Annotated in this window: 38 protein-coding genes and 1 pseudogene (1 of these 39 running past the window's edge); 22 read left to right on the plus strand and 17 right to left on the minus strand. The window is 70.9% G+C overall.

What is annotated here, in order from left to right; all coding sequences use genetic code 11:
• The 3 genes from CcI49_RS18145 to CcI49_RS43395 all read right to left on the minus strand — a co-directional run.
• Positions 1-2,868: pentapeptide repeat-containing protein (locus CcI49_RS18145; protein ID WP_076828008.1), on the minus strand; the 2,868-nt coding region annotated here is incomplete at its 3' end.
• Positions 2,865-3,344: a toll/interleukin-1 receptor domain-containing protein gene (locus tag CcI49_RS18150; RefSeq protein ID WP_076828010.1), complete on the minus strand. Its 480-nt coding sequence runs from the start codon at positions 3,342-3,344 to the stop codon at positions 2,865-2,867. The genes CcI49_RS18150 and CcI49_RS18145, both read right to left, overlap by 4 nt.
• A 159-nt stretch (positions 3,345-3,503) precedes the next feature.
• Positions 3,504-5,294, minus strand: a complete 1,791-nt coding sequence (locus tag CcI49_RS43395; protein ID WP_076828012.1) for a serine/threonine-protein kinase — start codon at positions 5,292-5,294, stop codon at positions 3,504-3,506.
• 220 nt (positions 5,295-5,514) lie between these two features.
• Here CcI49_RS43395 and CcI49_RS18160 point away from each other — a divergent pair, with 220 nt between their 5' ends.
• Positions 5,515-6,102 carry a pyridoxamine 5'-phosphate oxidase family protein gene (locus tag CcI49_RS18160; RefSeq protein ID WP_054570175.1) on the plus strand — a complete coding sequence of 196 codons (588 nt, stop codon included), beginning with the start codon at positions 5,515-5,517 and terminating at the stop codon, positions 6,100-6,102.
• 160 nt (positions 6,103-6,262) lie between these two features.
• Here CcI49_RS18160 and CcI49_RS18165 read toward each other — a convergent pair whose 3' ends face one another.
• The 4 genes from CcI49_RS18165 to CcI49_RS18180 all read right to left on the minus strand — a co-directional run bounded on the left by CcI49_RS18165 (position 6,263) and on the right by CcI49_RS18180 (position 10,365).
• On the minus strand, positions 6,263-7,999 hold the full coding sequence (locus CcI49_RS18165) for a hypothetical protein (RefSeq protein WP_054570357.1): 1,737 nt from the start codon (positions 7,997-7,999) through the stop codon (positions 6,263-6,265).
• 64 nt (positions 8,000-8,063) lie between these two features.
• Entirely contained in the window at positions 8,064-8,942 is an 879-nt protein-coding gene (locus tag CcI49_RS18170; RefSeq protein ID WP_076828014.1) for a hypothetical protein, read from the minus strand.
• The gene (locus CcI49_RS18175) at positions 8,939-9,811 is read right to left on the minus strand and encodes a vWA domain-containing protein (RefSeq protein WP_054570177.1); all 873 of its coding nucleotides are present in this window, start codon (positions 9,809-9,811) and stop codon (positions 8,939-8,941) included. The genes CcI49_RS18170 and CcI49_RS18175 overlap by 4 nt, the downstream gene beginning before the upstream one ends.
• 116 nt (positions 9,812-9,927) lie before the next feature.
• Positions 9,928-10,365 (minus strand): hypothetical protein, encoded by a 438-nt coding sequence (locus tag CcI49_RS18180; protein ID WP_076828016.1) that lies wholly within the window; start codon positions 10,363-10,365, stop codon positions 9,928-9,930.
• Between the two features lie 729 nt (positions 10,366-11,094).
• On the opposite strand from CcI49_RS18180, the gene CcI49_RS39735 reads away from it, so the two are divergent.
• The 3 genes from CcI49_RS39735 to CcI49_RS18210 all read left to right on the plus strand — a co-directional run bounded on the left by CcI49_RS39735 (position 11,095) and on the right by CcI49_RS18210 (position 20,359).
• Entirely contained in the window at positions 11,095-17,964 is a 6,870-nt protein-coding gene (locus CcI49_RS39735; RefSeq protein ID WP_083749577.1) for a type I polyketide synthase, read from the plus strand.
• A gap of 233 nt (positions 17,965-18,197) precedes the next feature.
• Entirely contained in the window at positions 18,198-18,995 is a 798-nt protein-coding gene (locus CcI49_RS18205) for a hypothetical protein (RefSeq protein WP_076828019.1), read from the plus strand.
• 218 nt (positions 18,996-19,213) lie between these two features.
• Entirely contained in the window at positions 19,214-20,359 is a 1,146-nt protein-coding gene (locus CcI49_RS18210) for an alpha/beta hydrolase fold domain-containing protein (RefSeq protein ID WP_241840132.1), read from the plus strand.
• 597 nt (positions 20,360-20,956) lie between these two features.
• On the opposite strand, the gene CcI49_RS18215 is transcribed toward CcI49_RS18210, so the two are convergent.
• On the minus strand, positions 20,957-21,145 hold the full coding sequence (locus CcI49_RS18215) for a hypothetical protein (RefSeq protein ID WP_054570181.1): 189 nt from the start codon (positions 21,143-21,145) through the stop codon (positions 20,957-20,959).
• 707 nt (positions 21,146-21,852) lie between these two features.
• Here CcI49_RS18215 and CcI49_RS18220 point away from each other — a divergent pair.
• A complete protein-coding gene (locus CcI49_RS18220) occupies positions 21,853-22,998 on the plus strand; it encodes an SRPBCC family protein (RefSeq protein ID WP_347280131.1) in 1,146 nt (381 codons plus the stop codon).
• Between the two features lie 167 nt (positions 22,999-23,165).
• On the opposite strand, the gene CcI49_RS18225 is transcribed toward CcI49_RS18220, so the two are convergent.
• Together CcI49_RS18225 and CcI49_RS18230 are read right to left on the minus strand one after the other, a co-directional pair.
• A complete protein-coding gene (locus tag CcI49_RS18225; RefSeq protein WP_054570183.1) occupies positions 23,166-25,385 on the minus strand; it encodes an NADP-dependent isocitrate dehydrogenase in 2,220 nt (739 codons plus the stop codon).
• A gap of 331 nt (positions 25,386-25,716) precedes the next feature.
• Complete coding sequence (locus tag CcI49_RS18230) at positions 25,717-29,328, minus strand: bifunctional proline dehydrogenase/L-glutamate gamma-semialdehyde dehydrogenase (protein ID WP_076828021.1); 3,612 nt, start codon at positions 29,326-29,328, stop codon at positions 25,717-25,719.
• Between the two features lie 327 nt (positions 29,329-29,655).
• On the opposite strand from CcI49_RS18230, the gene CcI49_RS18235 reads away from it, so the two are divergent.
• Positions 29,656-31,182, plus strand: coding sequence for an ATP-binding protein (locus CcI49_RS18235; RefSeq protein WP_076828221.1), 1,527 nt, complete (start codon positions 29,656-29,658; stop codon positions 31,180-31,182).
• 72 nt (positions 31,183-31,254) lie between these two features.
• Here the strand turns inward: CcI49_RS18235 and CcI49_RS18240 are convergent, their stop codons facing one another.
• Positions 31,255-32,091 carry an oxidoreductase gene (locus tag CcI49_RS18240; RefSeq protein WP_076828023.1) on the minus strand — a complete coding sequence of 279 codons (837 nt, stop codon included), beginning with the start codon at positions 32,089-32,091 and terminating at the stop codon, positions 31,255-31,257.
• Between the two features lie 57 nt (positions 32,092-32,148).
• Positions 32,149-33,066, minus strand: coding sequence for a hypothetical protein (locus CcI49_RS18245; RefSeq protein WP_076828025.1), 918 nt, complete (start codon positions 33,064-33,066; stop codon positions 32,149-32,151).
• Positions 33,067-33,258: 192 nt separating this feature from the next.
• Here CcI49_RS18245 and CcI49_RS18250 point away from each other — a divergent pair, with 192 nt between their 5' ends.
• Positions 33,259-34,152, plus strand: a complete 894-nt coding sequence (locus tag CcI49_RS18250) for an aminoglycoside phosphotransferase family protein (protein WP_076828027.1) — start codon at positions 33,259-33,261, stop codon at positions 34,150-34,152.
• A 74-nt stretch (positions 34,153-34,226) separates the two neighbouring features.
• Here the strand turns inward: CcI49_RS18250 and CcI49_RS18255 are convergent, their stop codons facing one another.
• Positions 34,227-34,676 carry an NUDIX domain-containing protein gene (locus CcI49_RS18255; RefSeq protein WP_076828029.1) on the minus strand — a complete coding sequence of 150 codons (450 nt, stop codon included), beginning with the start codon at positions 34,674-34,676 and terminating at the stop codon, positions 34,227-34,229.
• Positions 34,677-35,118: 442 nt separating this feature from the next.
• Here CcI49_RS18255 and CcI49_RS18260 point away from each other — a divergent pair, with 442 nt between their 5' ends.
• Positions 35,119-36,180, plus strand: a complete 1,062-nt coding sequence (locus CcI49_RS18260; protein WP_076828031.1) for a hypothetical protein — start codon at positions 35,119-35,121, stop codon at positions 36,178-36,180.
• Between the two features lie 75 nt (positions 36,181-36,255).
• Here the strand turns inward: CcI49_RS18260 and CcI49_RS43400 are convergent.
• Positions 36,256-36,438, minus strand: a pseudogene (locus tag CcI49_RS43400) (IS5/IS1182 family transposase); the annotation flags it as partial.
• Positions 36,439-36,735: 297 nt separating this feature from the next.
• Between CcI49_RS43400 and CcI49_RS18265 the strand changes: the two are divergent.
• The gene (locus CcI49_RS18265) at positions 36,736-40,923 is read left to right on the plus strand and encodes a TIR domain-containing protein (protein ID WP_076828033.1); all 4,188 of its coding nucleotides are present in this window, start codon (positions 36,736-36,738) and stop codon (positions 40,921-40,923) included.
• Between the two features lie 287 nt (positions 40,924-41,210).
• Positions 41,211-43,061 (plus strand): DUF2075 domain-containing protein, encoded by a 1,851-nt coding sequence (locus tag CcI49_RS18270; RefSeq protein ID WP_076828035.1) that lies wholly within the window; start codon positions 41,211-41,213, stop codon positions 43,059-43,061.
• A 124-nt stretch (positions 43,062-43,185) separates the two neighbouring features.
• Here CcI49_RS18270 and CcI49_RS18275 read toward each other — a convergent pair whose 3' ends face one another.
• The gene (locus CcI49_RS18275) at positions 43,186-43,653 is read right to left on the minus strand and encodes a MarR family transcriptional regulator (RefSeq protein WP_235498347.1); all 468 of its coding nucleotides are present in this window, start codon (positions 43,651-43,653) and stop codon (positions 43,186-43,188) included.
• A 66-nt stretch (positions 43,654-43,719) separates the two neighbouring features.
• Here CcI49_RS18275 and CcI49_RS18280 point away from each other — a divergent pair, with 66 nt between their 5' ends.
• Together CcI49_RS18280 and CcI49_RS18285 are read left to right on the plus strand one after the other, a co-directional pair.
• Positions 43,720-44,136, plus strand: a complete 417-nt coding sequence (locus CcI49_RS18280; protein WP_054570193.1) for an organic hydroperoxide resistance protein — start codon at positions 43,720-43,722, stop codon at positions 44,134-44,136.
• Entirely contained in the window at positions 44,126-44,776 is a 651-nt protein-coding gene (locus tag CcI49_RS18285) for a TIGR03085 family metal-binding protein (protein WP_076828037.1), read from the plus strand. Before CcI49_RS18280 ends, CcI49_RS18285 begins: the two co-directional genes overlap by 11 nt.
• Before the next feature lie 216 nt (positions 44,777-44,992).
• Here CcI49_RS18285 and CcI49_RS18290 read toward each other — a convergent pair whose 3' ends face one another.
• Positions 44,993-45,640: a CoA transferase subunit B gene (locus CcI49_RS18290; protein ID WP_076828039.1), complete on the minus strand. Its 648-nt coding sequence runs from the start codon at positions 45,638-45,640 to the stop codon at positions 44,993-44,995.
• Between the two features lies 1 nt (position 45,641).
• Positions 45,642-46,385, minus strand: coding sequence for a CoA transferase subunit A (locus CcI49_RS18295; protein ID WP_006540710.1), 744 nt, complete (start codon positions 46,383-46,385; stop codon positions 45,642-45,644).
• A gap of 937 nt (positions 46,386-47,322) precedes the next feature.
• Here CcI49_RS18295 and CcI49_RS18300 point away from each other — a divergent pair.
• From CcI49_RS18300 to CcI49_RS18345, 10 genes are all read left to right on the plus strand, one after another.
• Entirely contained in the window at positions 47,323-48,462 is a 1,140-nt protein-coding gene (locus CcI49_RS18300) for an acyl-CoA dehydrogenase family protein (RefSeq protein WP_076828041.1), read from the plus strand.
• A 42-nt stretch (positions 48,463-48,504) separates the two neighbouring features.
• On the plus strand, positions 48,505-49,926 hold the full coding sequence (locus CcI49_RS18305; protein WP_076828043.1) for an aldehyde dehydrogenase family protein: 1,422 nt from the start codon (positions 48,505-48,507) through the stop codon (positions 49,924-49,926).
• Positions 49,927-49,990: 64 nt separating this feature from the next.
• Positions 49,991-50,374: a carboxymuconolactone decarboxylase family protein gene (locus CcI49_RS18310; protein WP_054570198.1), complete on the plus strand. Its 384-nt coding sequence runs from the start codon at positions 49,991-49,993 to the stop codon at positions 50,372-50,374.
• Complete coding sequence (locus tag CcI49_RS18315; RefSeq protein ID WP_076828045.1) at positions 50,371-51,231, plus strand: NAD(P)-dependent oxidoreductase; 861 nt, start codon at positions 50,371-50,373, stop codon at positions 51,229-51,231. The genes CcI49_RS18310 and CcI49_RS18315 overlap by 4 nt, the downstream gene beginning before the upstream one ends.
• Positions 51,232-51,767: 536 nt before the next feature.
• Positions 51,768-53,033, plus strand: a complete 1,266-nt coding sequence (locus CcI49_RS18320; RefSeq protein WP_076828047.1) for an aromatic ring-hydroxylating dioxygenase subunit alpha — start codon at positions 51,768-51,770, stop codon at positions 53,031-53,033.
• A complete protein-coding gene (locus CcI49_RS18325) occupies positions 53,017-53,340 on the plus strand; it encodes a hypothetical protein (protein ID WP_054570200.1) in 324 nt (107 codons plus the stop codon). Before CcI49_RS18320 ends, CcI49_RS18325 begins: the two co-directional genes overlap by 17 nt.
• Before the next feature lie 172 nt (positions 53,341-53,512).
• Positions 53,513-53,923, plus strand: a complete 411-nt coding sequence (locus CcI49_RS18330; RefSeq protein WP_076828049.1) for a nuclear transport factor 2 family protein — start codon at positions 53,513-53,515, stop codon at positions 53,921-53,923.
• Positions 53,920-55,089: an acyl-CoA dehydrogenase family protein gene (locus tag CcI49_RS18335; RefSeq protein WP_076828052.1), complete on the plus strand. Its 1,170-nt coding sequence runs from the start codon at positions 53,920-53,922 to the stop codon at positions 55,087-55,089. The genes CcI49_RS18330 and CcI49_RS18335 overlap by 4 nt, the downstream gene beginning before the upstream one ends.
• Before the next feature lie 10 nt (positions 55,090-55,099).
• A complete protein-coding gene (locus tag CcI49_RS18340; protein ID WP_076828054.1) occupies positions 55,100-55,921 on the plus strand; it encodes an acyl-CoA dehydrogenase family protein in 822 nt (273 codons plus the stop codon).
• A gap of 139 nt (positions 55,922-56,060) precedes the next feature.
• Positions 56,061-57,671 carry the 5' portion of a toll/interleukin-1 receptor domain-containing protein gene (locus tag CcI49_RS18345; RefSeq protein ID WP_076828057.1) on the plus strand. 1,293 nt of this gene lie beyond the right edge of the window, so only the first 1,611 of its 2,904 coding nucleotides appear in the window; it begins with the start codon at positions 56,061-56,063; the stop codon falls past the right edge of the window.

Consider the following 57,671-nt stretch of genomic DNA (forward strand, 5'->3'; position numbering starts at 1 on the left):
CGACACGGCATCCCACACCCGCGCCGTCCCATCGTCACCAGCAGTCAGCACACACGAACCATCCGGACTCCACACCCCACTGTTCACCCATCCGCTGTGACCGGCGAAGGAGGTGAGGTGGGCGCCGGTCTCGCGGGGGGCCTCGGTCGGTGCTACGAGCCAGCCGACTCGGTGTGCGTCCGGGAGCTGGGTGCAGAAGAGTGCCTGTGTGTGGTGGGCGGCGGAGCCGGTCCAGCGAGCGGTTCTCAGGTCGCAGTATCGGAAGATCGTCCCAGCGAGTTCGGCGCGTTGGAACTCGGCGTCTCGCAGGGAACTGCCGTGGATCTCGGCGCGCGTCAGGGTCGCCGCGGTCAGATCGGCACCGGCGAGGTCGACGTCGCGGATAACCGCTGCGGTGAGATTGGCTCCGGCGAGTGAGCTCTCGCGCATATTGAGTCGCCGGGTGCCACCGTCTATGTGCCAGCCGGCCAGGTTCGCGCCGGTCAGGACCCGGCCGACCGACGCGTGGTCGGGATGGCCTGCGCGGGCGGCAGTCAGGCTGTAGGCGAAGGCGAGTACCGCCGCAGCGTCGGCTCGGCCGTCCCGGGGCTGCGTCGCGATCGTCGCGAGAGCGGTCCGGCTTCGCGCTCTCTGTCCGTGGTCGTGGCCGGCGAGGAGCTGGCCGAGAAAGTCGAGGGTCTCAGGGCTGGGAACCGCCAGCTGCCAGCTGGCACGCGCCTGCTCCGGTGGCAGTTGCAGGGCCCGGTCGAGGTAGCGGGCGAGGAAGTACTCGCGCAGGGAGGTGTGCGCGAACCCGAAGGTGTCGTCGTTGTGGCGTACGAGGAACGTCGCGGTGCGCAGGTCCTCCTTCCACAGGGCGGGTGCCCGCGCCGGGTAGTGCACCTCCAGTTCCGGCCGGCCGGCGAGGAACTCCAACATCCACTGTTCGACGTCGGCGACACCCCACGACGCGCGACCGGAGCGCCACAGCTGCGCGGCGAGGTGCTCCATCAGCAGCTGCTTGTGGTCCGGGAGCAGAGAGTGCTTGCCGTCGTCGCGTTCGAGCCACTGCCGCACGAACGAGCCGTAAAGATCGACGGCGCGGACGGTGTGCCCCGCGAGCTTCGCCTGCTCGATGGCTTCCAGCTGCTCGGCGATCATCCGCAGGGTAAGGGGCCGTTCGGCGATCTCGCGCAGGTTGTGCACGCTGCCGATGAAGTCCAGCAGGCGGTCGACGTCCGCACCCGGAACGTTGGCCGCGAGATACGCCCGCACCTGTTCCTCACCGAAGGGGAGCATGAGCAGTGCCAGGTAGTCGCTGCCGGTGGGGCCGTCTCGGTGCTGCCCGGTGAAGTGGTTGGCCTCGTCGCGGATCGAGCGGAAGTAGTGGGTTCGGCACGACAGCAACAGCTTGCTCGGCCGGTCTGCCCGTATCTCGGCCGGCTGGGAGCGCCAGAGCTCCTCGGTGGCCCGCCAGAGCGTGCGGGTGAACACCTGGCCGGCGTGCGGCTCGAGGTGGACCAGCACCTCGTCGAGCCCGTCGAAGATCAGCACGCATCGGCCACTGGCGACGAGGCCGAGAACCTCGTCGACGGTGGGCACCCTCCCGAGGTCGCCGGCGTCCAGCAGCGCCTGGAGGATCTGCCTCAGCCCGGCCGTCTCACGGACTACCTGGGCCCGCAGATCGCGCAGATCGAACAGGATCGGCAGCGGTACCGACGGGTCGTACTCACGGCGGTCCAGCAGCGCCAGGGTGAACAGCTGGGCGGTGGTCGTCTTGCCCATGCCGACGTCACCAAGCAGCGCGCACAGATGCCGCGCGTCCGGCGACGGTTCGGTCGCCCACGTAACCAGTCGTTCGACCGCGGGCAGCGGTTCGCCGAGTCGCCGCGACGCACGTTTGGTAAGGGCGTTGGAGGACAACGAGGTCTCCCCGACCTGCGAGGTCACGGGGGCCCCTCGTAGCTGGGGCCGGCCCACCATGCCTCTCGCCCACTTCTCCGGCTCGAGCGGTCCTCCCGGGGTCGCCGGGACCTGGAGCATCTCGGCGATCAGATCGAGCACCCGCTGCACGAACGCGACCTTGGCCCTGCGGTCCGGTTGCTGGCTGAACGCGCGGTGCGTCTCATGCACGATCTCGCGAGCGGGCCGGGCGCCCTGGGCCACACCCTCCAGCGCGATCCGCAAGGGCCGACGGGTTGTCGCACTCGGGTGGACGTCCAGCCTGGACGAGGCGCAGTCGAGCTCGACCACCAGGTCGGCCGCCTCCCGCAGCCGACGCCGCTCGTCTTCGACGTCGATGCCCATCGGCGCGGCGACGAGGCTGGTGATCCGGTAGCCGCCCGGCGTCGCGGACGCCTGCTCACTCAGCAGGTCGACGAACTCCCGCTCACGCCGCCTGACATGGTCGGAGGCCTTCCGCGCGACCTCCACATGGATGACGCCGCCGCCGTGCCCGGGTTCGGGTGCGGGTGCGGTCGGGGGCAGTACCTCGGAGACCGTCCCGGTCACCGTCTCGTCGCCGCGGCGTCGGTCGGCGCCCCGCCGGGAGCGGGCCGCCAGCTCGTCGCCGGCGAGGTCCTCGCCCTCGAACCAGCACGCCCTGTCCCGGGGCGGTGCCTTGCGCTGGTCACTGACCAGCCGCACCCCAACGCCCGCCTCGGCTGCCGCCTCGTCGAACGCCGCGCGGAACTTCCGGAACGCATCCTGGGCCTTCACGTCGCCGCCGCCGGGAGTAGCGACCTCCAGCGCGTCGGCCATCGGGATCCGGCCGTCACCGTCGATCAGATCGGCCAGGTCTCGGAGCCGCTGCGACTGCCGTGGGGTGAGATCGTCGGCCAGGCGTTCGAGGTAGCGCAGCACCGCCTGCCGTGGCAGTCGCGTGATCATGCGGCGTCGCGCAGCACGCGGCTGCGGATCTGACCCGTGAGGTCCACCGCGAACCGCTCCCGGCCGCTGCGCGCGGTCTGCGTGAAGGCACGGCCGCCGGCGCCGGTGAAGATCTGCCGCGCGGCAAGCCCACGGAGGTCGAACGACCCGTCCAGCGGCACCTTCTTCAACATCACCGGCAGCGCCCTACCCCTGCCTCTGCCCGGCCCCAGCAGCGACGGGAGCTCCACATCCCGGATGTAGCTGCTCGCCAGGTAGCTCGGGCTGACCAACAGCAGCCCGTAGTCGCAGGCCGCCAGGCGATTCTGGATCTCCTCGTGCCAGTCCGCGCCGAGGAGCAGGTCCGAGTCCTCCCACCAGGAGAGCCGCACCCCACTCAACGCGCCGAACGCCAGCCTGGCCATCAGGGCCTCCTTCTCGGCCCTGTCGTCATGCGCCCAGCTCACGAACAGCGAAGCCTCGACCGGATCATCCATCAGAGATCCTCTTCCCGTATTTCCCGATGCCCTCCCGATGGCACGATCGTAGGTGACGCCACCACCTTCCGGCGCAGAGGGGTCACCCAGGCGATAAACGGCCCCGACGGGAAGTGCGAGGCAGGCAGCCGCTGCCGGGCTTGCGGTACCGGCCGGGCGTCAGGCCAGACCGGCCCACACCTGGGACACCTGCTCGGCCAGGGCCACGAGAGTCGGCGCCGATCCGCCTGATGTCGTGGATCGGCGCTGGAGCAGCACCGGCATCGTCGGGGTGTCGGGCAGGGTGACCGACGGAAGCACCGGCCGCCAGCCGGCGAGGATCTCGCCGACCTCCACCTGCGGTGGGTCGACGTCGATGTCCACCTGGGGCAGGTCGACAAGGACGTCGACGCGGGGCAGATCGATGTCGACGAGGTCACCGATCCCGGATTCGTGGTTGCCGGCCAGGTAGCGCGCCGGGTGCCCGGTGGTGGCACCACGGACGTCCGCGACCGGTGCCGGGGGTGCCGCCTGGGCCGGCGGAGCCGGCAGCGGGGCCGGCGGTGCAGGCGCCGGTGCCGATGGCTGGGTGGGGGCGGCGGGAGCGGTGGGTTCCGGCGCCGCGGCGTCGGCGACGCCCCGCCACAGCTCGGCCTGACCACCGCTGTCGGCGGAGTGCGCCATGCCCAGGACCTCCCCCGGGCTCGGCACCACGCCCATGCTCGCCGCGGCGGCGGCGAGCGCCACCACACCGACCGCAGGCACCAGCCGGCGTGCGGTCACCGGATGCCGGCGCCGCCGTGCCGCCGGCCGTTCGGGCGCGGGGTCCTCGACCGCCGGGTCGGCCGACGCCGCGGAGCTGCTGCCCACGAGGATGTCCAGGGCGGCCAACGACCTGGCCCGCTGGTGCGCGCTGTCCCCGCGTGAGCGTCCGCCGGCCCGATGAGCACCCCCCGGCCGCCGCCCGGCACCACCCCCACGCCCCGCCCCCCGGGTCGCTTCCGCCGCCCCGGCCCCCTCAGCCCGTTCGGCCTGTCCAGCCCGTTCGGACCCATCGGACGCCTCGGCCACGCGGGACGCCTCGGCCAGGCCGGATGTCTCAGCCGCCGGCCCAGCCAGCTGGGCCGGTGCGCGTTCCGGTGCCGGCTCGACGCCCGCTGGAACATCCCCGGACGCCAGCCAGCTCACCAGATCCTCGGCGGTGGGGCGCAGCTCGGGCCGGGTGCGCAGCGCCGTGGTGACCGCAGGGCGGAGGTCGTCCGGAACACCGTCGATGTCGGCGTCGCCGTGCACGGTGCGCAGCACCAGCGTCTGCAGCGGGCCGTCCCCGAACGGGGCGCGGCCGGTGGCGGCGAACGCGACGGTGAGTGCCCAGCCGAAGACGTCGGCCGCCGGGCCCGGCCGGGAGTCCCCCGAGATCAGCTCGGGGGCCATGTAGCCCACGCTGCCCAGCACCACGCCCGACGCCGTCATCGCGCCGGCGAGGCCCACCGCGATCCCGAAGTCGATGACCTTCGGCCCGTCCGCGCCCATGATGACGTTGCTGGGCTTGAGGTCACGGTGCACCACGTCGGTGCCATGGATGGCGCGCAGCGCCTCGGCGAGGCCCGTCGCCAACGTGCGCAGCGTCTCCGGCCGGGTCGGCCCGTCCGCCGCGACGGCGCCCAGCAGGGTGGGCCCGTGGACGTACTCGGTGGCGATCCACGGCTGGTCGCCGTCGGGGCCGGCGTCCAGCAGCCGGGCGACCCGCGGGCTGTCGATCGCGGCGATCGCGGCCGCCTCCCGGGTGAACCGCCGCCGGAACCCCTCGTCCTCCAGGTACTCGTCGCGCAGCACCTTGACGGCGCCCTGCCGCCCGCGCCCGTCGACTCCGAGGTAGACGACGCCCATCCCACCGCTGCCGAGGCGGGCCGCCAGCCGGTACGGCCCCATCACGAGCGGGTCGCCCGCCCGCAGCGGCTTCAACGCCACCAGGTCCTCCGATCGTGATCTTCCTGTGCTGCTCCGTCGGAGGGAAACACCGCCACCACCGGATCGTCTCGTCATCGGACAGCTGCGCTGGACGGCACCGGCCTGCGCCGAACGGTGACCGTGGGGCCGAGACCCCCACAGCTAGATACGCCGTCACCACCTGGCTACCCACACACCTGTCGGGACGCCGATACCTGCCGCCGGTGCGGATACTTCAGCCATGGGACAGACCTACGAGCTCCTCGACGACCGGCTGCGGGCGTTCATCCAGGCTCAACGGATCTTCTTCGTCGCGTCCGCGCCACTGTCCGCGCAGGGCCGGATCAACCTCTCGCCGAAGGGCCGGGACGGTTCGCTGACCGTGCTCGACGAGCGGACCGTGGCCTACCTGGACTTCGGCGGAAGTCACGCGGAGACCATTGCGCACCTGCGGGAGAACGGCCGGATCACGCTCATGTGGTGTGCCTTCGACGGGCCGCCGAAGATCCTGCGGGTGCACGGGGAGGGGGAGCCGGTGTTCCGTGACGACCCGCGCTGGGGTGAGCTGCTCAGCCGCTTCCCGGCCGAGCAGGCGAACGCGGGCGGGCTGCGCGCGATCATCGTCGTGCGGGCCCGGACCATCAGTGACAGCTGCGGGTACGCCGTCCCCTTCATGGAGTACCAGCAGGAGCGGGACCTGCACGCCAGAAGCTTCAACCGCAGGACGGAGGAGGAGTTCGCCGCCTACTGCGAACACAGGTCCCACAACGGCACGAGCATCGACGGCCTGCCCGCGCTCCCCCTCCCCCTGCCGCCCCTGCCACGCTGACCGCATCGAGCGGCGCCAGACCGCAGCAGACGACATCTGGCGCCACCCGGTACCGCTGGCCAGGCCAGGTCATGCCGGTTCACGCGGTCCGCCCGCGGCTGGCCCGCCGCATCGTGGCCATCCCACGTACGGGCCAGGCCGGCMACCCGTTCGGGCCAGCTCAGCTCCAGCCGGGCCACGGCCCGGAGCCGGACCCTGACCTGGAACCGGGGCTGGAACCGGCGCGGTCTGCCGCCGGGCCGGGCACCGGCGGTGGCAGCACCGGCCGCGGTGGCGGCGGCAGCACCGGGCCGGACCCGTAGGCCGACCGGGTGGCGGGTGCGGCGGGCACGCTGCTCGGCCGGTGCAGCAGGCTGCCGGCCTCCCGCTCGGTCAGCCGGCGCAGCATGCTCCCGCGCCGCAGCTCGATCCGGGGCGCGGGTGGGGTGCGGCCCGGGCGGGTCACCCGGGTGGGCCGGGTCCTGTCCTCGTCGGGCTCCGGGGGCACCCAGCCACCGGAGTCGTACGCCGCGGCGCCCCGTTCGTCCACCGCGATCTGGCCGGTCACCCGTACCCAGGCCCCTTCCAGGGTGGCCAGGTCCCCGTGGGTGGCGGTGAGCTCCCGGCTGACCCGGTCCCACCCCACCACGTGGAAGCCGCCCGTCGCGGGGACGCCACCTCGGTGACCGTCGGCGAAGTCGAGGACGGTCACCGCCCCGGTCCGGCGGAACTGGCGCACTCGGGCGACCCGGCCGACGACCATCGCCTCCTGGCCCCGCCGGACCAGCAGGCCGGAGCGGTCCAGCGCGGACAGCACGGAGGGCGCCATGACAGGCGCGCGATACAGCGGGCGGGTTCGCAGGTACCGGGCCGCCGAGACGGTGCTGACGACCCCCACTGAACCCACCGGGCCCGAACCGACGGCACCAGCTGATCCCGCCGCACCGGCCGATCCCGGCAGGCCAGCGGATCCAGCCGGACCGGCCGGACGCGCCGGACCGGCCGGAGCAGCCGGACGCGCCGCGGCGGCGGCGTACCGGACGTGCGCCTGGCCGTCGAGGATCGCGCCGGCATCCTCATAGTCCACCAGGCAGGCGTCGCGCAGCCGCCGGGCGGCCGGGCCGACGACCGGCATCCGTTCGAGGCGGGCGAACAGGGCCGACGCACCCGGGTCGGCGAAGTCTGCCGCCGAGAGGATGAGGTTCTCGCCGGTGTTGAACTCACGCCACAGCTGCGGGTCCCGGGCGAGCGCGGCCAGCGACACCACGATGACTTCCTGGGCGAACCGGTCCAGCGTGACGTCGTACTGGTTCGAACGGTCCGGATGCTGGTAGTTGCGGTGGCCGCGCTCGGAGGCACCCAGGGCGCCCAGCGCGGGCAGGTACATCCCGTCGTAGTCGACCAGCCGGATGGACGAGTCCGGCAGCACCAGGATGTTCCCGTGCTGCAGGTCGCCGTGCGCGGCGCCGCGCCGGCGCAGCTCGGCGACGGCGGAGTTGAGGCTCACCCGGGCCCGGTCCAGCCGGGCCGGGCGGTCCAGGTTCTCCTGGACCCAGTCGTCGAGGCGGACCCCGTCGATCCACTCCATCCGCACGATCGGCCAGGCGCGCTCGCCCACCCGGATGCCGGCCGGCAGGTAGTCGACGTCCACCAGGAACGCCAGCGCCGCGGAACGCACGAAGTCGGCGATGCAGGCGTAGCGGAGCTCCAGGTTGTCGCTGTGCCGGTGGAAGCAGCGCACCGCGTACCGGCGCCGGCCGTGGCTGACGTCGAAGGTGAGCGCGAAGCCGCCGGTGGCGACCGCCGGCATGCCCAGCGGGGTGAGCCGCGGCACGCTCTGGCGCAGCTGATCGTCCAGGAAGGCCAGCCGTGGCACCTGGACGGCCTGCTGGTAGTCGATCAGGGTGGGCAGTTTCATCCCGACGCCCACGCACACCCGTGACCGCCCCCGCGGAGCGGGCAACACCCGAAGGAACACACGGTCACGTCTGGACCACACAGATCGTCGTGTCGTCGTTGGCGAGACATCCATGGTGGCGGTAGGCCGCGACCATCCGGGCGAACCGGCCGGCGCTGTGCGCGAGCCAGCCCGGCGAGGGCATCCGGCCGCGGTCGGCGTCGGCGCACAGAAGCAGCCGCGCGAGCGCGTCGGTGGCCAGCACGAACACATCCCCGGGCTGGTAGGTGCCGCCCAGCACGGTCGGGGCGGGAACAGCCGCGCCGCGGCTGCCGACAAGCTGCGCGAAGCGGGAGAAGTCCTCGGCGCGCAGCACCGGGCCGGCGGCGCGGGTCCGTCCGCCGCTCAGGTGGAACACGCAGGAGTCACCGACGCAGGTCGCCACCCACCGCCGGCGTTCGACGTCGACGCACAGGCCCAGAAAGGACGCGTCCGCCCCCGACTGCAGCTTCGCCCGCGCGTACCAGGGCAGGCCCGGCCGGCTCACCTGCTCCCACCACCGCTCCCGCAGCTCGGCCAGCACCTCGGGGGCCAGCGGGTCGAGGGACTCGCCCACGAACGCGTGCACGAGCAGCCGGCTCCAGACCTCGGGACGCGCCGAGGTCGAGGCACCGTCCGCGATCGCGAACCTCCCCCGTTCGGGGCAGGCCGCGCAGCAGTCCTCGTTCTCGTCGTCGGCGCGGCCGAGCTTCGCCACCGTGCGGGACGTCACCGTGAGCCGCGCCGCCCCGGCGGAGCCGGCAGACACCGCTGAGCCGGCAGACACCGCTGAGCCAGCGGAACCAGCAGAGCCGGCGGAGACAGCGGAGACAGCGGGGTCGGCGGCAGCGGAGCCGGCGCACGCGGCGGAGCCCTCCGGAACGGCCTCAGCCGCGGTGGGGACGGTGACGGACGCCGGTGTCATCCGCTGGACCGCGGCCCGACGGTGAGGTCACGCAGGCCCGTCGGCGTCACCGCCCGGGTACCGATGTCGAGGAACTCGATCAGCGCGGTGACGTCGGCGTTGTACAGGAAGCCCTTCGACCCGGCGGTCGCGGGATAGCCGAGGCTGTCCGCCGCTGCGACCATCGCGGGCGGCAGATGGCTGGACATGTCGAACAGCACCTGCGCGAACTCGCCCGGCAGGTCCGCGCGGTCCCGGGGGAAGGTCACGGCCCGGCGCGTGGTCGCGGAAAGGTGCGCGTTGAACAGCAGCGCGTTGCCGTCGGCCGTGCCCGCGGCCCGCACCTGGGCGGCCGCCTCCCGCGGATCACCGTCGGTGCTCTGCCCGTCGGTGACGTTGACCACGATCGGCGGGAAGCTGGCGGTGTGGGTGCGGCACCAGCCGTCGACGACCCAGGCGGCGACCCGCAGTGCCTCGACCATCGGCGTCCACCCGTCCGCCACCGGATCGACCCAGGCCGGTATCGGGGTCTGCACCTCGACCAGGCCGCCCGCGCCGTCAGGCACCTTTCGCAGGACATGGTCGACCCGGTTCGGATTCAGCGCGACCTCGCTGATAGGCAGCAGCGGGCGACTCACGCTCGAACCATACAGGACCGGCGCGACCCCCCGCCCATAGCCCAGAATTCCTACCTCGAAATAGTCGTAGACCCGATCGTCACCCCTACTGCAGAGCAACACCGCGTTACCGAGCAGCCGATTGACGGCGAGCGCGAGCTGGTCAGCCTTGCTCATTGTTCCACCGGCCCAGGTCTCAGCCATCGACGTCGAGTGATCGATGACGAGCAGCAGACATGCCGGCTGCTTGCGATTGATCTCGGCGGAGTACATGCCCTTATCGTTTCACAGCGCGCGAACATTTCGATGCTCAGACCACGCTCGACCTCAGGCCCGGGGTTAGCTGAGGGCACTTTCCGATGAATAATCGCGGGCCGGCGGGCAGGCGTTCACCCGCAGGAGTCACCCGGTGTGGCAGGGGACGACGGGGACAACGGGGCGGACGAAGTGGCCGAAACCGCGGCGGCCGGAGAAGCCGGGGTGGTTGTGGTTGTGGTTGCGGTTGCGGTCACGGCCGCGGGACGCAGGATCGTCACCGTGTCCTCGCCGGCGTCCGGGGCGAGCAGTGCGCGCCGCAGGTCCAGCGGGGCCAGGTCCTCGCGGTTCGTCCGGCCGCAGCGGGGGCAGGTCGGCTGGCTCAGCGGCAGCAGCACCCCGCAGCCGCCGTCCCCGGCACCGCACCGGCGCCAGTCGGTACCCACCTCGATGCTCGACCGCCGCTGGGCGAACCGCCCGGCTGACCGGCGCCCCAACACCATGCTCAGCCCCCGTGCCGCCGCGGACCGCCCGTCGTCACGGACCGCGTCCCGCGGAATGATCTTTCGCATGCGCGTCCTCGCTCCTCGGTCGGGAGACAGCGGTACACCGCCGCACCGCCGCACCGCCGGGCCGGTGACGTGACAGCTCGGGCATTCGTCAGCCCGGGAACCGCATCAGCCCGGGCGGCCGGGCTGTTCGGGCAGCCCACGGCCCCGGACGGGCAGGGGCCCGGCCCGCCGTCGGTGCGCGATGAACCCGGTAACAGCGGAAAGCGACACTACGGATCGGCGGTGATGTCGACAATCCGTCGGTGCCGGCCAATGGCCCGAACGTATTAGCGCGCCACCCGCGGCTGTGCCGTCTCCCACCCGGCCGCCCGACGAAAGGCCTGACCCGCCGGGACCGACGGACCAGCGACAAACCCGTTCGGCGTAGCCCGTCAGCGCCATCGCCGTTTTGAGCCGACGGCGGGCTCCGGCAGAATTCGCGAGTGGCTACCCACCGACGTAAACCGGCGGCGTGGCCGCGGGCCACCCGGAGACGGGATCCAACCTGACCGCTGAAATCCCGGACCGTGTCCCGCCAGAACCCCGGCACGCCGGAACCCACCGCCGGACGTCCGACGCCGGACGGCTCTCCCGGCGGCATCCGGTCACGGGAACAGCGGAACCTCTCGGTTTCCGTCAGGCCCCGGGAGAAACGCGAAGGACCACGAAACAAACCCGGAGCCGAAAGGAACCACAAAGAACCGAAAAGCGCCGGACACCTGAAGGCGTCAGCCCCCTCGGGAGGTCCTGATGGACAACAGCAACCCGCAGCCGCACCCGTCCGGCCCGCCCGCCGAGCAGGTCCGGGCCGCCTGGCGGGCCAGGATCGTCCGCCTGGACCCGGCTGACCAGGTGGACGCCCTGCTGGCGCTGGTCGTCGACCACCTGGTCGCGGTGAGCGGCCGCGAGCCGACCACGGTCGACCGCGGTGCGCCCTGGCGAGCGCTGGGCATCTACCGCGGGGCCGCGGACGCCCTGCGCGAGCGGCTGGCCGCGGCGACCGGCGTGGCGCTGCCGGCGACGCTGCTGTTCGAACGGCCGACCCCACGGGCGGTCGCGTCGCATCTGCGCGGCGCGGTCCTCGGCTGGCGCGAGGACGCCGCCCGCGGCCCGTCCTCGCAGACCAACCCGACGGCCGTCCCGGTGACCACCCGGGTGACCGACCAGACGACCGACCAGGCAGACAGCCAGCCGGACGGCCGGGCAGATGGCCGGGTGACCGGCCCGATGGTCCGTTCACCAGGCGGCTCGGCGGCCGGGCCGGTGACGGACCCCGTGGTCGTCGTCGGGACCGGGTGCCGCCTGCCGGGCGCGGACTCCGCGGCGGCACTGTGGGAGCTGCTCGCCGCCGGCCGGGACGTCACCGGGCCGCTGCCCGCGGATCGCGGCTGGGACCTCGCCCACCTGCACCACCCGGACCCGGACCATCCCGGCACCACGTACACCCGCGGCGGCGGCTTCCTGCCCGGCATCGATCTGTTCGACGCCGCCTTCTTCGGCATCGGCCCGCGGGAGGCCGTCGCGATGGACCCGCAGCAGCGCCTCATGCTGGAGGTGTCCTGGGAGGCCTTCGAGCACGCCGGGATCGACCCAATGTCGCTGCGCGGCAGCCGTACCGGGGTGTTCACCGGGGTGTCCCTGCAGGACTACGGGTCGGCCTGGCACCGGGCACCCGCCGACCTGCAGGGCCATCTGCTGACCGGCAACGCGCTCGGGGTGATCGCCGGGCGGGTCTCCTACACGCTCGGGTTCGAAGGCCCCGCGCTGACCGTGGACACCCAGTGCTCCGCCTCCCTGGTGGCCGTCCACCTGGCCGCGGCCTCGCTGCGCAGCGGGGAATGTGATCTCGCTGTCGCGGGCGGGGTCACCCTCATGAGCACGCCGGCGATGCTGGTCGAGTTCAGCCGCAAGCGGGGCCTGGCCCCGGATGGACGGTGCCGGGCGTTCTCCGCCGACGCCGACGGCACCGGCTGGGCCGAGGGCGCCGCCGTGGTCGTCCTGACCCGGCTGTCGCAGGCCCGCGCGCGTCGGCTGCCCGTCCTCGCCGTCATCGCCGGCAGCGCCGTGAACTCCGACGGGGCCAGCAACGGGCTGACCGCACCCAACGGCCTGTCCCAGCAGCGCCTCATCGCTCAGGCCCTCGCGGACGCCGGCGTGGCGCCCGGCGATGTCGACGCCGTCGAGGCGCACGGCACGGGCACCCCGCTCGGTGATCCCATCGAGGCCCGCGCCCTGCTCGCCGCGTACGGCGGTTCCCGACCGCCCGGACGGCCGCTGTACCTGGGCTCGCTGAAGTCCAACATCGGCCACACCCAGGCCGCCGCCGGCGTCGCCGGCCTCATCAAGCTCGTCGAGGCAATGCGTCACGAGCTGCTGCCGGCGAGCCTGCACATCACCGCCCCCACCCCGCACGTCGACTGGAGCGGCGGCGCCCTCGAGCTGCTGACCGCGCCGGTCGCCTGGCCGGTGGGTGCCCGCCCGCGGCGGGCCGCGGTCTCCGCGTTCGGCATCTCGGGGACGAACGCGCACGTCATCCTCGCCGAGCCCCCCACAGCACCGCGTATCCCGAACCAGAGCACCCCGTCCCAGAGCGCCGCGGCCCAGAGCACCCCGACGCGGAGCATCCCCGCCCAGAGCACCGGCGGCCGGGACGTCGCCCGCCTCGGCGGCCGGAGCGTGCCGGCGCCGGAGGGATCCGTGCCCGCGCCGGTGACGGTGGTCGTCTCGGCCCGCGGCGAGACCGCGCTGCGGGCACACGCGGCACGACTCGCCGAGCACCTGCGCCGGCACCCCGAGCTGCGCTGCGACGATGTCGCGCTCACCCTCAACGGCGGCCGCGCGGCCCTGCCCACCCGCGCGGCGGTCGTGCTCGACGGTCCGTCCTCGGCGCGTACCGCGGAGCTGGCCGGGGCACTCACCACCCTCGCGGCCGGCGGCACCACGCCAGCGCTGGTCCGGGGCAGCGCCCCGGCCGACCCCACCGGTGCCCGGCCCGCCGTCGCGTTCACCGGGCAGGGCAGCCAGCTGCCCGGTATGGGGGGACGTCTGCACGCCACCTACCCGGTGTTCGCACGCGCCCTCGACACGATCTGCGAGCACTTCGCGCCGCACCTCGACGAGCCGCTGCGCGACGTCATGTTCGCCGCGCCGGGCACCCGCCGCGCCGGGCTGCTCGACGAGACGCTGTACACCCAGTGCGCCCTGTTCGCCTACCAGGTCGCGATGTTCCGCCTGCTCGAGACGTTCGGGCTCGTCCCCCGGCTCGTGCTCGGCCACTCCATCGGCGAGCTGACCGCCGCGCACGTCGCCGGCGTCTGGACACTCACCGACGCGACCGCGGTCGTCGCCGCCCGCGGCCGGCTGATGGGCGGCGCCCGCCGTGGCGCGATGGCCGCGGTGAGTGCCAGCGAGGACGAGGTGGGCGCGTCCCTGGCCGGTTTCGACGGCGTCGAGATCGCCGCGGTCAACAGCGCCGCCTCGGTGGTCGTCGCCGGTGACGACGACGCCGTCGGCGCCGTGACCGCGTACTGGGCCGCGCGAGGCCGCCCGACACGCCGGCTCGCCGTCCGGCACGCCTTCCACTCCGCCCATCTGGACCCGGTTCTGGAACGCTTCGCCGACGTCGTCCGCGGCGTCACCCACCGCACTCCGACGGTCCCCCTCGTCTCGGCGCTGACCGGGCATCGGGCCGGTGACCCGGAGGCACCCGTCCAGGTCACCGAGCCCGGCTACTGGGTGCGCCACCTCCGCGAGCGCGTCCGGTTCCGCGACGCCGTCGCCCGCGCCCGCCGGGTTGGCCCCGCGGCCTGGATCGAGATCGGCCCACGGGCCACGCTCGCCCTCCACATCCAGGAAACCGTGCTCGACGACACCGTGCCCGACGATGGCAAGCTCGGCGACGGCGTCCTCGATGGCGCAGTCGCCGGTGATGGCGTGACCGGAGCCGTCGGAGCCGGTGCGGGCTTCGACGGCACCGCCGCCCGCGACGGTGGACGGGGGCCGACACCGCGGCTGGTCAGTGTCGCGGCGAGTGGGCGGTCCGAGCCGGCCGCGCTGCACCATGCCCTCGCCGAGCTGCACACCCACGGCGTCGCGATAGCCTGGGAGCCTGCCAACCAGCCCGATCTCCGGCCGCAGCCCCAGCTCGATCCGAACCTCGATCCGTGGCTCGTCCCCCAGGAGCGGGCCCAGTCGCGGTCCGTACGTTCACCGGGAGCGGCCACCAGGCCGATACGGCTGCATCTGCCGAGTTATCCGTTCCAGCGCCGGCGGTACTGGATGGAGTCTCCCGCCCCCGCCGGTGCAGCCCCGGCCGGTGCGGCCCCGACCGGCGTCCACGACACGGACGGGTCGGCGCAGACCCCGGGCCCCGCCCGCTACCGCACTGTCTGGCGCGCGCTGCCCGACGCCGCCAACGCCGCGCTCACCGGAGCCGCGGCACTCGCCGACGCTGCGGCGCTCACCGGCACCGGCGGCTCCGGCTCACCGCTGTCAGGCCCCTGGGTCGTGCTGCGGCCCCCCGCCGGCGTCGGCGACGAGGAGGTCTCCCGCATCCGCTGGATCCTGGAACGCCTCGGTGCCACCACCACCGAACTGAAGCTGGAGCACACCGACGCCGACCGCGCGCGGCTGCGCGCCCGTCTCGACGCCTGCCTCGGTGCCCAGCTCGACGCCCTGAGGCCGCCGGCAGCCACGAGTTCGCCGGCAGCCACGAGTTCGCCGCCAGCACCGGGTTCACCGGCGGGACCGGGTTCACCGGCGGCACCCAGCTCGCCGACGACCGCCGGCGGCCGCGGAGGCGTGCTCGCCCTGCTCCCGATGGACACCACGGCGCATCCCGACCACCCGGCGCTGACCATCGGCTTCGCGCTCACCTGCGCGCTCGCGCAGGCGCACCACGACCTCGGGCTGCGGGCACCGCTGTGGGCCCTGACCCGGGGGGCGGTCACCACCGGCATCGACGACCCCGTCCGAGACCCTGCCGGGGCGCCCCTGTGGGGGTTGGGACGGACTGTGGCGCTCGAACGCCCCGACGTGTGGGGTGGGCTGATCGACCTGCCCTCCGCGCTGGACGACTCCGCGCTCGGCTGGCTCGGCGCCGCGCTGGCCCTGGGCCAGGGCGAGGACCAGTTCGCCGTACGGACGTCCGCGCTGTTCGTGCCCCGCCTCGTCCACGACGCCGCCCCGACGACCACCGCGATCACAGCGACCACAGCGACCGCTGCCGACACCGCCGACACCGCCGACACCGCGATCACAGCGGGAACGGCGGGTCCGTCCACCTGGGACCTGCGGGGCGGAACCGTGCTGGTCACCGGAGGGACGGGGGCGCTCGGCGCGCGGATCGCCCATGATCTCGCCCGCGCCGGAGCCCGGCGACTGGTGCTCGCGAGCCGCCGGGGCCCGGACGCGCCGGGCGCGGCCGCCCTGCGCGCCGAGCTGGCCGGGCACGGAACCGACGTCGTGGTGCGTCGTTGCGACACCGCCGACCGCGACCAGCTGGCCACGCTCCTGACCGGCCTCGTCGCCGACCAGGAGATGCCGCTTCGGGCGGTCGTCCACGCCGCAGGCGTCTTCGGGCCCACCGCGGCGCTGCACGAGCTCGATCTCGACCAGATCGCGGGCGTCCTCGCGCCGAAGGTCACCGCCGCCGAGCTGACGCACCGGATCGCCGGCGACGTCCCTCTCCTGCTGCTGTCCTCGATCGCGGCGACGTGGGGCAGCTCCGGGCAGAGCGCCTACAGCGCCGCGAACGCCTATCTCGACGCGCTGGCCGCGTTCCGAGCGGCCGCCGGCCTGCCCACCGCCTGCGTCGCCTACGGCCCGTGGGCCGGGTCGGGCATGGCCGCCGAGCCGTCCCGGCAGGCGTACCTGCAACGTCGCGGTCTGCGTCCGCTGCCCGCCGACGACGCAGTCGCCGCGCTGGTGGGCCAGGCAGCGGACCCGACCGGAGACGTCGTCACGTTCGCCGACGTCGACTGGGAGCTGTTCCTGCCGGTCTTCACCGCCGCGCGGCCGTCCCGGCTGTTCGACGAGATCACCGCGAGCACAGGTCCCTCCCGGCCCGGCACCACCCAGCCCGGCACCGCCGGGCCCGCTACCGCCGCCGGCTCGACGGCCACCGCGGGCGGAGCGGCCGGAGGCACCGCACAGACCGCGGATCGCCCCGACCCGGGCCGGCCCACCTCCGTCAGCCTCCGTGCGCTGCCGGCCGCGCAGCGCCGGCGCGTCCTGCACGATCTCGTCCGGGCCGCGGTGGCCGAGGTTCTCGGGCATGCCGACCCGGCGGACGTGGACACCGCCCGACGCTTCCTGGAGATCGGCTTCGACTCCGTCGCCTCCGTGCGGCTGGGCCGCCGACTCGCCGAGCTGACCGGCCTTCGGCTGAGCACGACCGTCGTCTTCGAACACCCCACCGTCGCCGATCTGGCGGCCCACCTCGCGGCACTGCTCGCCGCCCGGGCTGCCAGCGCGGACCCGCCCACGAACGGAGGCGCTGCCGGCGCCCCGGATCGCCCGGCAGGCATCGGCCCGGGGCCGGAAACGGGCCGCAGGCCTGGGCCGGAAAGCGGGTGGCGCGCGCCGGGCGACCGCGGCGGCATCACCACCGCGGCCGGCTCCGCGCCCGGCGGTGTGCGGGAGCTCTACCGCCAGGCGTGTGCCGACGGCAAGTTCGCGGCGGGCATCGGTGTGCTGCGTGCCGCCGCGCGGCTGCGGCCCACCTTCGCCAGCCCGGACGCACTCCCCCACCGGCCATCCCCGGTCACGCTCGCCTCCGGTCCGGCCGGCCCCGCGCTGGTCTGCCTCCCATCGATGGTGGCCCCGTCAGGACCACACACCTTCGCCCGCCTCGCTCTGCACCTGCACGGCCGCCGGGACGTCCATGCCCTCGCCCACCCCGGTTTCGGTGACGGCGAGCTGCTGCCGGCGACCGCCGAGCTCGTCGTCGACCTGCACGCCGACACGATGGCCCGGCATTTCGCGGATGCCCCGGTCGCGCTCGCCGGCTATTCGTCCGGCGGGTGGCTCGCCCACGCGGTCGCGGCCCGGCTGGAGGCACGGGGGATGGCGCTGGCGGCTGTTGTCCTGCTCGACACCTGGCTGCCCGGCGACGCCATCCCCGACGCGGACGTCGCCGAGGAGCTACGCGGCATCGCCGTCAACGATCAGGCGTTCGCGCTCATGACCGAAGCGCAGGTGACCGCGCAGGGCGCCTACCTGGACCTGTTCGAGGGCTGGCGGCCGACCCCGGTGCGCACACCGATCGTCCTGGTCCGCGCCACCGAGGGCCTCCCCCGCCGCAACGCGGCCCCGGCCACATCCACGCCGGCCGGCGCCGCCCCCGCTGGAACCGGACCGAGGCCGGCGCCGCCGGGTGCGGCGTCCACGGGTGCGGCGTCTCCGGGTGCGGCGCCTCCGGGTGCGGTGTCGGCGGCCGGAGCCGACGCCTGGGATCTCGACTTCGACCTCGTGCACGCCGCGGGCAGCCACCAGTCGATGCTCAACGAGCACGCCAGATCCACCGCCGACACCGTCCACGCCTGGCTGGACCTCCTCGGCGGACCGCCAGCGGCCGCGGCCGCTCGCCCCGGATCCATCCCGGTCGTTCACTCCGCGTAACACACCGAACCGGCGAACTGTCTGCTCTCCTCCTGTCAAGGGCGGCACCACGAGATGGGCCCGGAAGCCAACCCGCGGAATTATCCCGGCGGGTGTTCCGGGCCCATCTCATGTCCCACGAAAGACATCCGACACATGCACTCCCACCCGCTTTTCTCCGGCATGGTGTTCCTTGTCAACAAGGTATTCAGCCAGTTCGCGTAACAGCTGCGCGAACCTCATGGAGGTCGGAGATGGGCAGCATTCGGCAGGGTTGGGGCGGGCGCCGACCCGTGCTCGGCGCAATCGCCGCGTCGGCGTTGGCAGCTGTGCTCACGGGATGCCAGGAGGGCTCCCTCACGCTCAGCACGCCGACGACGTCTCCGACCGCGGGGCCCGCGACGAAGCCTGCCCCGACCGGGCCGGAAACCCCGTCAACGCAGGTCAACGCCACACCGGCAAGCCAGCTGAGCGCGGCGGACTACGTGCTCGCAGCGGGTCCGGAAACCGCGGGCTTCGAGAGCTCGGGTGGCGCGGACGATCCGGACAGCGACGGCGACAGCGCGATAGAAACCGCTGTCGCCACCTGCGCCGGTTTCCCGGAATACAACCCGCCGGAACCGTCGGACGAGACCACGGGGGATCTGTTCACCAGCACCGAGGAATCCGATTTCCAGGCGGTCAGCCGGGCGAAGATCCTGCCCGCGAGCCAGATCCGCCAGAACGCCGAGATTGTCACCAGCCCCCTGTTCGGTGACTGCTACCGCGCGGCGCTGGAGGAGCAGTTCGCCGGCCCGGACGCGAACGGATACACCTACGAGCTCGTCGCGGTCGAGACCCCGCCCCCGCCGCCCGGGGCCACCGCACTGATCCGGACCTCACTGGGTGTCACGGACCAGTACGGCACCTACGGCTATGTCCGCGACACGCTCTACTTCTACGTCGGCGAGGTGGCCGTCCAGCTCGAGGTCATCAACGTCCAGAACGTGCCGCCGCCGGACATCGAGCAGGGCTTCGTCGACCAGATCGCCGACAGGCTGACCAACCAGTGAGCCGTCCCCGTCGCCGGCCCGGACTCCCGGCAGCCCTGGCCGCGCGCCGTTACGCGCGGCACAGGCGGTGACACCGCGCAGAATCCTCTCCCGAGGACACCCGGAATGCCGATCCGGCAGATAGGCGGGTTTCGGGGCCTCGTCGGCCGCTTCCGGGGTCACGATGGGCATGGTCTGGGCGCAAGGGGGCGGATTCAGGCTGCGGATGCCCGACACTGGTGCTGGAGGACGCGATGCCCTACCGGTTCGATTCCGAGCGCGCGGCGCTGGTCGAGATCACGCCGTTCGCCGTCCTCGACGACATCACCGCGAGTCGAGCCCGGGCCATGGAGCTGATCCTCTCCGCGACCCGCGAGATCGACCTGACCGGCGTGAACATCACCGACACGAGCGTTCCCGGCCCGCCGGACGCACCGGACGTGGCGGTGCGCATCTACACCCCGCTGGTCGGCACCCGGCCGACCCCGGCGGTCCTGCATCTTCGTGGCGGYGGATTCGTCGCGGGTGCGCTGGGCACGGACCACCGGGCCAACATCGAGCTGAGCCGGGCGCTCGGCGCCGTCGTGATCTCGGTCGACTACCGCCTCGCCCCCGAGAACCCGTACCCGGCCGCGATCGAGGACTGTTATGCGGCCCTGCTATGGACCGTCGACCGCGCCGAACGCCTCGGTGTCGATCCCGGGCGGATCGCCGTGCACGGGGTGAACTCCGGCGCCGGCCTCGCCGCGGCGCTGACGCTGCTCACCCGGGACCGCAACGGCCCGGCCCTGTGCTTCCAGTGCCTCTGCCGCCCCGAGCTGGACGACCGACGTGCCGGCGCCGCACCGGCCCCCGTCGATGTCACAGGCCAGGCCCCGAGTGCCCGTTGGGACGCCTATCTGGGTGCGGACCTCGCCGGGACCGCCGATGTGCCGGCCTACGCGGCTCCAGCCCGGGCCACCGACCTACGGGGGCTGCCCCCGGCCTACGTGTCCGTCCTGGAGGGGGATCGGCGCCGGGACGACGGCGTCGCGTATGCCGCGGCGCTCCGCGCGGCCGGGGTGCCCGTCCGCCTGCGCCACCAGCCGGCCGCCGCCACCACGACCTCAGGTCCGGCCTCGATGCCGACCTCGGCCGCCGCCACCGCGACAGCCACGGCGGCCACGGCGGCCACGGCCGGAGGCTCTCTCGCGGCGGCCGCCGGACGTTGCACCTCCGGCCAGGCTGCTCGGCGCCGGCACCGGGGATCGGTCCCGGGTCACAGCGCCGTCGTCAACACCGGCACCACAGCCACCACCGGTACCGCCCACGGCACCCCGCGGGCGGGCCGGGAGCGCGACGACAAGATCACCGCGCTGCGCGCGGCCTTCGGAATGCGGTTCTAGCGTTCACCCACGTCCCTGCCCGCCCTCTCCGGCATCCGAAGAGGCGAAGAGGCGAAGGGCGATCAGACGAGGATTCTGGTCGCCGCGGAGCCGGGTGGCGACGGCTGAGGTCGCCGCCGACGGGCGACCACGGACCGCCAGGCCGATGTCGGTGGCCCAGGTCCGCCGATTCTCAGGGTTTCGCCAATGGGGCTGCGTCGGTCCCCGGGGTTGGCGGGAGGGATGTCCGGGGCCCCGCGGGGCGGGTGAGAGACGCAACACCCTCCGAGGCGTACGGCACGGTCACCCTCATCCACCTCACCGGCTGCCAGAAGCAGTGACCAACGGAAACGGCCGGCGGCAAGGACCTGCCGGGGCGCCGCGCCTGTTCACGAGCCGGTTCTCGGGGAGCTCGTGGTCAACCACGGCTCACCGTCGCGGCGCGGTCGCGGCGATACCGATTCCGCCACGACCGCGCCGTCAGGACTCCGTCAATGCGGCTGCACCACCGCGGCTGCACCACTGCGGCCGAGACCGAGACGGCCGGCTGCTGCTGCGAAGCCGAGGCCCGTCCAGGTCCGAGTCCGTTTACTGCTCCAGCTGCCACTGCCGAGGCGCTTACCGCGGCGACTTCGCCGCGATGCCCCAGTCCTGACGGGCGTAGAGGGCCTGGATGTCCTGCCGCAGGCCCGGCGAGGTGTCCGCCGACTCGAGGATCTCCTCGAACTGGTGACGAACGCGGCGAACGGCACGCCGGGCGGCGAGCTTCCGGTACAGGCCGGAGTGGTCGGAGAAGAAGAGGTTCATGGCTGCCTCCTTGCGACTTGTCCAGCGGCGGCGCCATTTCCACCGCCATATCCATAATGACTCACAATCCCGAAAGAATCCTGATCGCGAACGTGACGTCCGACGCACTCATGGGGGTCGACCGAGGTCGGTGTTAGCCACGTCTATGTCGTGGGCCACATTGCGCAAAAATGAGTCCCGGACGCGACAGGAATGCGTGACGACGATCACCTGCCGGGCATTTCCGTGACCGGCGTCACGGTCGACGGAAACCTCGTCCGTGTGAACCGTGGACGGGCACCGCGGCCAGCGCGGGCGCGGCTGGGCCGAGCAGACCCATCTGACCGGGCGCCTTTTCGCCGGCGGCAATCGCACCAGGAACCCACACCGTGATCGGGGCCACAGGGTTCCGCCGCCACCGCACCGGGGAGCACATCGCGGGACCGCCGACGCGGATCCCCACCAGTCGCCACTGGTCACAGCACGGCAGAGCCATCCACGGCCCGGCAGGCCGCCCGCGCGCCCGACGGTGACGGCGGAGCCACCCCGTTTGCCCCAGTCGCCCCACAGTTCCGTGACGCACGGGAGTGCCATCCTTCCTGTCCGGCTGGGAACTTAGGCCGGTCAAGAACCGTTCGTGGTAGGCACATACAATTCAGGCTACTGATCGCGTCGGGACCGCCCGGGCCTGCGGGCTGGCGACGTCATCGATTCTGGGGAGGCCTCACATCGACCGCGACGAACTCGTCGATCTCACCCGACGGGCGCTGAAGACAGCAATCGACAAAACCACCGACATGACACCTGAAGAAGGTGGCGTGGCCGCCCAGGCATATACCTGCTCGGAGCAGTTCGAAAAAGAACGCGAGCTCGTCCGGCGGTCACCGCAGCTTGTCGGCTACAGTTCCGAGCTGCCCGCGGCCGGCAGTTACTGCACAAAGACGGTGATGGACGTCCCGGTGCTGCTGACCCGCGGCACGGACGGCGCGATTCGCGCCTTCGAGAACATCTGCCTGCATCGTCAGGCCCCGCTCGCCACCGGCTGCGGCACAGCCGAACGTTTCGTCTGCCCCTGGCACGCCTGGACGTATGACGCACACGGCGCGTTCGTCGGTGGTCCGGGGCGGGAGGGCTTCCCGGCCACGCTCGGCGGAAAGGCCCAGCTCACCGAGCTGCCCGCGGCCGAGCACTCCGGCTTCCTGTGGGTCGGGCTGGATCCCCAGGCCGGCCCGCTGGACGTCGACGCGCATCTGGGCCCGCTGGGCCCGGAACTCGCCTCCTGGGGAATCGGGAACTGGGCACCGGTCGGCGAAAAGGTTCTCGACGCACCGGTCAACTGGAAACTGGCGCTCGACACCTTCGCCGAGAGCTACCATTTCGCCACGGTGCATCGGGACACCTTCGCCCAGATCACGAAGAGCAACTGCGCCCTGTTCGATTCCTTCGGTCGCCACCACCGGCTGATCTTCCCGATGAGGCACATCACCGACCTGGCGAACCAGCCGGAGCAGGAGTGGGTGCCGCTGAACAACCTCGTGTTGATCTATGCCCTGTTCCCCAACATCGTTCTGTCGGTCACCGTCGCCAACGGGGAGATCTTCCGGGTGTATCCGGGGGAGCGCCCGGGTCATTCGGTGACCGTCCACCAGAACGCCTCGACGATGGACGTGAGCGAGCCGGGAATGGCCGAGGCCGCCCGGAGCATCTTCGAGTACGCCCACGATGTCGTACGCGACGAGGACTACGCGCTGGCCGCCCGGGTGCAGGCGAACCTGGCCGCCGGAGCGCGGGCGAACCTGGTGTTCGGCCGTAACGAGCCCGGACTGCACCACCGCCACGACGTCCTCGCGGACGCCCTCGCCGGCGGCCGCTGACCGGCGGTTACTCAACCGCGGCCGCTGAAACCACCCGGTTCGGTGAACCACCGCTCGCGGTGTCCCTGCAGCAGCGGAACGGGCCCTCAACCGGTGGTTGAGGGCCCGTTCCGGGCAGTATGCGGATCCGGCGGATCCAGCCGGTGTTGAGCTCGGTCTGCCGGCTGTCAGGCCAGCGTGGCGACGGCCTCGTTGAAGGTCGCCGACGGACGCATCACCGTCGCGGCCTTCGCCGGGTCGGGCTGGTAGTAGCCGCCGATGTCCGCGGGCGAGCCCTGCACGGCGAGCAGCTCGTCCACGATCGCCTTCTCCTGCGTCGAGAGCGTCTCGGCGAGGCCGCTGAACGCCTGCGCGAGCTCCGCGTCGGCGCTCTGGCCGGCCAGCTCCTGGGCCCAGTAGAGGGCCAGGTAGAAGTGGCTGCCGCGGTTGTCGATACCGCCGACGCGGCGAGTCGGCGACTTGTCCTCGTTGAGGAAGGTCGCGGTGGCGCGGTCGAGGGTGTCGGCGAGCACCTGGGCGCGGGCGTTGCCGGTGGACTGGGCGAGCTGCTCGAAGCTCACCGCCAGGGCGAGGAACTCACCGAGGCTGTCCCAGCGCAGGTAGTTCTCCTTGACCAGCTGCTGGACGTGCTTGGGTGCCGAGCCACCGGCACCGGTCTCGAACAGGCCGCCACCGTTCATCAGCGGCACGACCGAGAGCATCTTGGCACTGGTGCCGAGCTCCAGGATCGGGAACAGGTCGGTGAGGTAGTCACGCAGCACGTTGCCGGTGACCGAGATGGTGTTCTCACCGCGGCGGATGCGCTCCAGCGAGAACGTGATGGCGTCGACCGGCGCCTTGATCTCGATGGTCAGGCCGTCGGTGTCGTGCTCGGCCAGGTAGGTCCGCACCTTCGCGATGAGCTGGGCGTCGTGCGCCCGGGTCTCGTCGAGCCAGAACACCGCCGGGTCGCCGGTGGCGCGGGCACGACTGACGGCGAGCTTCACCCAGTCGCGGATCGGGGCGTCCTTGGTCTGGCAGGCACGGAAGATGTCGCCGGCGCTCACCGTCTGCTCCAGCACGACGGTGCCACTGGTGTCGACCAGGCGCACGGTGCCGGTGGTCTGGATCTCGAAGGTCTTGTCGTGGCTGCCGTACTCCTCGGCCTTCTGGGCCATCAGGCCGACGTTGGGCACCGAGCCCATCGTCGCCGGGTCGTAGGCGCCGTGCGCGCGGCAGTCGTCGAGAACCGCCTGGTAGATGCCCGCGTAGCTGCTGTCGGGCAGGACGGCGAGGGTGTCGGCCTCGGAACCGTCCGGGCCCCACATGTGGCCGGAGGTCCGGATCATCGCCGGCATCGACGCGTCGACGATGACGTCGCTGGGGACGTGCAGGTTCGTGATGCCGCGGTCGGAGTCGACCATGGCCAGTGCCGGGCCGCTCGCCAGCTCCGCCTCGAAGGACGCCTTGATCTCCGCGCCCTCCGGCAGCGCCTCCAGGCCCTTGAAGATGCCACCGAGACCGTCGTTCGGGGTGAGGCCGGCCGCGGCGAGGACGGCGCCGTGGCGGGCGAACGTCTCGGGGAAGAACGCCCGTACCACGTGGCCGAAGATGATCGGGTCGGAGACCTTCATCATCGTGGCCTTGAGGTGCACGGAGAACAGCACGCCCTCGGCCTTGGCCCGGGCCACCTGCGCGGTGAGGAACTCACGCAGCGCGCCGATGCGCATCACGGAGGCGTCGACGACCTCGCCGGCCAGCACGGGTACCGACTCGCGCAGGACCGTGGTGGTGCCGTCGTCGCCGACCAGCTCGATACGCAGCGCGCCGTCCGCCGCGATCACCGCGGCCTTCTCGGTGCTGCGGAAGTCGTCGGCAGCCATGGTGGCGACGTTCGTCTTCGAGCCCGCGCTCCACGCGCCCATGCGGTGCGGGTGGGTCTGCGCGTAGCCCTTGACCGAGGCGGGGGCGCGCCGGTCGGAGTTGCCCTCGCGCAGCACCGGGTTGACCGCGCTGCCCTTGATCTTGTCGTACCGGGCGCGGACCTCCCGCTCCTCGTCGGTCTTCGGGTCGTCGGGGTAGTCCGGCAGTGCGTACCCCTGCTGCTGCAGCTCGGCGACCGCGGCCTTCAGCTGCGGGATGGACGCCGAGATGTTGGGCAGCTTGATGATGTTCGCCTCGGGCGTCTTCGCCAGCTCACCGAGCTCGGCAAGCGCGTCATCGATGCGCTGGGACGGTTCGAGGTGCTCCGGGAAGCTGGCGATGATCCGCCCGGCCAGGGATATGTCACGACTCACGACCTCGACCCCGGCCGTCGACGCGTACGCCTGCACCACCGGCAGGAACGAGTACGTCGCCAGGGCCGGCGCCTCGTCGGTCAGCGTATAGATGATCACCGAATCAGTCACCGAAACTCCGCTTCGCGTCTACTACTGCGTGTCGTATCAAGGTATGCCCTGCCCGTCCCGCACCCACCGGCCAGACGTGGGCGCGTGTGGTACAGCTCGCGCCGCTCGTCGCGGCCGTCGCACGACCGCACCCGGGCCCGCCCGGTCTCCGACCTGGCACACGAAGAGCCAGAATAGTTAGGCGAGCTTAAGATTTTTACCGTGATGTCGCCTTGTACGCATCTTCTACGGCCGTCGGGGGCATGGCTCAGACAGGTCCGATGGCTGCGACCGGTCTGGTGACTCAGAGACCACTCGTGACGACCAGTCTGGTGACGACCAGTCTGGTGGCTCAGACCAGTCCGGCGACGAGGTCGTCCGGGGCTCCGAACCGGTGCGCGGTCACGCTGATCGACTGCTCCCGCAGGAACGGCAGTAGTTCCAGCCGGCCGGACTCCGTCACCGGACCCGCGTGCACGACGATGCCGGGCCGGCCCCGGGTCACGTCCGCCAGCGCGCGAGCTGCCCGCGCCAGCGCGTCGGCGTCCCGGCCGGTCACCCGGACGCGCAGCTCACGCCCCCTGGCCGCGGCCCGTGCGACCTCGGCCAGCCATTCGCTCTCGGCCGCGAGCCGCCAGGGAACACCCAGTTCGCGCAGCGCCGGCCCCAGGCCCGCGGGCGGCTCCACCGCAGCGGTGACCCGGATCGCCGAGCCGGCCAGCAGGCCCGCCGCCACCACCCGCACCAGGGCGACGAACCCGTCGTCCACAAGCCGGACCTCGACCGGCACGGGTCGATAACGCAGCACATTACGCTCGGCGACGAGCCCACCCACCTCACGCGCGACGCCGTACTCGTGCGTCCAGGCCGCGGCGTCGCTGCGCAGCGCTCGTTCCAGGCCGGCGATCTCCTCCGCGGCCTCCCCCGCCAGGGGAGCCCGCCGGACCGCGGCCAGCAGCTGACCGGCGACCGGAGCCGGAGCCGGCGTAGGCGTAGGCGTAGGCGTAGGCGTAGGCGTCGCGTCGGCGGCGGTACTCGGCGTGCTCGCCCAGGTCCCGAGGGCCAGCAGGTAGGACGGACCTCCGGCCTTGGTACCGGGCCCGACCGCCGAGCGCTTCCACCCCCCGAAGGGCTGACGCCCCACGATGGCGCCCGTGATGCCCCGGTTGACGTAGAGGTTGCCGGCCTCGACGTGCCGCAGCCAGTACTCGATCTCCGCCCGGTCACGCGAGTGCAGCCCCGCGGTCAGCCCGAAGTCGACGCCGTTCTGGAGCTCGACGGCCGTCGCGAGATCAGGTGCGGCCATGATCCCCAGCACCGGGCCGAAGTACTCGGTGCGGTGGAACTCCGAGCCCCGGGCAACGCCGGTGCGCACCCCCGGCGACCAGAGCCGGCCCTCGCCGTCGAGCCGGCGTGGCTCCACGATCCACCGCTCGCCGGGCCCGAGCGTCGTCAGCGCCCGCAGCAGCTTCCCCGCGGCCGGCTCGACGAGTGGCCCCATCTGGGACGTCGGGACGTGGGCCGGCCCCACGGCCAGTGAGCGCACCGCGTCCACCAGCTGGTCGTGCAGCCGGCGTGACCGGGCGGCCGAGCCGACGAGGACGAGGAGGGACGCGGCGGAGCACTTCTGGCCGGCGTGACCGAAGGCGGAGGCGACGACGTCGCGCACCGCCAGGTCGACATCCGCGCTCGGCGTCACCACGATCGCGTTCTTGCCGCTGGTCTCGGCGAGCAACGGCAGATCATGCCGCCAGGAGCGGAACAGCTGCGCGGTCTCGAACGCCCCGGTCAGCAGCACCCGCTCGACCCGCGGGTCGCTCACCAGCGCCCGCCCCAGCTCCCCTTCGTCCACATACACCAGCTGGAGGACGTCGCGCGGCACACCGGCGTCCCACAGCGCCTGGGTCAGCACCGCACCGCACCGGCGGGTCTGGCCGGCCGGCTTCAGCACCACCGGCGAGCCGGCGGCGAGCGCCGCGAGCGTGGAGCCGGCGGGGATCGCGACCGGGAAGTTCCACGGCGGTGTCACCACGGCGAGGCGGGCGGGGGCGAACACCGCCCCGTCGACGTGATCGAGCTCCACCGCCCGGTCGGCGTAGTAACGGGCGAAGTCCGCCGCCTCGGAGACCTCCGGATCGGCCTGGTCGAAGGTCTTGCCCGCCTCGGCGACCATGACCTCGATCAGCTCGGCGCGACGGCTTTCCAGCTGGTCGGCGGCGCGCCGCAGCACCTTCGCGCGGCCTGCGCCGCCGAGCGCGGCCCAGCCGGGACCGGCCGCCACCGCACCGGCGAGGACGTCGTCGAGCTCGGCGGGCGTCCGCACGGCGGCCCGCTCGACCAGATCCGCGCCGAGGGCGGACGTCCCGGCCCGTGCCAGGATGCGCCGCGCCCACGCCCGGTTCGCCGCCAACGACGGATCGGTGTCCGGCGCGTTGCGGAAGCCCACCCCGGCATCGGTCTCGACCTTGGCCTCAACATCAGCGTCGACGTCGACGTCAGGTGCCGACACGGACCGCAGCTGCCGGTTCTGGGTGCGACGGGCAGCCGGCGGGACCGCCGCCTCCGCCTCCAGCCGGGCCACCGACGCCCGGAACCGCCGCTCCTCCCGCGCGAACAGCAGGCCACCACCACCGTCGCCGTCGCCACCACCGCTGCCGCCGGCGTTGTCACCGGCCAGGTCGAACATCGCCGACAGGAAGTTCTCCTGACTGGCGCCCTCCTCCAGCCGCCGGACCAGGTAGGCGATGGCGACGTCGAACTCCGCGGGCCGCACGGCCGGGGTGTAGAGGAGCAGGCCGCCCACCTCGCGGGCCACCACCCGGGCCTGCGCCTGCGCCATCCCCCGCAGCATCTCGAACCGCAGACCGCCCCGGACCCCGCGACGCCCGGCGAGCACCCAGGCGAAGGCGAGATCGAACAGGTTGTGCCCGGCGACCCCGATACGGACCGCGTCCACACGCTCCGGCCGCAGCGCGTGGTCCAGCAGCCGCTTGTAGTTGGCGTCGGTCTCCTCCTTGGAGCCGTACGGCGCCGCCGGCCAGCCGCGCAGCGATGCCTCGACGTGTTCCATCGGCAGGTTCGCGCCCTTCACGATCCGCACCGTGATCGGGGCACCTCCGGCCGACACCCGCTTCGTGCTCCACTCCCCCAGCCGGACCAGCGCTCCCAGCGCGTCGGGCAGGTATGYCTGCAGGACGATCCCGGCCTCCAGCCGGCGCAGGTCCGGGCGGTCGAGCAGCCTGGTGAAGACCGAGATCGTCAGATCCAGATCGCGGTACTCCTCCATGTCCAGGTTGACGAACGTGGCCGGGCGGGTCGCCGCCGCCCGCGCGTACAGCGGGTGAAGCGCGTCCACCACCTGGGCCACCGTCTCCTCGAACGCCCAGGGCGCATGCGGTGCGGTGCCCGCCGACACCTTGATCGACACATGGTCGACGTCCGGCCGCTCGACAAGGGCCATCGTGCCCGCCAGCCGCCGCGCCGCCTCCCGCTCGCCGAGGACCGCCTCACCCAGCAGGTTCAGGTTCAGCCGCACACCTGGCTCACGCGCCGCCGAGATCGCGGGCCCCAACCGCCGCTCGGTCGCGTCGACGAGCAGATGCCCCACCATGCCCCGCAGCGCCCGGCGCGCCACCGGGATCACCAGCCCCGGCGCCACCGGCCCCGCCACCCCGCCGGCCCGGACCGCGGCCCGCAGATACCAGGGCAGGAACCCGGGCGCGGACGGCGCGAGCCGGGCCAGGTTCCGCGCCGCGACCCGCCTGTCCTCGGGCCGGATCACCCCGTCGACGAACCCCACCGTGAAGGCCAGGCCCCCCGGCTCCCGCAGCACTCCCGCCAGCCGCGCGGCGGCGGCGTCCACCGGCTCGTCCGCCGCCTCGGCGGCCCAGCGGCGGACGAGCGCCACGGCCTCCTCGGCCACCGCGGACAACTCGGACACGGTGGTGCTGTGAGCCGCGGTCATCGGCACTCCCAGGTTCTCGTCGCCGGCGCCGGTCGCCGGCGCCGGTCGCCGGCGCCATGAGCCCTACCCGGCAGGAACCCTTCCAGTGTCATGGGCCCGCCCCCGCCCAGCGACTCACGCCGCGCGCCACGTCCACCCCGGTGCCCGCACCTACCGACCTTCAAGATCAACAAGGCGAGCCCGGGGACGTCAACAGCGTTGACTATCTACGTCACCCGCCACACGGTTGCATAGAGTGGCGGGAGTGTGATCGGAGGAGCTGGGCGGAAGGGGCGGCCGGTGCGGCGTTTCAACACGGCCGGCCCGTGCCGTCCTGATCTTCACTACATGGTGCCGGCGCTGTCGCGGCTGCCCGAGGCGTCCAGGCTGGTCACGCAGAACGCCTACTTCGTCGTGCACGCCCCACGGCAGACGGGGAAGACGACGGCCCTGCGCGCGCTGGCCACCGAGCTGACCGCGTCCGGGCAGTACACCGCGCTGCATTTCTCCGGCGAGGTCGGAGAGGCAGCGGGCGACGACTACCGGGCTGCGGATCGGAGCGTCCTGCAGGAGATCCGCGACCGGGCTGAGGTGGCGCTTCCCGAGGAGCTTCGTCCACCGGCGTGGCCGGAGCCGGCTGCGGAGAACGCGCTCCGGCGGGCCCTTTCGGCATGGGCGCGGGCGTCCCCGCGACCCCTCGTGCTGTTCTTCGACGAGATCGACGCGCTGCGTGGGCCGAGCCTGATCAGTGTTCTGCGACAGCTGCGGGCTGGGTTCAGTGACCGTCCGGAGGTGTTCCCGGCGTCGGTCGTCCTGTGCGGCCTGCGCGACGTCCGCGACTACCGGGTCGCTTCGGGCAGCGACCCGGAGCGGCTCGGGTCGGCGAGCCCGTTCAACGTGAAGGTGAAGTCGCTGCGGCTCGGCGACTTCACGGCGGACGAGGTCGACCACCTCTACCGGCAGCACACGGACGAGACCGGGCAGGCCTTCACCGAGGACGCTCTCGCGCGGGCGTTCGAGCTGACCGCCGGCCAGCCGTGGCTCGTCAACGCGCTCGCCCGCGAGATCGTCGAGGAGATCGCCGTTCCCCCCACCGCGACGATCACCCTGGATCATGTGGAGCAGGYGAAGGAACGGCTCGTCCTGGCCCGGGCCACCCACCTGGACTCCCTCGCCGCCACCCTCACCCAGCCACGCGTCCGACGGGTGCTGGAACCGGTGCTCGCCGGCACCGTGGTCAACCTCGACGCCTACGACGACGACCTCTCCTACGTCCGCGATCTGGGCCTCATCGCCCCCACCAACCCGGTCCGGATCGCCAACCCGATCTACCGGGAGGTCATCGCCCGGGTCCTGACCGACGGCGTCGAGGCGGTCGTCCTCGCCGACCCCCGCACCTTCGTCCTGCCCGACGGACGGTTCGACCTGGCGACGATGCTCGACGAGTTCGCCCGGTTCTGGGTCGAGAACGGGGAGATCCTCGCCTCCGGTCGCCGCTATCCCGAAGCGGCCTGCCAGCTGGTACTCATGGGCTTCCTGCAGCGGGTCGTCAATGGCGGCGGCTATGTCGAACGCGAGTACGGCATCGGCCGCGGCCGTATCGACCTGCTCGTCCGCTGGGCCCACACCGCGGCCGACGGCCGGCGGGAGGTGCAACGGGAGGCCTTGGAGCTCAAGGTCCGCCGGGAACGGGAGACCGATCCACTCCCCCGAGGCCTGCTCCAACTCGACGGCTATCTGGAACGGCTCGGCCTCGACCGCGGCACACTCGTCATCTTCGACACCCGCCCCGACGCCGCGCCCATCGCCGAGCGCACGGCCATCACCACCGTCACCAGCCCCGCCGGCCGCCCCGTCACGCTGCTGCGCGCCTGACCGATCTCTGTGTGACGCGATCGCTGCGTGACGCGAGCGCCGACAGGCCAGCAGGGCCGAGACAGGCGACCGTCAGGCCGGCATGCCAACGGTGCGCTTGATGAGGATGTCGAAGGCCCGGTTCGGCAGAATTCTGCTGAGCAGGATCAGCGGTCGGGCCCCGAAGCCGACGACATACCGGGTGCGGGGGCTTCTGGCGGTGGCGGCCTTGGTCACGGCGTCGGCGATGACGGTGGGCGGTGAGGTCCTCCGCGCGTCGGGCCCCGAGCTCCGCTCCAGCGATGCGGCGATGGCGGTGGCCTGCTCCGCGTAGGGTCCTCCTGCGGAGGTCGCGCGGAGCCTGTCGGCGGCGATGGCGCCCCACTCGGTGCGGATCAGGCCGGGCTCGATGAGAACGACGTCGATGCCGAACCGCTTCAGTTCCAGGCGCATCGTGTCGCTGAGGCCTTCGACGGCGTACTTGCTGGCGTGGTACCAGGCCCCCAGCGGGGTGGCGAACCGCCCACCCATCGAGCTGATGTTGATGATGGTGCCGCTGCCCTGGGCGCGCATGGCTGGCAGAACCGTCCGGGTGAGGTGCGCCAGCCCGAAGAGGTTGACGTCGAACTGGGCACGGGCCTCGGAGATCGGGACGTCCTCGACCGCGCCGTACGAGCCGTAACCGGCGTTGTTGACGAGGACGTCGATGCGGCCCTCGGCCGCGAGGATCTCGGTGACGGCCTTCTGGGCGGAGGCCTCGTCGGTGACGTCGAGGGCGATGGTGTGTACGCCCGTGGCGGCGAGCTCCGCCATCCGGTCGACGCGCCGAGCGGCGCCGTACACGACGAAGCCGGCCTGGTGGAGGCGGCGGGCGGTGTGCTCACCGATACCCGAGGAGGCGCCGGTGACCAGGGCGACCTTGCGAGCCATTACAGTTCCTTTCGAGGAGAACACAACGGACACCCTGTCGCCCCTGTCGCCGCGCGGTCATTCCCGCTCGGCGAGCCAGGCTCTGCGGGCCCGGCCGGCACCGTCAGGTTCGCGGATGCCGACATCGACCACCGGACGTTCACCGAGCGGCTGGTCGAGATACACGACGGTGCTCCACCGGCGGCTGGCTGCCTGGCGGTACATCCTGCCCAGCCGGCGCCCGTCCGGCAGGGTCCGCACCGGCCCCGTGCCGAAGGACGTCGGCCCGTCCGGGCCGAAGGCGAGCCAGGCCCGGACGGTGACCCGTTCCGGGGTCTGCTCGACGTCGAAACCGGCCAGCATCTCGTCCCGGTAGCCGCTGCCCGTGCACCACAGTTCACGGCCGTCGGCGGTGACCGAACAGGCCTCCACCGCGCTCTGCCACCGGTGCCGGGCCTCGATCACCGGCCCGGCCGCCCGCCAGCGGTGGTACGCCCGCACGGCCTCCGGCAGCCAGCCCGGGGTCGCCGCCGGTGCGTCCAGGACACCGGCCGGTGTGAGCCACGCACCGGGCCGCGGATGGCGTGCGCGAACGTGAATCAGCCGGCCTGCGCGAAACGACGCTGCGACGGTGTCGGACGCTGCCAGCAGGAGGCGCCCGACGGCAGCACCGTCATAGGGGCGGTCGGGATGGATCGGCCAGGCCCACCAGGTGCTCGCCGTCATGCTGTTGCCGGCGACGCACCCGACGGGCCGGATCCCGCCAAGGGGGCCTGAGGCGGAACCGTCCGTCACAGCCTGGCGAAGTCCGTCCCCCTGCGGCGTCAACCACCAGGTCACGTAGGTGACGTCCGGCTGGACGCGTACCTCGAGCCGCCGACCGCCGATTCCGGCCTCAGGTGCCCCAGCCCCGCCGCGGCCGGCACCTCCCGGCCGGTGGCCTCGGTGTCCTCGGCCTCCGTCGCGGGCACGGGTCTCGTCCGTGTCGTCCGCCATGCCGCCGCCTTTCGGGTACCGCTGCGCAGAGACCCTTCCGGTCCACCCGACTATGCCGCGAGCAGGCGCCCGGACATCTCGCGGCCCTGTTTCACCATGGCTCGGGAGACAGCCAGCCGCCGATCACGAGCGGAGCTCTGCCGATCACGGGCGGCGCCAGAGGCGGTGCCTGCCCCACTACTGTGGCGTCATATGAGCGAGATCAACGCAGACCTGGTCCGTGACCTGCTACAGGAGCAGCATCCAGACCTTTCCGGGCTGGCCATCCGTGAGGTGGCGGGCGGGTGGGACAACCAGCAGTGGCGCCTTGGGGACGAGCTGGCCGTACGCATGCCGCGGACAGAACGTGCTCCGGACCTCCAGCGAAAGGAGCGCCGGTGGCTGCCCGTCCTCGCTCCGCGTCTGCCGCTCCCGGTGCCGGTCCCGGTACGGATCGGTGAACCGTCGACGCGCTTCCCGAAGCTCTGGACGATCATGACGTGGGTTTCCGGCGACCCACTGGACCACAGCTCGATCAGCCGCGGCGAGCACGCGGCCGACACCCTGGCGGCCTTCCTCAGAGCGCTCCACGTGGAGGCACCCGCTGACGCGCCGATCAGCTCGGACCGCGGAGCTCACCCCAAAAAGTGCACGGACGGCTTCGACCACGTCTTTCAGGCCGTTGTCCCCGGCGGCATTGCCGACGATGTCCGGGCCGTCTGGGACGATGCCGTTGCGGCGCCCGAATGGAAGGGGCCGCCGGTCTGGGCGCACGGCGACCTTCATCCCGCGAACGTCATCGTCTCGGACGGGACGCTCTCGGGAGTGATCGATTTCGGCGACATGTTCGCCGGCGACCCGGCGTGGGACCTCGCGGCCGCATGGGTAATCCTTCCCACAGGCGCATCCTCGCGCTTCTTCGACGTATATGAGCATGCGGACGACGCGACGATCCGGCGCGCTCGCGGGCTTGCCGCTCTGAAAAGCCTGTTTCTCATGCTTATGGGCCAGAACGGAGACCGAGGCCTTCCCGGCGGTAAGTCGACATGGGGACCCGCAGGCCGGGCAGCGCTCGACCGTGTCCTGAGAGGCGGTTCAATCACGTAACCGGACGACTACGAGATCAGGCAAGCAGCGAAGAGTCAGGTGGGTCGGCGCCAACGGCTTCCGGGCTGCCCAGCTCAGCGTGTTTTCTGTATCAGGGTTCGGTGTGACTCCAGCAGGCCTTCCGGAAGGTGGTCCGTTGCGAACCACTGCGCCTCCAGGACTTCGAACGAGTCGATCCTGACATCTCCGCCGACCAGGTCTGCCGCGTAGGCGACCTCCACCCGCAGCCGGTACCCGCTTTTCAGATTTACCAGGTCGCGGACGCGGACCGTGAGCCCTGTCTCCTCCAGGACTTCCCGGGCAACCGTTTCCTCGAAGGTCTCCGACCGCTTCGCATACCCGGTCGGGAGTCCCCACTGTCGATGCTCTGGCCACAGGCGATGCCGGAGGAGCAACACGCGTCCCTCGTCATCCTTCACGATTCCACTCACACCGACCATAAAGGTTGCATGCCACAGCCAGAGCACACGCCACTGCACCGAACCACGTAGCGCCCGCCAGGCCATCGCTGCAATCCGCTTCATAGTCGTGTTCCTTTCATCGGTGTGTCCGCCGGCCACATCAGTGGCCCGGCGATGATGCACCACTGCCCGAGAAGGACCACGGAGGGACCGCGATGCCAGCCCTGCCCGTCACGATGAGGCGAGTCAGCCCACCGCTGTACACGGGCGGGTTGGCGCCCACGGGTTGTGATGTTCGAACGCACGGCCATCACCGGCCCGCCGACCGGGCCGTCCCGCTTCTGCGCGCCTGACCACATCGAAAAGCACCCCAGCGGCAGGTTCCAGGCCCTCGGACGCGCCGCGATCAGCCCGCCCTGCCTACCAGCACAATCCCGCTCCCAGGTCCCATCGCGCTGGTGGCGCAGCCGGTCCGCTTCGGAAATCGCCGGACCTGCGACACCTCCGTCGGTCACGCTGGAGGGGCGCTCTGCGCTGTTGCGTGACAGATTCGGAGGCCATATCGGTGGTCGACCTCGACGAGATCCCGCCTGGCAGGTTCCGCGTCATCCAACTCGCCACCGGTGAGCAGCTCGACCTCGCCGACCCCACCCTCGGCCGGCCCGACGGCCTGGAACTGTGGGACCGCGCCGCCGCCCAGGTCTCCCACCGCCACACCCCGACCGCCCGCTGCCTGTTCCCCCAGTGCGACGGCGCGCCGGTCATCCTCAAGACCTATCGGGCCACCGGAACCCGCTACGCCTCCCACTTCCACGGCGAAGGCGGCCGCGGCGACCACACCGTCACCCCACCGGACCGTACCCGTCACAGTGCGATGCTCGATGTCTGGAGCAGGGTCTACGACCATGTCGGCTGGCAGGTCACCACCCGCGAGCGCCGCCAAGGCCGCCGCGGGCGGTTCCCAGACCTGCTCATCGCCGACGCCCCGCAGCCGACGTCCACCGAAGTCCAGCTCACTCAGAAGAAGGACCACGTCAGACGGACCCGGGACGCGACCGCGCGCGGTGTCACCGCCGTGTGGAACGCCGGCCCCGGCGTCACCTTCGACGACCGGGTGCCCGAACTGAGGTTCACCACCGACATCCCCCAGGTCCTCGCCGCCCGCCAGCCCCAGGACCTCACCATGCTCGGCGTCCGCCACCTCACCTGGGTCCGCGACACCGGCCCCGGACTGCGTCCACGGCCGCGCCCAAGTCCCATGGCCATGGGCGACATCGCCGAACAGATACCCGCCGGCGAACTGGTCCCCGTCGCCTACGGCAAGTACCGGATCCTCCTCCCCAGCATCGACCGGGCTGCCTACGAAGCCGAGAAGCAGACCGTCGACGACGGGGAACGACCAGCCGCCCCACCGAGGGGCACCGCCCGCCGGCACCTGGAACTGGCGCGGCGTGCCAGACCGGAACGGCCGGCCCTCGTCCGGTTCGACCCCGGTGAGGAGGCGACGTTCGCGCACGGCACCGGCAACCTGGAAGCTCTTCAACCCTGCGTGGTCTGCGGAAACGGCACCTTCCGCCGCCGGTGGGGCCTAGCGGTCGAACGCCGCTGCGAACATCGGCTGAGTTGAGATCCTCCCCTGTCTGAAGGCCGAGTTCCCGCCACGCCGAGGAACCATCCGCGCCGGACACCCCGCGGATCGCTTTCGGACCGCGGCGAGCAGCTGGGTGGCGGTGTCCTGGGTCGCGACCGCGTCGTCGAGCACTGTGGAGTCCTGGGCCCGCCGGTGCCTGCCCCTGAGCACGCCGGCGGCCGCTATCACCGCCTTGACCTGCACGAACAACCGGTTCGGATCACCTGAACGCTGCAGGCGACGCCGGAAATAGGTCGACAGTGACGGGTCGAAGCAGCGCCCCGTTTCTGGCGACCGCACCGAACTGGCAAGCGTTCTGGACCAGCACGCCGGGTCCTGGGTGGAGAACGACCGGCGAAAGACGGCCCTAACCGGAACAGCTCGGGCAGACCCCGTCACCGTCTACCGACGGACACCCCAGCCATCCGGTCCTACGGCAAACCGGTCCCATCGGCAAGATCGACGGATTCGTGATGACCCCCTGACAGGGAACTGGACCACGCCGTAGGAGCACCAATCTGACGCGCCGCGTCCCAGTGGCACACTACCTATGTGACCAATGCGGACAACACAGACATCACCCCCCGCAGCGGCACCAGCTGGGACTTCTTCGTGTCCTACGCCCAGACCGACCGGCCGTGGGCGGAGTGGATCGCCTCGACGCTCGAAGAGGCGGGATTGCGCGTACTGATCGAGGCCTGGGAACTCATCCCCGGCGCGAACTGGGTATCAGCCATGGACAAAGGCATCACGCAGGCCACCCCCACGATCGCCGTCGTCTCCCATGCCTACACCCGCTCGGCCCTGAGGACAGCGAAGTGGCGCGCCGCCTGTGCACCCGGCCCCAGCGGGGCAACCCGCACGCTCCTCGTCGCCCGCGTCGAAGACTGTCCACGACCGAGGATGCCAGGCCAGACATTTTCCCTCGACCTCTTCGGGCTCCCCCGGGACGAAGCCCGGTCGGCCTTGCTTCGAGCGGCCGGGCTCGCGGTATCCGGCGCACGGGAGAAGCCAGCTACCGCTCCGCTGTTCCCTGTATCCACGAGGGCATCAACCCAACCACCCTTCCCTGCGCCAGGCACCCATTCTTCCGCCCAGGACACGGTCAAAATCCGGAAGGTGACTGCACCAAAAGGGCAGGCCATCGGCATCAACTACGGCCATGTCTGGCAGCAGCGATTCTCCGGCCCGTTCCGTCTTCTCCGCGATGCGGTCATCCCCCTCGACCCGCTCCCCGGGGACCTACGTCTGGTCGACCCCACCGATCCAGGCAACCCGGTAGGCCGGTTCCGCGGTCGCACCGAACTCATCGAGAAAATCGACATCGCCATCGGTCGATGCATGCAGCAGCGCCGCGGTGGCTACCTGCTCATCGAGGCGGAGGCCGGCATGGGGAAGTCAGCGCTGGCTGCCTACCTTGCGTTCACCCGCGGCTGGCCGGCGCATTTCGCCCGCCTCGCCGACGGCCGTGACCCCGAAACCGCACGACGTAACCTCTCCGCACAGCTCATTGCTTGTTGGAGGCTCGAGGACGCAGCGCCCGGGGGCGTCTTGCCAGCGGATGCGGGGAGCACGAGCTGGCTGCACAGCCGGCTGTGCGATGCCGCCCGTGCCCGGGATCGTAGGGCAGACGCAGCAGGCGAGCCCGCACAGCCGGTGGTGCTGCTCGTAGACGGCCTCGACGAGGCTCCCACTCCAGCCGCCGGAGAACTCCCCCTTGGCCTGCCCCCCGGCCTCCCGCACGGCACCGTCGTCGTCGCCACCACACGCCCGAAAAGAATCAACGCTCCTGCCGGCGGATGGGTCGTCGAGCGCCTCGACGCCGAAAGCGCCACCAATCTGCGGGATCTAAGCGAATATCTGAACACGGTCACGATCACCGACAAACTGATCATCGATGCTCTACACGACGCACGTGTGACGGCCACGCGGTTCTGCCAGATCTTGCTGGAACGGTCCGGAGGGGTATGGATATACGCATTAACCGTTCTTGATCAGATCCGCGATCGCGACCGGTCACCGATCGACATCGACAGGCTCCCGGACGGACTCGCCAGCTACTACGCCGACAACTTGCAACGCTGGTGCGCCGATCTCGGAGAAGACCGATGGAACTCCCAGGGCCTCCCAGTGCTGGCCACCCTCGCCGCCTCCCTCGAACCTCAGCCTGCTGCCGTCATTGCGGCTTGGGCCGGCGTCCCGGAGCGAGCCGCCCGCACCCTTCTCCGCGGGCCTTTCCGCCCCTTTCTCGCCACCCACCAGGGCGGCGATCCCGACCTTTATCTTCCCCGCCACCAAAGTCTGCGCGAATTCATCGCTGGCGTTTCCATCGTCCACAGCGATGACGAAGATCTGCGCCATCTCGGCCACAGCCTTCGCGAGGCCACTCACACCGCTCACCGTCGCATCACAACCGCTCTCACCCCGCTCGACCCTCCCGATCGGCGGAACTGGACGGCCGTCTCCGACTACACCCGCGCCCATCTCGCCGAACACGCCACCCACGCCGGCCTTCTGGATGCCATGGTGACTGACCCGGGATTTCTCATCACCTGCATGAACGGCGGTATCCTGAAATTTCGTCACCAGCTCCGCACCGCCGAGGGCGTCGCCGCAGTGAACGCCTACGAACAGGCCCAGGACGACTGGGTCGCCCACCCCGACGACCCCCCCGTCTGGTGGCTGCATGTCTGGGCGCACAAGACCCGCGCCACCTTCCTCGCCAGGAACGCCGCGCGCCACGTTCAGAACATTGCGACTGCCAAATGGGGTATTCAGGCCGCCATGTGGGCCGGAACGACCCATCGCGTCCTTACTGGCCACACCGACTGGGTGAACGCCGTGTTGGCGATCACACTGCCGGATGGCACCACCCTCCTCGCAAGTGCCAGCAACGACGAAACAGTGCGGCTCTGGGATCCCATCACCGGACAAGCCGCCGGCATACCTCTCACCGGTCACACGAGCCGAGCGAACGCCCTGGCAGCGGTGCCCCTGCCAGACGGGACCACCCTCCTCGCCAGCGCCGGYGACGACGGAACAATACGCCTGTGGGAACCCACCACCGGACAACCAGTCGGAACACCTCTGATCGGCCACACCGGGCCGGTGAATGCTTTGGCGTCGGTGACGCTCCCATCGGGCGACCTCGCCCTCGCCAGCGCCGGCGACGACGGAACAATACGCTTCTGGGAACCCACCACCGGACAACCGGTCGGAACACCTCTGATCGGCCACACCGACTGGGTGCTCGCCCTGGCAGCAGTACCACTTCCAGACGGGAACACTCTCCTCGCCAGCGCCGGCAACGACGGAACAGTCCGCCTGTGGAACCTGACTGACAGACAACCCGTCACTTCTGCAAGCAACCGTCATACCCGCCCAGTGAATGCCCTGGTTGCGGTGCCCCTGGCAAGCGGGAACACTCTCCTCGCCAGCGCCGGCGACGACGGAACGATACGCCTGTGGGAACCCACCACCGGACAACCACTCGGAACACCCCTGATCCGCCACACCGACAGGGTGCTCGCCCTGGCAGCAGTACCACTTCCAGACGGGAACACTCTCCTCGCCAGCGCCGGCAACGACGGAACAATACGCCTCTGGGAACCCACCACCGGACAACCAGTCGGAACACCGATCGCTGGCCATGCCAGTCGAATAGCCTGCTTGGCCGCGATACCCGCCACCAATGGCACCATTCTCCTCGCCGGCGGCGACGACCATGAAGCGGTTCGGCTGTGGGATCCAACGATCGGACGAACCTCCGGCCCGGCCCTCGCGGGCCATGCCGGCCCCGTAAACGCTCTGGCTGCTGTGGCACAGCCGGACGGTGCGGTTCTTCTTTCCAGTGCCAGCAACGACAAGACGGTCCGGTTGTGGGATCCCGCCACCGGACAACCAGTCGGCGCACCCCTCACCGGACACACCGACTGGGTACTCGCCCTGGCCTCGGTGCCGCTTGCCGACGGCACGGTTCTCCTCGCCAGCGGCAGCGCCGACCACACAGTTCGGCTCTGGAACCCCACCACCGGACAACCAGTCGGCGCACCCCTCACCGGACACACCGACTGGGTACTCGCCCTGGCCTCGGTGCCGCTTGCCGACGGCACGGTTCTCCTCGCCAGCGGCAGCGCCGACCACACAGTTCGGCTCTGGAACCCCACCACCGGACAACCAGTCGGCGCACCCCTCACCGGACACACCAACCGAGTGAACGCTGTGGCACCGGTGGCGCTATCTGACAGCGCGGTTCTCCTCGCCAGCGGCAGCGCCGACCACACAGTTCGGCTCTGGAACCCCACCACCGGACAACCAGTCGGCGCACCCCTCACCGGCCACACCGGCCCGGTGAACTCCATCGCCGTCATACCGCAGCCCACAGGCCCCACACTTCTCGCCACGGGCGACGACCGGGCCGTGTGTCTCTGGGATCCCAGCGCCAGGAAGCCGGTTGGGAGCCCGCTGAATGATCAGCGCGATTGGGTACTCACCCTCGCCGCACTACCATCACCCCACGGGCCCGCGCTCCTCGCCAGCGGCAGCGCCAATCACACAGTTCGGCTCTGGAACCCCACCACCGGACAATCGGTCGGCGTACCCCTGATCGGCCACACCGGCCGGGTGAACTCCGTCGCTGCCGTACCACTGCCCACAGGCCCCACACTTCTCGCCACCGGCGGAACCGACCGAGCTATTCTTGTTTGGACGTCGCCGCCGCACGACGATCGCGTTACCTAAGAATTTGCGACGACGGTTTCCCTACATGCCCAACCGCAGATAGGACGACCGCCAGTTCGATACCAGACGGAATCGATAGTACTCCACAGGGATCGACTGGACGGCCGGCCTGGTCCTTGGAGAGGAATTCTGATCACAGAAGTCCCGCCAAGCATCACACCCACGTTTCATCGAGGCCATCCGACAACTGCCACACATTGCCCCGCCAAGCTCTGCTAGAATTTTTGGCTACGTCCAACGGTTCTCTGTCACCGATAAACACGGCCCTAACCCGTCGGGAGCTGATCGTGCCCCTTCTTCGCCTGTCCGGACGCCTCCTACTCCAGGACAGCCAGTCCGGCCACCTCCCGGAGCGCCTTTCCGAGTTGCATCAGGAAAAATTCTCGCACAACGCATCGGCTAGCGAGGTTCACTCGTGGAGGAATAGCCTTCTAGAACTCGGCGAAGTGCTGCGTGATACTGGACTCGAGCAGGTCGAAGTACTGGTAGAGCACCGACTTCCATTTTCCAGCCTACGTGCGGACGCAATTCTCGCCGGCCAGCACCCGGAAACAGGGGAAGCCTCATATGTCATCATTGAGCTCAGCCAATGGAGCAGGGCCCGCCTCGAGCCGGAGTCAAACGATCTGTGCCTCGTCGGTACGACCGGAGGTTCACCAAGACTTCATCCGCTAGAACAGGTCGACCGCTACCGCGAATACCTGCAGGATTTTACCGTTTTTCTCGCCGGATCGGCCGACGGCCTCGCAGGGGTCGCATACCTACACAACGCCAACGAATCTGACGTCGAAGAGCTGCTCGAATACCCTCAGGAAAAGCATCTCCGTCTGTTCACCGCCACCACTCGGGATGCCCTTCTTGATTACCTGGGCGAACGACTCTCGCCCGCCCCGGGTGCGCCTGCCGCCGACGCGCTGCTAAAAAGCTCCGTCGCGCCGAGTCGCCAGCTGATGCGGTTGGTGGCACAGGAAGTGTCGACGAACGAACAGTTCACCCTCCTGAACGAGCAGCAGGTGGCGGCCTCACTGGTAAAGAGGGCCGTCTCACGTTCTCACCGCACCGAGCAGAAGGAGGTCATCATAGTTTCGGGAGGTCCCGGAACAGGGAAGAGTGTGATCGCGGTACAACTCTTGGGCCACCTTGCCCGCAATGGGCGCACTGTGCTACATGCGACCGGGTCCAGATCCTTCACGACGACGCTCCGGCACACCGCAGGAAAAGGAAATAGAAGAGTTCAGAAGCTGTTCCGGTACTTTAACAACTTCACGAGCACCGAACATGACGGAGTCGACGTCCTGATCTGCGACGAGGCCCACCGAATCCGGCAGACCTCGAATAACAGGTTCACTCCAGCCAGCAAGCGGAGCACCCGCCGCCAGCTGGAGGAGCTTCTCGACGCTGCGAGAGTGCCAGTCTTTCTCCTCGACGAACACCAGGTTGTGCGACCGGGAGAGATAGGTACTATCGATGCTATCAGGGAGGCCGCGCGCGATCGAGGTTTTGTCGTCCACCACGTCGACCTGAACGGTCAGTTCCGGTGTGGCGGCAGTCGTAACTACGAGCAGTGGGTCAGCCAGCTGATGTCACTGGTCCCCGGCGGTCCCCGGCCATGGAAGAGCGAGGACGAGTTCCAGGTGAGGGTCGCTTGCTCTCCCCAGGAAATGGAGGACCTTCTGCGCTCCAGGCAGGATGCGGGTTTTACGGCCCGCATTACCGCCGGCTTCTGCTGGCCGTGGAGCTCTCCTTCCTCCGACGGCACCCTGGTCGAGGATATCGTCATCGGGGAGTGGCGCCGGCCCTGGAACCTCCAGGGGGATCGGCCAATGGGCGGCGTGCCCGCTTCTGCACTGTGGGCCACCGACCCGGCGGGATTCGGTCAGGTCGGTTGCATCTATACAGCTCAGGGTTTTGAGTACGACTGGAACGGGGTGATCTTCGGCCCGGACCTGGTTTGGAGGACTGACGGCTGGCGAGCCAACAGCGCCGCCAGTAGGGACACCGTGGTCCGCGCAGCGGCCGCAGACTTCGACCCGCTGATCCGTAATACTTACAAGGTTCTCCTCACCCGCGGGATGGTCGGCACTGTCGTCTATTCTACCGACCCGGAGACCCAGGCCAAGTTTCAAGAACTGCTCTGACTGGCCTCGGCTGCGGTCCCCGAAATGCGCTAGCCGAGAACACATCCTCCCATGGTGCAGCATGAAGCCGATTCGCGTGTGGCACGGCCGAAGTCCAGAGCCACCTGGTTCCCTTCACGGCGACTCAGGTAGAGGCCTGGAGTGACTCGGTGAGCGCCGTCAGGTCTCGGATGAGCTTCTGAGCCGTGTCGATGTCGATGCCGTAGCGCTGGAAGAGGCGCAGCGGGACCTCCGCCGCCCGGGCGCGTAGCTCGCGCCCGGGCCCGGTCAGGGCGATGAGGACGCGGCGCTCGTCCGCCCGGTCGCGGCTGCGGGTGGCCAGGCCGAGGTCCTCGAGGCGCTTGAGCAGCGGGGTGAGGGTGCCGCTGTCGAGATGCAGCCGGGCGCCGATGTCACCGACCGCGAGCGGTTCGGACGCCTCCCACAGCACGAGCATGGTCAGGTACTGCGGGTAGGTGAGGCCGAGCTCGGCCAGCTCCGGCCCGTAGGCGCGGGTCGTGGCCCGGCTCGCGGCGTACAGCGCGAAGCAGAGCTGGTTACCCAGCTCCAGCTGGGGTACGCGGTCCGCCACGCGATCGACAGTAGCAGACATCTCTTGCGTCATTAGATTGTGCGCAATACTGTTGGCCACAATCTAACCGAGAGGAACCGAAAGATCATGGATGCTCTCTACACGGCGATCGCAACCGCCTCCGGGGACGGCCGCAACGGCCACACCGAGAGCGAGGACGGCCTGCTCAACGTCGACGTCCGGATCCCCAAGGAGATGGGCGGCCCCGGCGGCGCCACCAATCCCGAGCAGCTGTTCGCCGCCGGCTACGCCGCCTGCTTCCACTCCGCGCTCAAGCTCGTCGGCCAGTCCGCTTCCGCCGATCTGGAGGGGTCGCAGGTCTCCGCCAGCGTGTCCCTCGGAACCCTGCCCACCGGCGGGTTCGGTCTCGCGGTCGAGCTCGACGTCCACATCCCCAACCTCGACCGCGCGACGGCCGAGACGCTCGTCCAGCAGGCGCACGGCGTCTGCCCGTACTCGAACGCCATCAGCGGCAACGTGGAGGTCGACCTCAATGTCGTCTGAGGAGGCGGCGGAGCCCGCCGGCGGAACCGGCCGGGCGCGGGTCGAGCGGGCCCTGCTGGCTGATCTGCTCGCCGAGGTCGGGCCGGACCGGCCGACCCTGTGCACCGGCTGGACCACCCACGACCTCGTCGCCCACCTCGTGACCCGCGAGCGCGTCCCCCGCGCCGGGCCGGGCCTGGTGATCCCCGCCCTGCACGGCGTCACCGAGCGGGCCGAGCGCTCGACGGGGCAGGCGCACAGCTTCGCGGAGCTGGTGGGACTGTTCCGAAGCGGGCCCGCGCGGTGGAACCCGTCCCGGCTGCGCCGGTTCGACGACGCGACCAATGTCAACGAGTTCTACGTCCACTACGCCGATGTGGACCGTGCCGTCCCGGGCTTCACCCCGCGGGCGCTCGACCCGGTGTCGCGGGAGCGCGTCTGGTCGGCGCTGCGGCTGCTCGGGCGCACCGGGTACCGCGGCACCGGCGCGGAGGTGATCGCCGAACGCACCGACACCGGCGCCCGGCGGGTCCTGCGCCGCGGCACCCCGACGGTGATCATCTCCGGTGTGCCGGAGGAGATTCTGCTGCACGCCTTCGGGCGGCGCTCGGCTGCCCAGGTGGAGATCCAGGGCGATCCCGAGGCCGTCGCCTCGCTGTGACGCCTGGCCACTGTCACACCGGGCCCCGGCACGTCTGGCCCTGGCACGTCTCTACCGCTGTCACACCGGGCCGCGGTGACGGCCGGGCCGGGCACGGTGTGGGCCTGCGACGGTCGGGGCGGTTCCGCGGAACCGCCCCGCACCCGCTTGTTGCGGCTTCCCGCTCCCGGCCGGGCCTGCTGTGGCGCGGCAAGCCGGCCACCGGTCAGACGGAGATCAGACGGAGATCAGGTCGACCGTGAGCTCCGTGCCGGTGGCAGCGCGCACGTCGTCGACTGTCACGCCGGGAGCGGTCTCCCGAAGTACGAGACCGCCGCCGGCCACGACGTCGATGACGRCCAGGTCGGTGATGATCTGGTGCGCGCAGGCACGGCCGGTCAGCGGCAGGGTGCACTCGTCGACGATCTTGTGGCTGCCGTCGCGGGCGACGTGCTCCATCATGACGATCACGTGCCGGGCGCCGTGGACGAGGTCCATCGCGCCGCCCATGCCCTTGACCATCTTGCCGGGGATCATCCAGTTCGCCAGGTCTCCGGCGCGGGAGACCTGCATCGCCCCGAGGACGGCGACGTCGACGTGACCGCCGCGGATCATCCCGAACGATGTGGCCGAATCGAAGAAGGACGCGCCGGGCAGTACGGTGACCGTCTCCTTGCCGGCGTTGATCAGATCCGGGTCGACGGCGCTCTCGGCCGGGTAGGGGCCGACACCGAGGATTCCGTTCTCGCTGTGCAGCACCACGGTCACGCCGGCGGGCAGGTAGTTCGGAACCAGGGTCGGCAGGCCGATGCCCAGGTTCACGTACTGCCCGCTTTCCAGCTCCCTGGCGACGCGGGCGGCGAGCTCGGTACGAGTCAGGGCCATGTCAGCTCACCGTCCGCTTCTCGATCCGCTTCTGGGTGTCGGGCACGTGCACGACACGCTGCACGAAGATGCCCGGGGTGTGTACCTGGGCGGGGTCGAGCTCGCCGGGCTCCACCAGTTCCTCGACCTCGGCGATGGTCACCCGGCCGGCGGTCGCGCACAGCGGGTTGAAGTTCGCGGCGCTGGCCCGGTAGACGAGGTTGCCGTGCCGGTCGCCCTTCCAGGCGTGGACGAACGCGAAGTCGCAGACGATCCCGCGCTCGAGCACGTAGCTCCTGCCGTCGAACTCGCGGGTCTCCTTGGGCGGCGAGGCGACCGCGACGCCACCGGAGCCGTCGTAGAGCCAGGGCAGACCGCCGTCCGCGACCTGGGTGCCGACGCCGGCCGGGGTGTAGAAGGCGGGGATCCCCGCACCGCCGGCCCGGAGCCGCTCGGCGAGCGTGCCCTGCGGGACGAGCTCGACCTCGAGCTCACCGGCGAGGAACTGGCGCTCGAACTCCTTGTTCTCCCCCACGTACGAGCCGGTGGTGCGACGGATCCGGCCCGCCCGCAGCAGCAGGCCGAGGCCCCAGTCGTCCACGCCGCAGTTGTTGCTCACCGTCTCAAGGTCCTTGGGGCCCGCGTCGAGAAGCGCGCGGATGAGGCCGCTCGGGATGCCGCAGAGCCCGAACCCGCCCACGGCCAGCGACGCCCCGTCAGGGACGTCCGCCACGGCGAGCGCCGCGCTCGGAACCACCTTGTCCAACCTGTCCACCCCTCACTCGCGTATCGGTGCCGGTTCTCATCCGTCCACTGCAAGCAGGCAACAACGGTCGCTGGGCGCCGCCGGATCTCCGCGCCGCCGCTCGGCGACCTCACGGGCCCTCGTGCCGGACAGGACACGACGCCCGGGGAGCGGCTGGTGGCGAACAGTGCTCCGGGGGATGCGGCACGCATGCCACCTTTCAGGCGACGGCTTACGTTAGCAGAGACTCACATCCGTGTCGGTGAACCTCACCCGAACAGGTTCCGCCCCTCGTGGGAGCCACCCAGCGCCACCCAGCACGCCCCCGCCACCCGGCGGCACGAGCCGGCGGCGCAGCGGCGCGGCGCCCGTCGCGGCGCCCGTCACGACTGCCGTAACCGCCGGCAGCGGATGCCGGCACCTTCCGTCATCGCGGCAATTAGTGCGGCGACCGCCCACGGATCAACGAACTCTGCGCTGGACTGCGTCCGGGGCACGACGGTACGTTAAGCAGCGATCCACCGGCGCGCGACCGCGCAATTCCTGCCGCGAACCTTCCGCGGCGAACCCGCCCGAGGCGACCTGGAGGCATCCGACCGATGCTGTCGACGGCGAGATCAGCGCCGAAGGCCACCCGGATCGTCACCGACGGATTCTTACCGGGCCGCCAGACCACCGAGCCCGGATTAGTGTCCACCCGCGGCGGCGGCGAAAGGGAACACCTGCGCGGGATTTCATGGTCGGCGCGAACACCCTAGGCGAGCCGCCACCCTGACCTGCCTCCGGGGAGGCAGCGGTGGCCCAACAGCTGGTAGCAGCCCCGCCAGGGCAGCATGATCCGCCGAGTCCGCCTCGGCGCCCCGCCTGCCAGGCCTCCTTTTCCCGGCTTTCAGCTCCTTTCAGTTCCCTTCAACTCCACGGCGGATGGTATCCGCCCCGACCGCGAGAGGGTGACCGGATGCGACGCACGGTCTACGGCCCCGAACACGATGCTTTCCGGGCCGCAGTCAGGTCCTTTTTCGAAAAGGAGATCGGGGCCCATTACAACGAATGGGAGGAGGCCGGCCTTCCACCACGCGACTTCTACAACAAGGCCGGCGACCTCGGAATTCTGGGGCTTTGCATCCCGGAGGAGTACGGCGGCGGYGGCGCCGATTTCCTGTTCAACGCCGTCGTCACCGAGGAGGCCGCCCGGGCCGGCTATGCGCTGGGCCCGCTGCGCATCCACGCCGACATCTCCGTGCCGTATTTCGTCGACCACGGCAACGCCGAGCAGAAGCAGCGCTGGCTGCCAGGACTGGCGAGCGGTGAACTGGTCGCGGCGCTGGCGCTGACGGAGCCGGGTGCGGGGTCGGATCTCGCCGGTATGTCCACCTCCGCGCGCCGCGACGGCGACCACTACGTGGTGAACGGGTCCAAGACGTTCATCACCGGTGGCCTGAACGCCGATCTGTTCCTCACCGCGGTGAAGACGGACCCGACGCAGCGCCACGCCGGCCTGTCGCTGCTGGTCATCCCCGGCGACCTCGCGGGAGTCAGCCGGGGGGCGCCGCTGCACAAGATCGGGCTGCACATCCAGGAGGCCGTGGAGATCTTCTTCGACGACGTGCGGGTGCCGGCGGAGAACCTGCTCGGCAAGGAGGGCCAGGGGTTCACCTACCTGACCTCGCACCTCGTCCAGGAGCGGCTCTCGATCGCGATCAACGCCCAGGGCGCGGCAGCGTCGATCGTCGAGCAGACCGTCGAGTACGTCAACGGCCGCAAGCTGTTCGGCAAGACCCTCAACACCTTCCAGAACACCAAGTTCGTGCTCGCCGGGTGCGCGACGGAGGTCGACGCGGGCCAGGCGCTGCTGGACCAGGTCCTGCTCGCGCATGTGGCCGGCGAGGCGACGCCGGCGGACGCGGCGAAGGTCAAGCTCTACTGCACGGAGATGCAGGGCCGCGTGATCGACGCCTGCCTGCAGTTGTTCGGCGGCTACGGCTACATCAACGAGTACCCGGTGGCGCGGGCGTGGGCCGATGCGCGCGTCGGTCGGATTTACGGCGGTTCCAGCGAGGTGATGAAGACGATCATCGCGAAGTCGCTTGGGCTGTGACGTCTCCCGATGCGACCGCGACCCTCCCGGAGGTGACCTGACGTGCCCGTTCGCCATGATCACTGGATCGACGGCAAGGCGGTGGTGCCGGCCGGCGGGGGCTACCTGCCCACGCTGGAGCCGGCGACCCGCGAGCCCGGCGACGAGATCGCCGCGGGTTCCGGCGCGGACGTCGAGCATGCCGTCACGGCGGCCGCGGCGGCGCAGCCGGAGTGGGCGCGGCGCTCCGGAGCGGACCGCGGCGAGATCCTGCTGCGGGTCGCCGACGCCATGGACGCGCACGCGCCCCAGCTGACGGAGCTGGAGCGGGCCGCCACCGGCAAGGTTCCGCGCCAGCTCAAGGCCGAGATCGAGATGTCGGCCGCCTATTTCCGCTACTACGCGGGGGTGTTGCGGGCCCACCACGGCCGCGTGATCGACCAGGGCGGCGCGAGCCACACCTACACCCGGCTCGAACCGTACGGAATCATCGCGGTGATCACCCCGTGGAACCTGCCGTTGAACCAGGCCTGCCGGGCGCTGGCCCCGGCGCTGGCGGCGGGCAACGCCGTGGTCGCCAAGCCCTCGGAGCTGACCTCGGCCTCCACGGTGTACCTGGCCAGGCTGGCCAGCGAGGCCGGTCTGCCGAACGGAGTCCTGAACGTGGTGACGGGGACGGGTCCGGAGGTCGGCACGCCGCTGGCGACCGATCCGCGGGTCGGGCGGATCACCTTCACCGGATCGGTGCCCACCGGCCGGTACCTGGCCCGGATCGCCGCCGACCGGCTGGTTCCGGTCACCCTTGAGCTCGGCGGCAAGTCCCCGCTGGTGGTGTTCGCCGACGCCGATCTGGAGCGGGCCGCCGCCGCGGCGGTCGCGTCGGCCGCGACCAACGCGGGGCAGGTCTGTTCGGCGACCACCCGCCTGCTCGTCGAGGCGTCCGTGCACGACGCGTTCGTGGAGCGGGTGGTCGCCGGTGTGGAGCGCCTCATCCCGGGCGTCGACTTCGGCCCGATCATCACCGAGGCCCAGTACACGAAGGTCCTGGACTTCTTCGCGGCGACGAGCGCGTCCGGGCTGGAGCCGGTGACCGGCGGCGGGCCGTACCTGGACGGGCCGGGAGCCCGGGGCTTCTACCTGCGTCCCACGGTCTACGCCGGGGTGGCGCCGGACCTGCCGGTCGCCCGGGAGGAGATCTTCGGCCCGGTGCTGGTCACGATGCCGTTCGACGACGAGGACGAGGCGCTCACGCTGGCGAACGACTCCGAGTACGGCCTGGTCGGCAGTGTGTGGAGCGGTGACGTCGCGCGCGGGCTGCGCCTCGCCGAGCGCATCGACGCCGGGCAGGTCGCGGTGAACGGCGGGCCGATGACGATCGAGACACCGTTCGGGGGCTACAAGGCCAGCGGGTACGGGCGGGAGAAGGGGCTGGAGGCCCTGGCCGAGTACGCCCGGGTGAAGACCGTCAGCCTGTCCCTCTACTGAGAGCACCTGTTGTAGAGCACGTCCTGATAGCACCACCGGCACCAGGGAAGGATCTGAATCGACCATGGAACGCAGCGAGCAGCTTCGTGCCGCCTACGCCATGCGCCGGGCCATGCTGGGCGACGCCTACGTGGACAGCGCCACCGGTGACACCGACGAGATCAGCCAGCARTTCCAGGACCACATCACCGCACAGGCGTGGGGGGTGTGGACTCGGGAGGGGGTGCTGTCCACCCGGGACCGCAGCCTGCTGGTGATGGCGATGACCGCGGCGCTGGGCCGGATGGAGGAGTTCCGCCTGCACGCGAGCTCGTCGAGCCGCACCGGTGTGAGCGACGCGGAGATCGACGAGCTGCTGTTCCAGGTCGCGGCCTACTGCGGCGCACCGGCGGCGATCTCGGCCCGCCGCGCGGTCAGGGCCCTGCGGGCAGAACGCGCCGGGCAGTGACCGGGCCGAGCGTCGGGTTCGTCGGGCTCGGGAACATGGGCGGCGCGCTCGCCGCGAACGTGGCGGCGACCGGTCTCGACCTGGTGGTGCACGACGCCGCCGGTCCGGCCCGCGCACCGCAGGGCACCACGTTCGTCGAGGACGTCGCCGCCGTGGCCCGCGCCGCCGAGGTCGTCGTGCTGAGCCTGCCCGACGGCACCGTCTCCGAGAAGGTCACCGCCCAGCTCGCCGACACGGCCGACCGGCGGGTCACGCTGGTCATCGACACGTCGACGATCGGGGTGAGCGCCGCCGGGCGCATCACCGAGCTGCTCGCCGCCCGCGGGATCGGCCATGTCGACGCGCCGGTGTCCGGCGGAGTGGCCGGCGCCCGGGCACGGACGCTGACGGTGATGTACGCAGGCACGGACGAGGCGTGCGCCCGGGCGGAACCGGTCCTGGCCGCGCTCACCGACCGCCGGCGCCGGGTCGGCGAGCGCCCCGGGCTCGCCCAGGCCCTCAAACTGGCGAACAACTTCCTCGCCGCGGTGGCGCTCGCCGCCACCAGCGAGGCGGTGGCGTTCGGGACGGCCGCCGGCCTGGATATGGCCACGATGCTGGACGTGCTCAATTCCGCCAGCGGGCAGAACAACGCGACCGCGGAGAAGTTCCCGCGCCAGGTCCTCACCGAGAACTACGCCGCCGGATTCACGAACTCGCTGATGGCGAAGGACCTGCGCCTGTATCTCGGCGAGGTGCGCGAGTTGGACGGGCCGCTGTCGATGGGCACGGTCACGTCTTCGTTGTGGGAGGCATTCGCCGACGCGGAGCCGGGTGTCGACTTCACCCGTATCTATCCGTACGTCCGGGGCGACTGAGCCGGCGCTGAAAGAGGTTGTTCCGGGGCCGTCCGAGAAAGCGGGTCGGGCCGCCCCGGCAGCCTCGCCGGGCGCGGAGACCACGGCGCGGTACACGGGCCGAGCCCGATATGGCATCCTCCTCTCCACAAGAGGGAGGATTCTTCTCGACTGGAGAGAACTTCCGGCCGAACAGGGCCGGGGCGCAGCCGTGGGCCGGCGTCCGCCTGGGAGCCACGACCCACCCGTGGTGACACCACGCGACCGTTGAACTCCAAACGGTGAGACACCACGCCGCCACGGGGCTTGACGTTGACTCCGACACCCCTCACGTGGAAACCTAATTATCGACCGCGAGAACGGAGTTCTCACCGAGACGAGGGGAGGCCGGACGACGATGGGTGTGTCGTTCTGCTCAGCTTCGTCGTCGGCTGACCCGTGGACCACGTCGACGGCCGCCAGGAGACGGGATCCGTCCTGCGCCATCGGGGCCGCTCACCTGCTCGCCACGGCCCGCAGCACTGTCGGCATAGAGCTCGAACACGAGAGGTAGACCTGTGCCCCACTACAAGAAGCCCGACGCGGGCAGCTGGACCCAGCACTATCCCGAGCTCGGCACCGCGCCCGTCGACTACACCGACTCGATCGACCCCGCGTACTACGAGAAGGAGCGCGAGGCGGTCTTCAAGCGCAGCTGGCTGCACGTCGGCCGGATCGAGCGCCTCCCCCGCACCGGCAGCTACTTCACCAAGGAGCTGCCCGTCCTGAACACGTCGCTGATCATCGTCAACAGCGGCGACGGCAAGATCCGCGCGTTCCACAACGTGTGCCGCCACCGCGGCAACAAGCTGGTCTGGAACGACTTCCCGGGCGAGGAGACCGAGGGCAGCTGCCGGCAGTTCATCTGCAAGTACCACGCCTGGCGCTACGACCTCACCGGCAAGCTCACCTTCGTCCAGCAGGAGGGTGAGTTCTTCGACCTCGACAAGGCCGACTACGGCCTCAAGGAGGTCCCCTGCGACGTGTGGGAGGGGTTCGTCTTCATCAACCTCAACCCGCAGCAGACGCTCGCCGAGTACCTCGGGGACTTCGCCAGGGGCCTGGAGGGCTACCCGTTCGGCGAGATGACCGAGGTCTACTCGTACAAGGCCGAGATCGGCGCCAACTGGAAGCTGTTCATCGACGCCTTCGCCGAGTTCTACCACGCGCCGATCCTGCACCAGAAGCAGGCGGTCAAGGCCGAGGCCGAGAAGCTCATCGGCTTCGGCTTCGAGGCGCTGCACTACGAGCTCAAGAGCCCGCACTCGATGGTGTCCTCGTGGGGCGGCATGTCCCCGCCCAAGGACCTGAACATGGTCAAGCCGATCGAGCGGGTGCTGCGCAGCGGCCTGTTCGGCCCGTGGGACCGCCCTGCCATCGACGGGCTCGACCCGCTGCCGGCCGCCCTCAACCCGGCCGGGCACCGCGCCTGGGGCCAGGACTCGTTCGAGTTCTTCCCCAACATGACGCTGCTGATCTGGGCGCCGGGCTGGTACCTGACCTACCTGTACTGGCCGACCGCGGTCGACAAGCACATCTTCGAGGCGAACCTCTACTTCGTCCCGCCGAAGAACGCCCGGGAGCGCCTCGCGCAGGAGCTCGCCGCGGTGACCTTCAAGGAGTACGCGCTCCAGGACGCCAACACCCTCGAGGCCACGCAGACCATGCTGGCCACCCGTACCGTCAGCGAGTTCCCGCTGTGCGACCAGGAGATTCTCCTCCGGGCCCTGCACAAGGAAGTCGGCGACCGCGTGAAGGAGTACAGCGATGCCTCTGCCGTCTGAGTTCTCGGCCCTGGAGCCGTACCTGGCCTGGGATCTGGCGACCGAGCCGGAGCGCTACGCCAAGCGGCTCGCCTCCACGATGGACGAGATGCAGGAGTTCTACGACGCGGCCTTCCCGCTTCTCGAGGACGCGATCACCTTCTGCGACAAGTTCCCCCTCGACGACCTGTCCGAGGAGGCCCGCACCGTCATGCACCTGATGCAGTCCCTGGTCATGGTGTCGTTCCCGGTCGAGGTGTGGAAGCAGCCGCGGGTGCCCGACAGCGGTGCCGCCTACCTGGATGTGACCGTCGAACCCGTCGTCTGACGGGAACGACGTTCGCGGGTGCTGCTCCACGGGTACCCGGGACCAGGCACCGGGTCTGTCGACCCCCGGCGAGGTCGACAGACCCGGTATCCATGGAACGTGTGCGATAGAACATATGCGGTAGAACGCGTGCGGTAGAACGCGATGTTCGCGATGAAGGGTGGCACGGGCTTTGTCCACTGACGATGTCGTCGAGATCCAGCAGCTGCTCGCCAAGTACGCGGTGACCATCACCAAGGGCGACATCGACGGGCTGCTTTCGGTCTTCACTCCGGACGGCACCTACAGCGCCTTCGGTGACGTTTTCACCCTCGACCTGTTTCCCAAGATGGTCGCGGCCGCGCCCAAGGGGCTGTTCCTGACCGGGACCGCGCTGGTCGACCTCGACGGTGACACCGGTACCGGCACCCAGCCGCTCTGCTTCATCGAACACTCCAAGCACGACATGCGGATCGGCTACTACTCGGACACCTACCAGCGCACGGCGGACGGCTGGCGCCTGCGCACCCGGAAGATGACCTTCATCCGCCGCAGCGGTGACCACGACTCGGGGCGTCCGCACGCGTACGAGCCGACCCCGTGACCAGCCTTGTGACGGAGCCCGCGACGGTCGAGGAGTTCCGGGCGGCCGTCCGGGAGTGGTTCGCGCACAACGACCTCTCCGCCGGCCCCGACCACTCCCTCGACGGTCAGGTCGCGCAGCTGGCCCGGGTGCGCCGCGCCCTGTACGACGCCGGCTGGATGCGGTACGGCTGGCCGGCCGAGGTGGGGGGCCTGGGCGGGCCCGCGGCGCTGCGCGCGGTGCTCGGTGAGGAGGTCGCCAGCCGCGACCTGGCGGAGCCGGGGATCTACTCGATGATCGAGGTCCTCGCCCCCACCATGATCTCGTACGCGCCGCCGGCGCTGGCCGCCGAGATGGTGCCGCTGCTGCTGTCCGGCGCCGAGCAGTGGTGCCAGGGCTTCTCCGAGCCCGGATCGGGCAGTGACCTGGCCTCGCTGTCGACCCGCGCCGAGCCCCGCGGCGACGACTGGGTGGTCAACGGGCAGAAGGTGTGGACGAGCCTGGCGCAGTACTCCCAGCGCTGCGTGCTGCTCACCCGCACCGCGCCGGGCCACGGCGGGATCACCGCCTTCTTCGTCGACATGGACACGCCGGGGATCACGGTCCGCCCGCTGCGCACCATGCACGGCATCGACGAGTTCGCCGAGGTGTTCTTCGACGACGTCGTCGTACCGGGCGATCGGATGCTCGGCCGGCCCGGTGACGGCTGGCAGCTCGCGATGGACCTGCTCCCCCACGAGCGGTCCACCTGCTTCTGGCATCGGGTCGCGTTCCTCTACGAGCGGCTGGAACGGCTCATCGGCGAGACCGCGACCACGACGGCGGCCGCAGCCGCGACCGCGGCCTCGGGCGCGGCCGGGGCCGGGGCCGGGGCCGACGACGCTGATCTGGGCGCGGCGTACCTGGCGTTGCACACGATCAGGTGCCGTTCCCACGCGACCCAGCGCCGCCTCGCCGACGGCGCCCGCCTGGGCCCGGAGACGTCCATCGACAAGGTGCTGCTCGCCACCGCCGAACAGCGCCTGTTCGACACCGCACGCGACCTGCTTCCCGGCGCCGTCGAGCTCACCGACCCCCGCTGGCGCTCCGAGTACCTCTACTCCCGGGCCGCGACCATCTACGGCGGCACCGCCGAGATCCAGCGGAACATCATCGCGCGCCGACTGCTCGACCTCGGCAAGGAGTAAAGGGGTAACCGTGGACGCCGCCGAACGCGACCTGGTCGTCGAGACCTTCCGCAAGGCCATGACCGGCAGCAGCGGGGCCGCCCTGGATGCCGCTCTGGACGAGCTCGGCTGGGCCGACCTGCTCACCGAGGAGCCGGACACCGCCATCCCGGTGGTGTTCGCCCTGCTGGGCGAGACCGGCAGCCACGCCTCCGTCCTCAACGACGTCGTGGCCCAGGCCGGCGGTGAGCCGCTCGGCACCACCGTGACGCTGCCGTTCACCGGTGGCCGCTGGGTCCGCTGGGAGCGCGCCGACGCCCCCTCGGCGCAGCCGTCCTCCGAAGGCGCCGGCGATCTCCTCGACCCGACGCTGCCGCTGCGCCTGGCGGCGCCTGGCGACCCGGGGCTCCCCCTCGCCGCGGCCCATCGTGCGCTGGGCTGGTGGCTGCTGGGCACCGGCCGGACGATGCTCGCCCTCGCCCGTGAGCACGCGTTGGCCCGCGCCCAGTTCGGTCGGCCCATCGCGTCGTTCCAGGCGGTCCGCCACCGGCTCGCCGAGACCCTCGTCGCGCTCGAGGGCGCCGAGGCCACCCTGAACGCGGCCACCGCGTCGCCGGAGCCGTTCACCTGCCTGCTCGCCAAGGCCGCGGCCGGCCGGGCCGCCCTGGACGCCGCCCGCCACTGCCAGCAGGTCCTCGCCGGCATCGGCTTCACCGCCGAGCACGACTTCCACCATCACCTGCGGCGTGCCCTCACCCTCGACGGGCTGCTCGGCAGTGCGCGCGACCTCACCCGCCAGGCCGGCGCGCACATCCGCGAGCAGGGCCAGGCTCCTCGCCTGATCAACCTCTGACCGGCGCAGCCGCCAGGCGAGCCGGGATCTCTCCCGTGCTCGCGGACCCATCGGTATGATCACTCGGCAGGAACGGCGCCAGAACCAACGGGCCCTTGGCAACTGACGTCGAGGATCGGCCGGGATGCCTACAGAGATCATGCACTGGGATTTCTTCATCTCCTACACCCAGCCCGATCGTCCCTGGGCCGAGTGGGTCGCCTGGCAGCTGGAGGAGGCCGGGTATTCGGTTCTCCTGCAGGCCTGGGACTTCGTGCCGGGGTCCCACTGGACCAGTCGGATGCATGACGGCATCCTCGGCGCCGAAAGAATGATCGTCCTGCTGTCGCACGCCTACCTGAGATCCGTGTACGGCCAGGCGGAATGGCAGGCGGCTTTTCGCAGTGATCCGGCGGGCAGGGCACATCGCCTGGTCCCGGTCCGCATCGAGGACTGCCCGCGACCTGGGCTGTTGGGCGGAATAGTCTCCTTCGACCTGTTCCAGCTCTCGGACGAGGACGCGAAGGCCATCCTCCTCAACCAGATCGCCGTTGTGGTCGCGGGCCGGGCGAAGCCTCCGGCCGAGCCCCCCTTCCCCGACGTCGACGCCGAGGAGAGCAGCACCGGGCCGAGTGTTCAACCGTGGTTCCCCGGCCGGGCGACCGCCGGTTCTCCAGCGGCCACAGGTGGATCGCCGGCACCGGCCTTCACCACGGTTCGCGTCGATTCCAGCCCATATCCCCTCCTCACCGCACCATGCGGACTCGTGGGACGACAGGTCGAGACCGACCAGATCTCCAGGTTCGTCGAGAACACCGCCGCCAACGCGGACCGGGTCATGGTCATCAGAGCCCTCGGAGGAATGGGAAAGTCCGCTCTCGCGTGGGACTTCCTCCGCAGCCAGGCGAGTGGGGACCACCGGCCGAAAAGACTCGAAGCCGTCGTGTGGTGGTCATTCGAGGATGGCGGAGCGGTCGAGCTCTTCGAGGCGCTCGCGCGGGTTCTGGATGCGATCTCCCCGGGCGAGCGAGCCGACCTCGGGACTGTTGAACGCGCATTCACACTGATACGTGAGAGACGAGTCGTCCTGGTACTCGGTGGTGTCGAACGCCAGCTCGCCGCGTACAGTTCGATGCCCCATCGCCCGATGCTGGACGGCGAGCGACGGGTCACTCCCGTATCCGTCACGGAGCGTCGTCTGGTGGACGGGCGCATACGCCGACTGATTCTGGAGGTACTGGAGGGAGCGGATTCCCGCATCATCATGACAACCCGCCTGATGCCCGAGGAGCTCGAGGCCACGGCAGGGATCTCCCGGCGCGGAGTCATGCTGATGGATCTTCCGCCCATTCCACCGCCCGCCGTAGATCATCTTCTCGACAGTCTGGGAGCGCCGGCGGATGCCCTGCTCCGCAGCGAGATCGAGCGCATCTCAGCGGGTAATCCCCTGGTGCTCCAGACTGCTGCCAGCGCCTTGGCAACCGGACGCGTGGACCCCTCCTCGCTGGTCTCAGACGTAGCAGCCCGAGGTATACCAGAGGCCACGATCGAAGGATCCATCACGGCCCGCGAGGAATTCCTGAGCCTGTTGGTAAGTCGCCTCGACGAGAGTGAGCGGACGGTCGCAACAGTGGTCGCGGCCTTCGTCGAATCACCGACGACGGCGGAGGTCAGGCGGGTCGTGGGCAGGCTCGACAGAGAACCTCCCATCGACGATGGAGAGATCGAGGAAGCACTGGGCCGTCTCAACGCCCTGACCTTGGTGACACGC

It is taken from the genome of Frankia sp. CcI49, from assembly GCF_001983215.1.
In the GTDB taxonomy this organism is placed as follows: Bacteria; Actinomycetota; Actinomycetes; order Frankiales; family Frankiaceae; genus Parafrankia; species Parafrankia irregularis.

What these genes read in the sequence shown, in the direction of transcription:
- CcI49_RS18150 (WP_076828010.1), bottom strand. Translation starts at nt 3,344, where the DNA reads ATGGATGATCCGGTCGAGGCTTCGCTGTTCGTGAGCTGGGCGCATGAC.
- CcI49_RS18160 (WP_054570175.1), top strand. Translation starts at nt 5,515, where the DNA reads ATGGGACAGACCTACGAGCTCCTCGACGACCGGCTGCGGGCGTTCATC.
- CcI49_RS18165 (WP_054570357.1), bottom strand. Translation starts at nt 7,999, where the DNA reads ATGAAACTGCCCACCCTGATCGACTACCAGCAGGCCGTCCAGGTGCCA.
- CcI49_RS18170 (WP_076828014.1), bottom strand. Translation starts at nt 8,942, where the DNA reads ATGACACCGGCGTCCGTCACCGTCCCCACCGCGGCTGAGGCCGTTCCG.
- CcI49_RS18175 (WP_054570177.1), bottom strand. Translation starts at nt 9,811, where the DNA reads ATGTACTCCGCCGAGATCAATCGCAAGCAGCCGGCATGTCTGCTGCTC.
- CcI49_RS18180 (WP_076828016.1), bottom strand. Translation starts at nt 10,365, where the DNA reads ATGCGAAAGATCATTCCGCGGGACGCGGTCCGTGACGACGGGCGGTCC.
- CcI49_RS39735 (WP_083749577.1), top strand. Translation starts at nt 11,095, where the DNA reads ATGGACAACAGCAACCCGCAGCCGCACCCGTCCGGCCCGCCCGCCGAG.
- CcI49_RS18205 (WP_076828019.1), top strand. Translation starts at nt 18,198, where the DNA reads ATGGGCAGCATTCGGCAGGGTTGGGGCGGGCGCCGACCCGTGCTCGGC.
- CcI49_RS18215 (WP_054570181.1), bottom strand. Translation starts at nt 21,145, where the DNA reads ATGAACCTCTTCTTCTCCGACCACTCCGGCCTGTACCGGAAGCTCGCC.
- CcI49_RS18240 (WP_076828023.1), bottom strand. Translation starts at nt 32,091, where the DNA reads ATGGCTCGCAAGGTCGCCCTGGTCACCGGCGCCTCCTCGGGTATCGGT.
- CcI49_RS18245 (WP_076828025.1), bottom strand. Translation starts at nt 33,066, where the DNA reads ATGGCGGACGACACGGACGAGACCCGTGCCCGCGACGGAGGCCGAGGA.
- CcI49_RS18250 (WP_076828027.1), top strand. Translation starts at nt 33,259, where the DNA reads ATGAGCGAGATCAACGCAGACCTGGTCCGTGACCTGCTACAGGAGCAG.
- CcI49_RS18255 (WP_076828029.1), bottom strand. Translation starts at nt 34,676, where the DNA reads ATGAAGCGGATTGCAGCGATGGCCTGGCGGGCGCTACGTGGTTCGGTG.
- CcI49_RS18275 (WP_235498347.1), bottom strand. Translation starts at nt 43,653, where the DNA reads ATGTCTGCTACTGTCGATCGCGTGGCGGACCGCGTACCCCAGCTGGAG.
- CcI49_RS18280 (WP_054570193.1), top strand. Translation starts at nt 43,720, where the DNA reads ATGGATGCTCTCTACACGGCGATCGCAACCGCCTCCGGGGACGGCCGC.
- CcI49_RS18285 (WP_076828037.1), top strand. Translation starts at nt 44,126, where the DNA reads ATGTCGTCTGAGGAGGCGGCGGAGCCCGCCGGCGGAACCGGCCGGGCG.
- CcI49_RS18325 (WP_054570200.1), top strand. Translation starts at nt 53,017, where the DNA reads ATGCCTCTGCCGTCTGAGTTCTCGGCCCTGGAGCCGTACCTGGCCTGG.